This window comes from Stenotrophomonas sp. Steno-Z2 (assembly GCF_056393235.1).
In genome coordinates this window covers 167,340-223,533 of the sequence record NZ_JBWJOY010000002.1, presented here as the reverse complement: position 1 = coordinate 223,533, position 56,194 = coordinate 167,340, and the positions used below count along the sequence as shown (strand labels likewise).

Here is a 56,194-nt window from a genome sequence, read left to right as displayed (position 1 = left end):
TCATCACGTAGACGCTCTCCATGATCGCGATCAGGAAAGACAGTCCCAGGGTCAGGGGAACGAACAGGAAGTGGTACATCACTGTCAGCGCGAACTGCAGGCGCGACAGATCTACGACGGTGGTGTCGATCATGGCCTGGCTACCTTTCGGGGTGGGTGCATCATGGGGGCGGTACTGGGGAGGGTTTGTGAATTTTCCGTGTTCGATGGTGATCCCGGCCTTGACCTGGATCAATGCGACATGGCGTCGCAGCGGTGAATGTGCGGCACGCGCGGATGCGATCATGCGTGCCGACGCCCGATCCTTCCCAGCAGGTTGCCCGTCTTGAGTGAGGTTCCCCATCCGGCCGATGCCGCGCGCCAGCAGCGCCGCCGGCACACGCAATGGCTGTCGGCGCTGGCTGGCGCGGCGCGCGGGCAGCAGCGGGTCGCGGCGCTGTCCGCCTGCCTGTCGGGCGCGCTGCTGGTCGTGCAGGCCGGCGCGATCGCCTGGCTGATCCAGGGAGGGCTGGTCGCGCATCACCCGGTCGCGCAGCTGGGGCCGGCATTCGGCGTACTGGCACTGGCCGTGCTGCTGCGCAGCGTGCTGGGCGGGCTGTCGCAGAAGGCGGCCGGCGAGGTGGCCGACGCCGCGCGGCTGGCGCTGCGCGCGCAGGTCTACCGGCGCCTGCTCGGCAAGGGGCCGCTGTGGCTGCGGCAGCGGCGCAGCGGCGAACTGGGCGAGCTGCTGCTCGCCCATGGCGACGCCATCGAAGGCTATTACGCCGGTTTCCAGCCGGTCCGCGCCGAGGTGATGGTGGTGCCGCTGCTGATCGTCGCGGCGGTGGCCTGGGTCGACTGGACCGTAGCCCTGATCCTGCTGTGCACCGGGCCGCTGGTGCCGGTGTTCATGATGCTGGTGGGCTGGGGCGCGGAAGCCGCCGGCCGCGAGCAGCTGCAGGAACTGGCGCGCATGGGCGGGCATTTCGCCGACCGCATCAAGGGCCTGGGGCTGCTGCGGCTGTACGGGCGCGGCGCGGACGAACTGGCCGGCATCGCCGCCGCCGCCGAAGGCGTGCGGCGGCGCACGATGAAGGTGCTGCGCATCGCCTTCCTGTCCTCCACCGTGCTCGAGTTCTTCGCCTCGGTGAGCGTGGCGATGGTGGCCCTGTACCTGGGCCTGAGCTACCTGGGGATGATCTCGCTGCATGCCACGGTGCCGACGCTGGGCACGGGCGTGTTCTGCCTGCTGCTGGCGCCGGAGTTCTATGCGCCGCTGCGGCGGCTGGCCGCGCACTACCACGACCGCGCCAACGCGCTGGCCGCCGCCGCCGAGGTCGAACGCCTGCTCGAGGACGACGGCGATGCGGCGGACGTGGCGCCGCCGGCGATACCGGCGTGCGCGCCCGAACCGGCACAGGCGCATGCGCCGCTGCTGGCGGCCCGTTCGCTGGCGCTGCGCCCGATGGGCGCCGGCCACGACGTGCTGACGGATTTCTCGCTGGACATCGCGGCGGGGCAGCGGCTGGCCCTGGTCGGTGCCAGCGGCAGCGGCAAGAGCACCCTGCTGGAAGCGCTGGCCGGCTGGTTGCCGCCGCGCGGCGGACGCATCGTGCTGCGCGAGGGCGTGCGCGTGGGCTACGCCGGGCAGCGCCCGTACCTGTTCCACGGTTCGATCGCCGACAACCTGCGCCTGGCCGATCCCGGCGCCAGCGACGCGCGGTTGCGCGCGGTAGCCGAGGCGGCGCAGGTGATGCGGTTCGCCGGGCAGTTGCCGCAGGGGCTGGATACGGTGATCGGCGAGCGCGGTTTCGGCCTGTCCGGCGGCGAGGCGCGGCGCATCGGGTTGGCACGGCTGCTGCTGCGCGACCCGGACCTGCTGCTGCTGGACGAACCCACGGCTTTCCTCGATCCGCAGACCGAGGCCGACCTGCTGCAGTCGCTGGCCTGCTTCACCCGCGGCCGCGCGGTGCTGATGGCCACGCACAGCGCGGCGGCGATGCGCTGGGCCGATGGCGTGGTGCGGCTGGATGACGGGGTGCGCGCATGAGCGGCGGCGACGCCCTGCGCGCGGTGTTCGCGCGGCATCGCTGGCGCCTGCTCGGCGCGGTGGCGCTGCTGCTGGTGACGATGCTGGCCGGCGTCGGCCTGCTGGGCCTGTCCGGCGGCTTCCTGACCGGCGCCGCGCTGGCCGGTGCGGCGGGCGCGGGCGCCACGTTCAATTTCTTCTCGCCCTCGGCCGGCATCCGCGCCCTGACCCTGGTGCGCATCGCCTCGCGCTACTTCGAGAAGCTGGTGGGGCACGACGCGACCCTGCGCATCGCCCGCGACCTGCGTGTGTGGTTCTTCCGGCGCGCGTTGCCGCTGGCGCCGGCGCGGCTGGGCGGCACGCGCACCGGCGAGCTGCTGGCGCGGCTGATGTCCGACATCGGCGAGGTCGACGGCCTGCTGGTGCGCGCGGTGGGGCCGCTGCTGGCGCTGGCCGGCGCCGCGCTGGCGTCGATCGTCGTTGCCGCCTGCATCCACTGGCCCGCGGGCGTGCTGCTGTTCCTGTTGTCGCTGCTGGTCGGCATCGGCGTGCCGGTGCTGGCGGTACGCCGCGGCGAGGCCGGCGAGGCCGCGCGTGCGCGCCATCGCACGCGGCTGCGCACGCTGGCCTACGAGGGGCTGGAAGGTGCGGCCGACCTGGCCGCGCTGGACGCGGGCGATGCGTGGCGCGGCCGCGTCGACGGCGCAGCCCGCCAGCTCGCGGTGGACGACCACCGCCGCCGCGGTCGCCTGATCGCCGGCAACGTGCTGCATGCGGCCTGCGCCGGCCTGGGCCTGCTGGCGATGCTGTGGCTGGCGCTGTCCGCCTTCCAGGACGGCAGGGTGGACGCGCCGCTGGGCGCCGCGCTGGTGTTCCTGACCGTGGCGCTGCTGGAAGTCGCCGCCGGTTGCGGCCTGGCCTGGCAGGCGCTGCAGTCGGCGCGCGTATCGGCGGCACGGCTGCAGGCCATCGTCGAACAGCCGCCGTCGGTTGCCGATCCCGTGCGCCCGCGCGCCGTGCCGGACGCGCCGGCCACGCTTTCATTCGAGCAGGTGGTGTTCGCCTGGCCCGGCGAAAGCCGGCGGCTGCTCGATGGTGTCGACCTGCAGCTGCGGCCCGGCGAGCGCATCGCGATCCGCGGCGACAGCGGCTGCGGCAAGACCACGCTGTCGGCGCTGCTGCTGCGGTTGTGGGACCCGCAGCAGGGAGCGGTGCGCTACGGCGGCGTGGACCTGCGCGAGGTGGCGCAGGACGACTGGCATCGCCGCATCGCGTGGCTGCCGCAGGGCGCGCCGGTGTTCGCGGGCAGCATTGCCGACAACCTGCGGCTGGGCGATCCGCAGGCCGGCGATGCGCAGCTGTGGGCCGTGCTGGAACAGGTGCGGCTGGGCGACTGGGCGCGCCGGCAGGGCGGGTTGCAGGCCTGGGTCGGCGAGAACGGCGCCACCCTGTCCGCGGGGCAGGCGCGCCGGCTGGCGCTGGCGCGCGCCCTGCTGCGCGACGCGCCGCTGATGGTGCTGGACGAGCCGACCGAAGGCCTGGACGTGGATACCGCCGACGCGCTGCTGGTCGACCTGGCCGCGGCCCTGGGCGCGCGCAGCCTGCTGGTGATCACCCATGGCCACCTGCCCGACGGCGTGGTGCACCGCCAGTACCGGCTGCAGCGTGGGCGCCTGGTGCCCGAGGCCGGCGAAGTGCGGAACCCGGCCACGGTGCCGTGGTGAGCAAACCGCAGGCGCTGGCCGACCTGGTGTAGCGGCAATGCGATGGGGGCGCTTCTTGATGGCAGGGCTCCAGGCAGGTGCCGGGGCACCATGGCCATCGATGCCGATTGGTAACAACCGGTCGATTCCATGGGCGGGCGTCCGGATCATGGCCTGTCGCCCGCTGGCGCTTCCTCGCGCACGCGCAGGAAGCGCGCAAAGCGCGGCAGGCCGTGCGTGGTCAGGCCGTTGTAGCGGTAGGTGACCAGGCTGCCGATCGGCGGCGGCGCCATGCGCTGGGTGTCCTTGAAGCCGCTGCCGATGCGGAAGCGCGCGCCGTCGGCCCGTTCCACAAGCAGCGCGCCGAGCAGGCCCGCGTACCTGCCCTTGCCCGGCAGGTGCGCGACGACGCGCGCTTCGGCATCGTCCCAGGGCTTGAGCTTGAGCAGTCCGCCGCTGCGGCCGGCAACGTAAGGGTTGTCCTGGTGATGCAGCATCAGCCCTTCGCCGCCGGCCGCGGCGATGGCCGCCAGGTGGCGATGCAGGGCCGCGGTGTCGGCGATGCGCCGCTGCGGGATGAGCTCGAGCGTGGGTGAGTCGGCACCTGCGACCAGGACGCGCAGCGCCGCCAGCCGCTGGTCGAAGGGGCCCGCGTGCGCGGGCAGGTCGAAGGCCATCAGGCGCAGGCCGTGCCAGCCGGCGGCGTCGGGCGGGTGCATGCGCACGGTGGCACTGGTCTGCTCGAAACGACCGCGGCCGCCCCACAGTTCGCCATCCAGCGGCTGCGCCGGCCAGTTGTGCGTGAATCCGGAAGGAAGTTCGATGCGGTGGCCGGCACGCGTCCATAGCGCCTGCCCGTCCCAGCGTGCGCGCACGCCGTCGAGTTTTTCGCTCACCCAGTAGCGCGATACGTCCGGCCCGTCGTGCCACTGGCCGGCCAGCATCAGGGGCGGGGCGGCCGCCAGGGCGGCCAGCGGCAGCAGCAACAGGTACAGCAGCAAGGTCGGCAGGCGGCGCATGGTCCCTCCAGGTGATGGGGCAGGGACAGCATGCGCACACGGCAGAAGCCGCTGGATCAGCCGCGGCTGGAAAGGCGCGTAGGCGCCCGCGCCGCCGCGCTGTAGGTCAAGCGCCGGGCAGCGTGTCGAGGAAGCCGCGTACCGCCGGGCCGTACCGGTCGTAATCGACCAGGAAGGCATCGTGGCCCTGCGGCGAATCCATGCCGATGAACTGCGTGTCGGCACCGCCGGCGCGCAGGCCGTCGGCGATCTGCTGCTGCTGTTCGACCGGGAACAGGATGTCGGTGTTGGCGCCGATGGCCAGCGCCCGCTGCACGCGGATCTTGGCCAGGCCGGCCATCACGTCGCCGTCGCCGTATTCGGCCAGGTCGAACCAGTCCATCGCCCGGCCCAGGTACAGGTAGCAGTTGGGATCGAAGCGGCGCACGAAGCGCCGCGCGTGGCCTTCCAGGTAGCTTTCGACCTGGAATTCGAGGCCGAACGGGTCGTCGTCGCCCTGTTCCGAATCCAGCCGCACGCGGCCGAAACGGCCGTCCCATTCCAGCGCCGAGCGATAGGTGATGACGCCCAGCTTGCGCGCCATGCGCATGCCCGATTCCGGGTAATGCGCCTCGTCGTAGTCGCCGCCGTTCCACGCCGGGTCGAGGCGGATGGCCTCGCGCTGCAGTGAGCGGATGGCGATGGAGAAGGGCAGGGCCTGGGCGCTGCCGGAAATGTTGATGTGGGTGCGGGCGATGCCGGGGTGCTGCAGCAGCAGCGCCAGCGCGGTCATGCCGCCCATCGAGTTGCCGACCAGGCAGGCCAGCTGCCGGATGCCGAGCGCGCGCACCACCTCGGCCGCGGCATTGGCGATGTCTTCCACCGACAGCTCGGGGAACGCCAGCCGGTAGGGCCGGCCTGTGGCCGGGTCGAGGGACGCCGGGCCGGTGGAGCCCTTGCAGCTGCCCAGCGAATTGACGCAGACCACGAACCAGCGGTCGGTGTCGATCGGCCGGCCGGGGCCGAGCATCGGCTCCCACCAGCCCGGCGCGGGGTTGTCCGGGTGGCTGGCGGCATGGGCGTCGGGCGACAGCCCGGTGACGATCAGGATGGCGTTGCCGGCATCGGCGGCCAGCGTGCCCCAGGTCTCGTAGGCGATGCGCGCGCCGTGCAGCTGGCCGCCGCGCTTCATCGGGAAGGGCGAGGCGAGCGCGTGGAAGCGGCTGCCTTCGGGGATGAACTCGGTCATCGGCCGATTCTAACGGGCATGCGCCGATACGCGGACGTCGCCTGATGCTCCGGCGTCATCAAGGTATGAGGCGTGGTTACCACGGCTGAAGGGGACGACGGCGGTGCCGTCGCCGTGGGGACTTCGGCTGGAAGGGAACGGCGGCGGGCACTGCTGCGTGCCGGCGGCCCGCGGTACCGACTCAGGGCACATGATCGCCACGCCGGGACAGCCAGCCATGGATCAGGCTGGCCTGGAAGAACGGCACCGGCGGCTGGAAACCTCCTGCGGCGATGATCGCGGCAATCCGCTCCGGTGGAAGCATCCCGACATCCCGGGTGTACGCATCGCGCATGCGTTCGATGGCATCGGCCGGCACCTCCGCCGCGGCCATGAGGCTCGTCCATGCGCGCAGCAGCACGTCGTAGGCGGGCGAGGCCACGTCCGCGGCCAGGTCGGAGCTTGCGAGGATTCCCCCCGGCGCGAGCCTGCGTGCGATCTGGTTGAAGAATCCGGAACGCGCCGCCGGGTCGAGAATGAACTGGGAAACCAGGAAGCAGGTGGCGGCGTCGAAGCCGTCCGTGGCGGGGAGCGATTCCAGGTAGCCTTCATGGAAACGGCAGCGCGCCGAAACGCCTTCCCTCTCGGCCGCCTGGCGGCAGAGGGCGAGCATCGCGCCGGAGGGCTCCACCGCGGTGAACTGCCAGTCCGGGTGGTTGCGGGCAAGATGCAGCAGTTCCGCGCCGGTTCCGAGCCCGATGCAGAGGATGCGGGCGTCCTGCGGCAGCGGGGCGAAGGCCGAATCCAGCAGCAGGTGCAGGCAATCGCGGATGGGGCGGGTCCTGGCCCAGCGCGCGTCGTAGTCGGCCGCCTGCTGGTCGAACAGCGCCTTGAGTTCGTCCTGGTTCATGGGGTGCGCTCCGACGGCGGGGTCATGGCTGGCCGAGCGTGATGTCCAGCGTCCTGTCCGTCGGCAGGGACAGCTTCACCGGCGCCGATTCGACATCGCCGTCCTGGCGCATCGCAGTGCCGCTGGCGGACAGGCGCGCGAACACTTCCACCTGGTCCAGCGCGGAGAGCTTCTGCGTCGGCATCGGGCTGTCGGCGTCGTCGAGGATGACCGTGAGCGGCCCGGCCTGGGCCGGGTGCCGCTCGACCGCGACCGGCATCGGCGGGCCGCCGGGAATGCGGGCGATGACGAACAGGGTGTCCTTGCCGGCGGCGACCCGTGCCTGCAGCGCGGGCGCCAGCGTCACCCGCACGCTGATGGCGTGTCCGTCCGCGGCGCCGGCGGCGGCAGGCGCGGCCGCAGCGGGCGTGGAAGGGGGCAGGCCGGCGTCGGCGCGGGCGGCATCGATCTGCTCGCGCAGCGCGGCGGCGGCATTGGGGTCCAGGCGCGGCAGCAGGCCTTCCCAGGTACGCACGGCGGCTTCGTCCTGGCCGCGCTGGCGCTGCACGATGCCGATCAGCCAGAGGGCGCGCTGGTTGTCCGGCGCCACGTCGCGCGCGTGCTGCAGCCACTGCAGGCCGGTGTCGTCGAACAGCAGCTTCGGATGCGCGCGGGCGCGCGCCTGGGCCGCTTCGATCAGCAGTTCGGGCTGGTCCGGCTCGAGTTTCAGCGCGCGCTCGAACGAGGCGGCGGCATCGGCCATGCGCCCGAGTTCGAGTTGCGAGCGCGCCAGCAGCACCCAGCCCTCGGTGCGTTCGGGGTGTTCGTCGAGCACGGCGCGCAGCTGTTCGACCGCCTGTTCCAGGCTCTGCGGCGCGTCGGCGCTGCGCGGCTGCAGCGCCGACGGCGTGCCCAGCCACAGGTACAGGCCCACGGTGGCGACCATCATCGCCCCGACCAGGGTGGCCCAGATCGCGCGCTTGCCGGCGCGCAGCAGCGGCCACAGCATGGCACCGCCGGCGGTGGCGGCCAGCAGCGCGGCCAGCGACAGGAACAGCGCCTTCACCATTCGCGTTCGTCCTGGTTGGCGTCTTCGGCCGCGGGCGCGGACAGGGCGCGGCCGCGCCGGTTCACGTGCACGTACAGCAACACCGCGCCGGCCAGCAGCAGGACGCCCGGGCCCAGCCACAGCAGCAGGGTGCTGCCCTGCATGCGCGGGCGGTACAGCACGAACTCGCCATAGCGCTCGACCAGGAACTGCTTGATCTGCGCGTCGCTGCGGCCTTCGCGCATGAGGTTGAGGACTTCGCGGCGCAGGTCGTGGGCGATCTGCGCGTTGGAGTCGGCCAGCGACTGGTTCTGGCACTGCACGCAGCGCAGTTCGGCGGCCAGCGCGTGGAAGCGGGCTTCCTCGGCGCGGTCGCGGTACTGCAGCGGGGCGGGGTCGCCCATCGGCTGCGCCACCGCCAGCCAGGGCAGGCACAGCGCCAGCAGGAGGGCGGCCAGCCGCTTCACCGGCGCGCCTTGCCGCTGGACGCGGCCTCGACCTTCTCCAGCGCCGGGATCAGCTGCCGGTCGAGCACGTCCTGGGTGATGGCGCCGCTGTACTTCCAGCGCACGATGCCATGGTCGTCGACCAGGAAGGTTTCCGGCGCGGCGGCAATGCCCCAGTCCAGCGCGGTGCGGCCTTCCTCGTCGGCCACCACCACCATGTAGGGATTGCCCAGCTGTTCCAGCCAGCGCAGCGCGTCGGCGCGCTCGTCCTTCCAGTTGTAGCCGATCACGCGCACGCGCTTGGTCTCGGCGAAGCGGGTGAGGATGGGGTGTTCGTCGCGGCAGGTCGGGCACCAGCTGCCCCACACGTTGAGCAGGTAGGGCGCGCCGAGCAGGTCGCCGCCGCTGACCTTGACGGCGGGGTCGTGCAGCACCGGCAGCGAGAACGCCGGCGCCGGCTTGCCGATCAGCGCCGATGGCAGGCTGTCGCGGTCCGGGCGGTCCGAACGGCTGACGCCGTAGAGCATCAGGCCGACCAGGCCGACGAAGAACAGCGCGCCGATGATCAGCGCGACCGGCGGCAGGCGATGGGGCGGATTCGGGGCGGAAGGCGTGTCGGACATCAGGATTTCTCGGGCAGCCGGCGGAAACGGCGGTCGACGGCGGTGACGAAGCCGCCCAGGGCCATCAGCAGCGCGCCCAGCCAGATCCAGCGGACGAAGGGCTTGACCTGCACGCGGACCGCCCAGGCACCATCGCCCAGCGACTCGCCGAGCGCAACATACACATCGCCGCCCAGCGCCGGGTGGATGCCGGCCTCGGTCATCGGCATGCCGCCGCTGGCATACATGCGCTTTTCCGGGTGCAGCAGGGCGATCTCGCGGTCGCCGCGGTACACGCGCACGTGGCCGCGGTCGGAGTGGTAGTTGGGGCCGTCGGTGGCGTCCACGCCCTCGAACACCAGGCGGTAGCCGCCGGCCTCGACCGCCTTGCCCGGCGCCAGCGCCACTTCATGCTGGAGGCTGAGCGCTTCCACCAGCAGGGCGCCGACCAGGAACACGGCGATGCCGGCATGGGCGAGCAGCATGCCCCAGGTCTCGGCGTTGGCGCGTCCGCCGCCGCGCAGGCGCTGCCACAGCACGTACAGCGTGCCGGCGCCCACCCACGCCGCGGCGGCGATGCCGGCGGCGGTCTTGAGCTTGCCTTGCGGCGCCATGAACCAGCCGATGATGCCCAGCACCACGGCCAGCGCCGCCCACGGCGCCAGCAGCGCGAGCGTGCGCCGCCCCTGTTCGCGCTGCCAGCGGCTCAGCGGGCCGAACGGCAGCAGCAGCACCAGCGGGGTCATCAGCAGCAGGAACAGGGTGCCGAAATAGGGCGGCCCCACCGAGACCTTGCCCAGGTCCAGCGCGTCGGCCAGCAGCGGGTAGAGCGTGCCCAGCAGCACCATGGCGCAGGCGCAGCTGAGCAGCAGGTTGTTGGCCAGCAGCAGGCCTTCGCGCGAATTGAGCGCATAGGCGCGGCGCGGGTCGGGCGCGCCGCCCATGGCCGGCGCGCGCAGCGCGTAGAGCAGCAGCGAGCCGCCGATCACCAGCGCCAGGAAGACCAGGATTAACAGGCCGCGGGCCGGGTCGGCGGCGAAGGAGTGCACGCTGGTCAGCACGCCCGAGCGCACCAGGAAGGTGCCCAGCAGCGACAGCGCGAACGCGGTGATGGCCAGCAGCAGGGTCCAGCCGACGAACACGCCGCGCTTTTCCGTGGCCGCCTGCGAATGCAGCAGCGCCGCGCCGGCCAGCCACGGCATGAAGCTGGCGTTCTCCACCGGGTCCCAGAACCACCAGCCGCCCCAGCCCAGTTCGTAATAGGCCCACCAGCTGCCCAGCGCGATGCCCAGGGTGAGGAAGGCCCAGGCCACGTTGGTCCACGGGCGGGTCCAGCGCAGCCAGCGCACGTCGATGCGGCCGTCGAGCAGGGCGGCGATGGCGAAGGCGAACGGCACCGAGAAACCGACATAGCCCAGGTAGAGCATCGGCGGGTGGATGATCAGCCCCGGGTCCTGCAGCAGCGGGTTGAGGTCGTGGCCTTCCACCGGCGCCGGCAGCAGGCGTTCGAACGGATTGGAGGTGAACAGCAGGAAGGCCAGGAAGCCGACGCTGATCAGGCCCATCACCGCCAGCACCCGCGCCACCACCACCGGCGGCAGGCGCCGCGAGAATTCGGCCACCGCCGCGGTCCACAGCGCCAGCACCAGGGTCCACAGCAGCAGCGAACCCTCGTGCGCGCCCCATACCGCCGAATAGCGGTAGATCATCGGCAGCAGCGAATTGGAGTTCTCGGCCACGTAGCGCAGCGAGAAATCCTGGCGCACGAAGGCCACGGTCAGCACCACGAAGGCGCCCAGCACCATGGTCAGCTGCAGCAGCGCCGCCGGGCGCGCGATGGCCACCAGCGGCGCGATGCCACGCTGCGCGCCGACCAGCGGCAGCACGCTCTGCAGCAGCGCCGCCAGCAGGGCGAGGATCAGCAGGACCTGTCCGACCTCGGCCAGCACTCAGCGCGGCTCCGCCGGCGCGGCCGTGGCCGGCACCTGGTGCTTGTCGTGGGCCACGCCCATCTTGTCGGCCAGTTCCTTGGGCATGTAGGTCTCGTCGTGCTTGGCCAGCACTTCCTCGGCCACGAACACGCCGCCGGCCATGCGCCCGGTGGCGACCACCGCCTGCCCCTCGCGGAACAGGTCGGGCAGGATCTTGTCGTAGGTCACCGGCAGCCGGGCGTCGCCGTCGGTCACCTCGAAGCGCGCCTGCAGCGCGCCGGGCGCGCGCTGGAACGAGCCCTTGGCGACCATGCCGCCGAGGCGGAAGCGCGCATCGGGCGCGACCTTGCCGGCCTTCACCTCGGCCGGCGTGTACAGGTAGGCGATGTTGCGCTGCAGGGCGGTGGCCACCAGGACGGCGGCGATGCCGGCCACGGCAACCACCAGCAGCACCAGCAGCAGGCGGCGGCGCTGGGTCGGGCTCATCGGCTCAGTTCCTCGTCGCCGGGCACGGCGGCCGCGGCGTTGCGGCCGGCGCGCGCCAGGCGGTTGCGCACCTCGCGCAGTTGCCGGCGCACCTGCAGGCGCGGCACGGCGAAATCCCAGGCCAGCACCACGAAGAACACCGCGTAGGCCAGGGCCACGTACTGGAAATAGGTCATGTCAGTTTCTCCACGCGCTCGCGCACCCAGGCCTTGCCGGATTCGCGGCGCAGGTTGTCGGCGCGGGCGCGGGCCAACAGCGAGCCGGCGAACCAGAACTTGGTGGCCAGCACCATCAGCCACAGCGGCAGGATCATGCTGGCGTCCATGCTCGATTCGCCGAACAGGCGGATGGTCTGGCCCTGGTGCAGCGAGTTCCACCACACCACCGAGTAGCGGATGACCGGCAGCAGCACCACGCCGACGATGGACAGCAGCCCGGCCGCGCGCGCGGCGGCGCGGCGGTCGTCGATGGCGCCGTACAGGCCCATCACGCCCAGGTACAGGAACAGCAGGATCAGTTCGGTGGTCAGGCGCGGGTCCCAGTCCCACCAGGTGCCCCACATCGGCTTGCCCCAGATGCTGCCGGTGAGCAGGGTGATCAGGGTGAAGGCGGCGCCGATCGGCGCGCAGGCCATGGCCAGGATCTCGCACAGCTTGATCCGCCAGATCAGCGCGATGGCGCTGTACAGGGCCATCAGGCCGAACACGAACAGGCTCATCCAGGCCGAGGGCACGTGGATGTAGAGGATGCGGAAGCTGTCGCCCTGCTGGTAGTCGGCCGGCACCACCGCCAGCGCCTGCCACAGGCCGAAGGCGAACAGGGGCAGGGAAGCGATGTAGCACCATGGCGACCAGCGGGCGGCGAAGGCGTCGAAATAGGCAGGGGACCCCAGCCGATGGAACCAACCTGGCAAACCTTTGAACATCCGCTCGCTCGTCGAGGAAAACGATGGCGGGGTGGACCCCATCCACCCCGTTGCCGGGCACCGCCAAGCATGGGCGCCCGGCGGCTCATGAAGAGTAGCCGAAGACGGCGCGGTTGGCACGGCCAGCCCGCGCCGTGGCGGTTACTTCAGGGTGAGCGTGCCCTTCATCAGCGCCGAATGGCCGGGGAAGCTGCAGAAGAACGACAGCGGCGCGCCGGCGGCGGTGAGCCTGGCGACCGGGACGCTGAGCGTGGTGTTTTCGCCGCCGCCGACCACCTTGCTGTGGGCGATGACGCGCGTGTCGCCGGCCTTGATGTAGTCGGCGGCCAACCCGGCCTTGATGCCGTCGGCGTCGATGCCGGCCATGTCGGCGGTCCTGGCCAGGACCACGTTGTGGCCCATCACGTTCCTGGCCATCTTGCCGGTGTGCCTGAGGTTGATGGTGAAGTTGGCGCAGCTCTTGGGCACGTCGATGTTGGCCAGGTTGTAGCGCATGGCGTCGTTGCCCTCCAGGTTCACCGAGCAGGTGTCGGCGGCATGGGCGGCACCGGCGGCGCCGAGGGCCAGGGTGGATGCGACGATCAGTTTGCGGAACATCTTCAAAGCTCCTGTCTGCGGGGAGGGGCCGCCGCTGCGGGCGGGATGGCCGGCCATGCTGTGGCCGGCGTTTCGGGTTGGCAAGCGACGCAATGTCGCAGGGTGGCAGCGTGCGCCGGGCTGCGCATGCTCAGTCTTCACGCAGGCTGGAAAGCCAGGCCGACACGGCCTGGATGCTGTCCTCGTCCAGCCGCTGGCCGACGCCGCTCATGATGAAGTCGCCGGTGGAATCCCGCAGGTCGCCATTGCGGTACTCGGCCAGCTTGCCCTGCAGGTAGGCCGCCTGCTGGCCGCGCAGCACCGGGAACGCCGCGTACGGCGTGCGGCCGTTGCGGTCGGCGACGTCGGCATCGCGCATGCCGCGCGCATCGGCGCCGTGGCAGCCCTGGCAGGGCGGGATGCCCCTGGCGGCATCGCCCTGCAGGTAGAGGTCGCGGCCGCGGTCGAGCAGCGCGGTGTCCACCGCTTCGGCCGGCGCATCGCCGGCAGCGGCCGAGGCCGCATGCGGCGGCAGGCTGGCGTAATAGGCCGCCAGGTCGCGCATGTCCTGGTCGTCCAGGGTGCTGACCAGCGGCGTCATCGGCGAGGGATGGCGCCCGCGCTTGAACTCGACCAGTTGCCAGTACAGGAAGTCGGCGCGCTGGCCGCCAAGGTTGGGAAAGGGCGGCGCGGTGCCACCGCCGCCCTCGCCGTGGCAGGCGCTGCAGACCTGGGATTTCTCCTTGCCGGCGGCGGCGTTGCCGGCGATGCGCGGCGCCGCGCGCAGATCGAGGTAACGCGGCTGCGGCGCGGGAGCGGGCGTGTCCTCGTCCGCGCCGCTGGCGGCATGGGCCAGGCCGAGCAGGCCGCCGGCCAGGGTGAGCAGGAGCAGGGCGGGACGTTTCATAGCGCCACCTCGAGCAGCATTCCCAGCAGGTTGACGCGGTAACGGGACGGGCCGCCGTCGGTGTAGACGCGGTGGTCGTAGACCAGCGTGTCCTCGAAGCCGAAGTAGTGCCAGTCCGAGAGGTTGCCGTGCTCCCAGGTGTCGAATACGCGCAGCCGCATGCGCTGGCCCAGCGGCATCGACAGCCCGGCGGTGAGCGTATTGACCCGGTAGACCATCAACGGATAGCGGCCGCTGGCCAGCGGCGCATTGGCCGGCACGGTGAGCGCGTCGGGCGAATTCATGCGGTAGCCGGTGCGGCCGCGCGAGGAGGTCCAGTTCCAGGCCAGGTCCAGGGTGGCGCGGCCGAACCGGCGGCTGAGGTTGAGGCCGGCGTAGTGGTTGCGCTGGGTATCGTCCATCCACCAGCGGCTGGCCTCGGGATAGGTGGGGCCACCGAGTTGCGGGTCGCTGCCGACGGCGTCGTTGACGTTGGCGAACACCAGTTTCGAGCGGTCGTGGCCGTACCAGGCGCTGGCGGTGGTGTCCGGGCCGGGCTGCCATTCCCACTGCACGCTGGTGGCTTGGCTGTCCAGCTTCTGCCGCCCGATCTGCGCGTCGTAGTGGTTGCGGTCGCCGCGCGCCGAGACGTACACGGTCATGTCGTGCGGCAAGACGAAGGTCGCCATCAGGTCGAGCTTGTGCTGGGTGCGCGAGGCGATGTCGTACTTGCGCAGCGCCGCGACCGTGTGCGGGCCCAAGCCGCCGGCCGGCTCGACGAAGCCCGGCAGCGAGCTGGAAAAGGTGAACTCGTAGGGGTCGTAGTAGTAGCGGCTGCCACCCCGGTCCAGGTAGGTGTAGTTGGCGCGCAGGCTCAGCCAGTCGGTGCTGCGGTTGTTCCAGCTCAGTTTCACCATGTTGTCGCGGGTGGTGGCGACCTCGCGGTGGGCGCGCTCGATCCAGGTGAAGGTGTAGGTGGCGCCGAGCGTGTTGCGGGTGGACGGGCGCCAGTCCATGCCGGTGGAGATCTCGCGGGTTTCCTTGTCCAGCGGCAGGTTGCGGATGCGGGTGAGCACCGAGCTGTTGGCGCCGCCGTCCCACACGCCCATTTCGCCCGGCACCACCGACCCCTGCGAGCCGTTTTCGGCGATATAGCCCCACTGGTCGGTGAGCGGGTTGTAGGACCAGTAGGTGCCGGCGTAGTCCTCGCGCAGGTAGCGCGCGGTGCTGCGCCAGGTCAGTCCGTCCATGGGCTGCAGCACCAGGCGCGCGTCGAGCTTCTGGTTGTTGATCGCCATGTCGGCGCGGTCGCGCGACAGCGCGGCGGTGGTGTTCCAGTTGGCGCAGTTGGCGATGAACGGCGGCGCCAGGTCCTGGCCGAACTGGCCCTGGCAGTCCATCGGCGGCAGCAGGCGGTCGTTCTGGCGCATCGTGGTCAGCGCCGCGGCCAGGGTGAAATCGCCTTTCCAAGCCGACAGCCTGCGGCTGAAGCTGGCGCCGACGCGGTGGTAGTCGTTGTCCGGCTCGTAGGCGAACGAGCCCTGGTACAGCGGCGGCGAGTTGGCGCCGGCCACCGAGCTCACCGCGAACGGCACCTCGTAGCTGTAGCCGCGGCTGGCGTGGCGGAAGAACGAGCCGGTATAGCTGAACTCGCTGCGCCACAGGTTGCCGACGAAGCGCAGGCCGCCGCTGAAGTTGAGCGTGCTGTCGTCGATCGGGCGCGGGATCTCGTAGATGCCGCCGTTGTTGGCGAAGGGATAGTTGAAGAAGAACGGACCGCCGAACGGGCGCGCGCCCTTGCGCTCCTCGTGGGTGAGGCTGGCATAGGTGGTCCAGCGCGGGTTGAGCAGGTAGTTGATGCTCACGCCCTGCTTGTCGCGCACCACCGCCAGCGTGGTCAGCGGCTGCGCGGCGGAAACGGCGGCGACCTGGGCCGAACTGCTGCCGGCCGCGGCCAGCCCTGGCTTGAGGGTGAGGCGGTCGCTGCCCACGCCGTCCCAGATCGAGCGCGCGTTGCCGCTGAGCACGTTGGGCGAACTGCGCACGAAGGCCTGCACCCTGTAGCGCCCGGCCTGGCCGAACACCGCGCGGTAGTACTGGTTGTCGCGGTCCAGGCGGCTCAGGCGCACATCGGCGTAGCGGCCGTCGGCGGCGCGGCGCAGGCTGAAATCGGCCTGCAGCACGACGCCGTTGCCCGGGTCGCGGAAGCGGCGCCAATTGCTGTTGGCGGTGTCGCCGCTGACATGCAGGTAGCCCAGCGCGACGTCGCCCGACCACTGCCAGCCGCCGTCGCCGGCCGGCTTCAGCGCCGGCATCAGCGGGTTGCAGCCATAAAGAAAGCCGGTGGGCGTGCGTTTGGCGCTGGCGGTCAGCCAGCTGTTGCCGTCCGGGTCGCAGCCCTGCCAGCCGATGCGGCCGGACGGGTCCAGCCAGTTGCCGAACTGCAGGTCGACGCCGGCGCCGCTGTCCTGGGCCTGCGCCAGTCCGGCCAGCAGGGCGAGGGACAGCAGCGACCAGCGGCAGGCATGGGGGCGTTTCCACATGGGCATGGCGTCCTCCCGTTACTTGTGCAGGCGTGGGCCGGAGGGATGGTTGGAGCCGTGGACCTGCGCATGGCAGGTGATGCAGCCGCGGCCCATCAGGCGTTCGTCCGGCGTCATGCCGTTGCCGAGCGACAGCTCCGTCTGCAGGTCGTTGGGGTGGCGGGTGTGCGAGTGGCACTGCTGGCACAGCATCGGGATCGGCGCGACCAGCAGGGCGTGCTGGTTGGAGCCGTGCACCTGGTGGCAGTTGAGGCAGCTTTCGCGCACCGGCGCGTGTTCGAACAGGAACGGCCCGCGCTTCTCGGCGTGGCACTGGTAGCAGGTCTCGTTGACCGTGTCGGTCTTGAGCAGGGTGGCGTTGAGCGTGCCGTGCGGGTTGTGGCAGTCCACGCAACTGATCGTCCCTTCCGGCAGCGGCATGTGCGAGCGGCGGTTGAACTGCTGGCGGATGTCCTTGTGGCAGGTGGCGCAGGTCTCGCTCACCGACTGTTTGGCGGTCAGGCCCTCGGCCGAGAATTTCTGCATCGGGTTGTGGCAGTCGCTGCACGACAGGTCGTTGCGCTGGTGGATCGAGCCCAGCCAGACATCGCGCGGTCCGCCGGCGTGGCAGCCCAGGCAGCTTTCGGTCTGGTTGGCCACCGGCGTGCCGCCATCGTGGGTGAAGGCGATGATCGAGCCCTTCGCGGTCGGGTTGGCCGCATGCACCGAGCCGGGGCCGTGGCAGGCCTCGCAGGTGGCGGTGGCGGGATTGGCGGCCAGCGCCACCTGCATGCCCAGCGCGTGCGCGGTATGGGCGAAGTTGTCGTTTTCCCTGGCGTGGCAGGCGGTGCAGACCTGCTCGCCGACCGCCCTGGCCTCCGGATGCGCCTGGTTGCGCGCCGGCACCGCATCGGCAAAGCCGGGCGGGGCGTCGAAGCCATGCCCGGAGACAGTGGAGGCGAACCGGGTCTCGGGGAGCTTGACCGCCTGCGCCGAGGCGTCGGCCTTGACCGGCGCCAGCCAGGCGGCGGAAACCAGCACCGCGGTGGCGATCAGCATCACGAATGCGAGATAGAACCGCACGTTCCTCTCCTTTGTCGTCCCTGCCGGCGGGTGGGTGACAACAGCGTAATTGCGATTACGGTGTGATTCTGGGAAAGCCTGCGTTCAGGTCAAGCTGCAGCGCAGCAGGCTGGGGTTCAGGAACGGGGGAGGGCGCCCTGCAGGAACATGCGCACCGCCGAGCGGGCGCGCTCGCGGATCTGCGGCAACTGGGTGCTGTCCACCCAGCCGTTGATGGAGCGGATGATCAGCCCGCCGAACACCAGCATGTAGAAGTGGTCGGCGGCCACGTCCGGGTCCTCGATGTGCAGGCGGCCGGCGCGGGTCTCGCGGGCGAAGTACTCGCTCAGCAGCCGTTCCGCCGGCTGGATGCCGTGGACCCGGAACCAGTCGCGCAGGGCCGGCTGGCTGATGCCCTCGGTGGTGATGATGCGGTGGCAGGCGATGCGCGCCGGGCTGAGGATCTCCTCGACCATGTGGCAGGCCGCCTCTTCCAGCGCCTGCGCCGGCGGCAGCGGCGAGTCCAGCAGTTCCTCCACGTCCTTGCCGAAGTCGCGGATGCTGCGCTCCATCAGCGCGTGCACCAGCCCTTCCTTGTCGCCGAAGGCGCGGTACAGCGTGGACAGCGAACCGCCGGCGCGCTTGACGATGTCCGACAGCCGCGCGCCCTGGTAGCCCTTCTCGTTGAACACCTCGATGGCGACGTCGAGGAAGCGCTCCACACGCAGTTCGCCGCGACGCTGCAGTTCCACCGCCGGGCGCGGCGGCAGCGTGGGTTTTTCCGGGGCAGGGTGCGGCGTTCGGCGCATGCGCGGTGGCGGGGGAGGTCCGGCGCCAAGGATAGCGCCGGTCTCCCTCAGGAATTGGCGATGCGGATCGCGGCGGCGGCGGTCAGCGGCGCCAGCAGCAGGCTGACCACCAGGCCGGCGGCGAGCAGCAGCAGCCCGCCGCTGGCGTCGAAACCCTGCGCCGACGCCGCCACCGCGCCGGCGCCGAACACCAGCACCGGCACGTACAGCGGCAGCACCAGCAGCGCCAGCAGGATGCCCGAGCGGCGCATGCCCACGGTCAGCGCCGCGACCACCGCGCCAAGCAGGCTCAGCAGCGGCGTGCCCAGCGCCAGCGAGGCGACCAGCACCGGCAGCTGCGGGTGCGGCAGCTGCATCAGCTCGGCCAGCAGCGGGCTGACCAGCACCAGCGGGAAGGCGGTGGTCAGCCAGTGCGAGAACACCCGCACCGCGACCAGCCACGGCAGCGGCACCGGCGAGAGCAGCCACTGCTCCAGCGAACCGTCCTCGGCATCGCCGCGGAACAGCGTGTCCAGCGACAGCAGGCCAGCCAGCAGCACCGCCAGCCACAGCACCGCCGCGGCCACGCGCTGCAGCAGCTGCGGGTTGCCGCCCAGGGCCAGGGCGAACAGCGCCACCACCAGCAGCGCGAACAGGATCGGCTGCGCGGCGTCGCCGCGGCGACGCCACAGCAGTTTCAGGTCGCGCGCGAGCAGCGCCCTGGCGGCATCGAACAAGGTGGGCTGCGGACCGGGCAGGCTCATGCGGCGGCCTCCGCGGCGGCGGCTAGCGTCAGCGTGCGGTTGCGCACCGGCGGCGCGGCGTAGGCGCCGTGGGTGGTGACCAGGGTGCCGCCGCCGCTGCGCAGGTGCGCGGAGATCATGCGGTTGACCAGGTTGATGCCGTCCAGGTCGAGGTTGGCGTAGGGTTCGTCCAGCAGCCACACCGGCGCCGGCGACAGCCACAGCCGCGCCAGCGACAGGCGCTTCTTCTGCCCGGCCGACAGCTGCCGCACCAGGGTGTCCTCGTAGCCGGCCAGGCCGACGATGGCCAGCGCGTTGCCGGGCATCTGCCGCAGGCGCCGGCCCTGCAGGCCGCACAGCACGTGCAGGTTCTCCAGCGTGCCCAGGTCCTGCTTGAGCGCGGGCAGGTGGCCCAGGTAGGCGATGTAGCGCGAGCGCTCGCCGGCGCCGGCGGGGCGGCCGTCGATGCGGATCGTGCCTTCGTCGGCGCGCAGCAGCCCGGCGAGCACGCGCAGCAGGGTGGTCTTGCCCGCGCCGTTGCCGCCCTGCACCAGCAGGGCTTCGCCCGCGTCCACGTGCAGGTCCAGCGGGCCGAACACCGGGTCGTCGTTGCGGGTGAAGCGCAGTCCGCGCGCATCGAGCAGCGGCGGAGGATTGGGGGTCGCGGTCATCGGATCGGGCGCTTCCGTCCTTGGGTGGGAGCGCAGGCAGGCTGGCGCATCGGGCGCGACATTATAGGCATTGCCGTCGGCGCCGCAGCGCGCGGGCGGGCGAGGGCGGCCCTTGCCGCCGGCATTGCGTAAACTCGGCGTTTCCCTCCCCCGACGCCGACGCATCGATGCAACCGCAGACCAAGTTGCCCAAGGTGGGCACCACCATCTTCACCGTGATGTCGCAGCTGGCCGCCGAACACGGCGCGGTCAACCTGGGCCAGGGCTTCCCGGATTTCCCGGCGCCGCAGCGCCTGATCGACGAGACCGCCCGGGCCATGCGCGAAGGCCTGAACCAATATGCGCCGATGACCGGCGTGGCGCCGCTGCGCCAGGCCATCGCGCAGAAGGTGCTGGACTGCTACGGCGCGCAGGTGGACCCGGACAGCGAAATCACCGTCACCTCCGGCGGTACCGAGGCGATCTTCGACGCCATCCACGCGGTGGTGCGCGCCGGCGACGAGGTCATCGTGCTCGACCCGGCCTACGACTGCTACGAGCCGGCCATCGACCTGGCCGGCGCGCGCGCGGTGCATGTCGCGCTCGACCCGCAGACCTTCGCCGTGGACTGGGACAGGGTGCGCGCGGCGATCACGCCGAAAACGCGCATGCTGATGGTCAACACCCCGCACAACCCGTCCGGCGCGATGCTCTCGGCGGCGGACATGCAGGCGCTGGCCGACGTGCTGCGCGGCACCGGCATCTACCTCATTTCCGACGAGGTGTACGAGCACATCGTCTACGACGGCGCCCGCCACGAATCGGCGCTGCGCTACCCGGAGCTGCGCGAGCGCGCCTTCGTCATTTCCAGTTTCGGCAAGACCTACCACTGCACCGGCTGGAAGATCGGCTACGCCATCGCGCCGCCGGCGCTGAGCGCCGAGTTCCGCAAGGTGCACCAGTACAACACCTTCACCACCTACGGTCCGGCCCAGTACGGTTTCGCCGCGATGATCCGCGACGAGCCGGAGCACCACCTGGAACTGGGCGCGTTCTACCAGGCCAAGCGCGACCGTTTCCGCGAGCAGCTGCTGGGCACGCGCCTGAAGCCGCTGCCGGTGCCGGGCGGCTACTTCCAGCTGGTGGACTACTCGGCGGTCAGCGACCTGCCGGACCATGAGTTCGTGAAGTGGCTGACCATCGAGAAGGGCGTCACCGCGATCCCGCTGTCGCCGTTCTATGAAACCGCGCCGGCCGGACAGCGCCTGGTGCGGCTGTGCTTCGCCAAGAACGACGCCACGCTGGACGCGGCGATCGAGCGCCTGCAGAAGCTCTGAGTGCCCTGAACCCCGTAGGAGCGGCTTCAGCCGCGAACGGGCTTTCCCGGCGAAGGCCCCCATCGCGGCTGAAGCCGCTCCTACGGGAATACATGTATCCGGGAGACATCATGCAAGACCTCCGCATTTCCCTCGTACAAGGCGACACCCGCTGGCACGACCCGGCGGGCAACCGCGAGCACTACGGCGCGCTGCTGGCGCCGCTGGCCGGCACCACCGACCTGGTGATCCTGCCGGAGACCTTCACCAGCGGTTTCTCCAACGACGCCATCGACAAGGCCGAGGACATGGACGGCCCGACCGTGGCCTGGATCGCCGGACAGGCGCGCGCGCTGGGCGCGGCGGTCACCGGCAGCGTGCAGCTGCGCGTCGGCGACGCGGTCTTCAACCGCCTGCTGTGGGCCACGCCCGACGGCGAGCTGTGGCATTACGACAAGCGCCACCTGTTCCGCTATGCCGGCGAGCACAAGCGCTATGCCGCCGGCCGCGAGCGCCTGTGCGTGGAACTGAAGGGCTGGCGGATCAATCCGCAGGTCTGCTACGACCTGCGCTTCCCCGTGTTCTGCCGCAACCGCTACGACGTGGAGCGGGCGGGGCAGATGGATTTCGACCTGCAGATCTTCGTCGCCAACTGGCCGTCGGCGCGCGCCCACGCCTGGCGCACGCTGGCGCGCGCGCGGGCGATCGAGAACCTGTGCTACGTGGCCGTGGTCAACCGCGTCGGCGTGGACGGCAACGGCCTGCACTATGCCGGCGACAGCGCGGTGATCGACTTCCTGGGCCAGCCGCAGGTGGAAATCCGCGAGCGCGAGCAGGTGGTGACCACCGTGGTTTCGGCGCAGGCGCTGGCCGACCACCGCGCGCGTTTCCCGGCCATGCTGGATGCCGACGCCTTCACCCTGGGCTGAGGCGGCGGCGACGCTGAACGCCGGCCGGATGACCCGGGCGGCGCCTGTCTGCGGGAAGCGGCCGCGCTGCTAGGCTCGGCCCGTCCCCTTGTTATGGAGAGCCAACCATGAAGATCCTGGCGGGAGCCCTGCTGCTGGCGGCGGTTGCCTTTGCGCCGTCCGCGCACGCGGCCGGCAACATCGACTGCGAACTGCGTTTCAACCTGTCCGGCTGGTCGATCTTCTACAAGACCGCCACCGGCACCGGCACCATCACCTGCGACAACGGCGCCAGCATTCCGGTGAAGATCAGCGCCAAGGGCGGCGGCCTGACGGTCGGCAGGTCCACGGTCAGCGACGGCCGCGGCAAGTTCACCGGCGCCTACAGCCTCAACGACCTGATCGGCACCTACGGCGGCGCCGAGGTGCATGCCGGCGCTTCCCGTTCCAGCAACGCGCAGGTGGTGACCAAGGGCGACATCTCGCTGGCCCTGGCCGGCACCGGCCGCGGTTGGGACCTGGGCGTGGGCTTCGGCAAGTTCGTGATCGAACGGCGCTGATTCCGGCCTCATCCTGGAGGCGGTAACAACAAAGCCCCGCAATGCGGGGCTTTGTTGTTTTTCACGGAAGCCGATCAGCCGCCGCGCGGGCCGCCACGGCGGTTGCCGCCACCCGGCGGACGGCCGGCGCCGCCACCGGGGCGGTTGCCGCCACGCGGGCCGCCCGGGCCGCGGTTGCCGCCACCGGGGCGGCCTGCGGCCGGACGCGCGCCGTAAGGGCTGAAGCCCGGGGTGGCGTGGTCGGAAGGGAAGCTCGGGGCATTGCCCGGATGGCCGTAGGGATGCTTGCGCTGGCCCGAACCGGCAGCCTGGCCGCCACCCTGCGCACGACCTTGGCCACCGCCCTGCGGGCGTCCCTGGCCGGGGCCGCCACGGCCGCCGCCGCCGGCACCCGGGCGCGGCTTGCCGTACGGACGGGCCTGGCCTTCGCCGGCCGGGCCGCGGCCGGGGCCGCGGTTGCCGCCCGGGCCGGCGTTGCGGTGGCCGCTGGGGCCGGTGCTCACGCCCTCGGGCACGTACCAGGTGCGGAATGCGGCGGGGTTGCCTTCCGGCAGGCTGCGGTCGCCCTTGGGCTTGCGCTGCTTGAACGGCTTCTGCGACTGCTTGGCCGCCGCTTCGCCGCTGACGGTCAGGCCGCCCTTGAAGCCGCCGCCCTTGCCGCCGCGGCCACGGCCGCGGTCCTCGCGCAGGGTGTCGAAGCGGCGCAGCTCGCGGCCTTCGTCGGCGGTGTTGTGGCCGTTGACGTAGGCATTGCCACGGCCGCCTTCGCGCACGCGCACGGTGGTCCTGGCCGCCTTGCGCTGGCCGATCACCGGCTGCAGGGTCAGCGCCGACGGCGCGCCTTCCTCAAGCTTCAGTTCGGCGCGCAGCGCCTCGACCTGGGCGTTGGGCAGTTCCACCGACTGGCCGCGCAGCAGTTCGCGCGGCAGCTCCACCTTGCCGTAGCGGGTGCGCTTGAGGCGGCTGACCTGGCAGCCCTGCGATTCCCACAGGCGGCGCACTTCGCGGTTGCGGCCTTCCTTGACCACCACGCGGAACCAGTCGTGCGAGTCGGTGCCGCCGATGCGTTCGATCTCGTCGAACTTCGCCGGGCCGTCTTCCAGCGCCACGCCGCGGGCGAGGCGGTCGACGACGTTGTCCGGCACCTTCTCCTGGCCTTCCGGGGCGCGCACGCGCACCACGTACTCGCGCTCGACCTCGAAGGACGGATGCATCATGGCGTTGGCCAGCTCGCCGTCGGTGGTGAGCAGCAGCAGGCCGGTGGTGTTGATGTCCAGGCGGCCAATGGCGATCCAGCGCGCGCCCTTGAGCGGCGGCAGCGACTCGAACACGGTCGGGCGGCCTTCGGGGTCCTCGCGCGTGGTCACTTCGCCTTCGGGCTTGTTGTAGACCAGCACGCGCGAGGGGTCGGTCAGGGCGCTGGCGACGAAGCTGCGGCCATCAAGGTCGATCCTGTCGCCGCTCTTGACCGACATGCCGGTCTGCGCGGTCTCGCCGTTGACCTTGACCAGGCCGTCGGCGATGCGCTGTTCCAGCGCGCGGCGCGAGCCGAGGCCGGCCTGGGCCAGGACCTTGTGCAGGCGTTCTTCCAGCCGCGGTTGTTCGACAGCGGCCTCGCGCTTGAGCGAGAGCTTGTTCAACGACGGCTTGCGGGGGGTGTCACTCATTCTGTTTGGCTCCGGCCGGCGTTTTCTTCGTCGGCCTCTGGTTCGGGATCGGCTTCGTCAACAGCCACGGTCGTCGTCGCGACGGCGTTGTTTCCGGTGTCTTCCACTTCCGCCGCGCGCTCTCCCGGCGCGGCGTCGGGTTCGCCCGTGGGGGCGGTGTCGGGTGCGGCATCCCGGTCATCCGGAGTTGCCGCGGTGTCGTTGTCCTGGCCCACATCGTCGGCCGGCGCCTCGTTGCCGGGCGTCGCCGCGCCGGCGGCGAGCGGAGCGGCCAGCTGGCCGTCGTCGCCCAGCGGCAGCTGCGGCTCCAGCTCGCCGATGTCGCGCAGTTCGGACAGCGGCGGCAGTTCGTCCAGCCGCTTGAGCCCGAAGTAATCCAGGAAGGCGCGGGTGGTGCCGAACAGCGCCGGCTTGCCGGGCACGTCGCGGTGGCCGACCACGCGGATCCACTCGCGCTCTTCCAGCGCCTGGATGATGTTGCTGCTGACTGCCACGCCGCGCACCTGCTCGATCTCGCCGCGGGTGATGGGCTGGCGGTAGGCGATCAGCGCCAGCGTCTCCAGCGTGGCGCGGGTGTAGCGGGTCTTGCGTTCGGTCCACAGCCGCGAGACCCAGCCGTGCACCTCGCGGGTGATCTGGTAGCGGAAGCCGGAGGCGACCTCGACCAGTTCCACGCCACGGCCCTGGCAGGCTTCGCGCAGCAGTTCCAGCGCCCGTTCGACGCTGCCCGGCGGCGCCGGCTGTTCCTCGGGGAACAGTTCCTGCAGCTGCGCCAGGGTCAGCGGCTGGCTGGAGGCCAGCAGCGCGCCTTCGACGATGCGGTTGATCAGCGGTTGATCCATGGGTCGGGAATGGGGCTCAGGCGGGGTCGGTGGTGTCGGCGTCGTCGAATTCGCTGGAGAACTGCAGCGGCGCGTTGGTATTGCCGGCGGCCAGCGACTTGACGTAGATCGGCGCCAGCGGCGCTTCCTGGACGATGTCCAGCAGTTGTTCCTTGGCCAGCTCCAGCAGCGCCAGGAAGGTGACCAGCACGCCGAGCTTGCCTTCCTCGGCGGTGAACAGCGTCTCGAAGCGGTAGAACCTGCCGTCTTCGAGCTGCTCCAGCACGTCGCCCATGCGCTGGCGCACGCTCAGCGCCTCGCGCTTGATGGCGTGGCCGCTGAACAGCTCGGCGCGCTTGAGCACGTCGTGCAGGGCCAGCAGCATTTCCTTCAGGTCCACCGGCGGCGGCACCTTCACCGTGGTCCGGTCCGGCACGAAGGCATGGGCCGGCGTGGTGTCGCGGTCCTGGCGGGGCAGGGCGTCGATGTCCTCGGCGGCCTGCTTGAAACGTTCGTACTCCTGCAGCCGGCGCACCAGCTCGGCGCGCGGGTCGGCTTCCTCGCCTTCCTCGCTGGGCGGGCGCGGCAGCAGCATGCGCGACTTGATCTCGGCCAGCATCGCGGCCATCACCAGGTACTCGGCCGCCAGCTCGAAGCGCAGCTCCTGCATGACGTTGATGTATTCCACGTACTGGCGGGTGATCTCGGCGACCGGGATGTCCAGGATGTCCAGGTTCTGCCGGCGGATCAGGTACAGCAGCAGGTCCAGCGGACCCTCGAAGGCGTCGAGGATGACTTCCAGCGCGTCCGGCGGGATGTACAGGTCCTGCGGGATCTGCAGTACCGGCTGGCCATGCACCACCGCCAGCGGCATTTCCTGCTGCTGCGGAACGGTGGGCGGCGCTGGCGGGTTCGCGGCGGGCGCGAGTTCTGAAGTCATCAGGGCGACATCGGGTGTTGCGAGCCTTTACGTTCCGGGTTCCCGCCCGGGACAGGGTCCTGCCTTCTTGGATTGCAAGCCATGCGCGCCTGTCCGGCGTGCGTGCACATCAACAACGCGACATGCCGCGCTGTCATGCGGCAACGTCATCACGAGGAGGTCGTCTACACAGTCCGGGAAGGAATCGCGGATCGGTCGGACGGCGGTGGCCTGGCCTGCCGCCGCACCGCGCCGTTACAGGCCGGCTGCGTGCAATGGCGTAAAGAGTAATCGCCCGGGCCGGGCGGTGTCCAGCGTCCAGGCGCTAGACTTGCCGGCCATCATTCAGCGGACAAGGAGCGGCGAGCCGTGTGGTACGTGATCGAAGGCTACGACGGGCAGGGCGTGCTGGCCGCGCGCCAGGCCGCGCGGGCGGCGCATCTGGCGCGGCTGCAGGCGCTGCAGGCGCAGGGGCGGCTGCTGCTGGCCGGCCCCTGTCCGGCAATCGATGCCGAGGACCCGGGCGCGGCCGGCTTCAGCGGCAGCGTGGTGATCGCCAGCTTCGAGGACCTGGAGGCCGCCCGCGCCTGGGCCGGCGAGGATCCCTACGTGGCCGCCGGCGTCTACCAGCGCGTGGACGTGCGCCCGTTCCGCAAGGTGCTGCCATGAGCCGGCCGGAGCGGATCCGCGCCGCCTTGGAGGCCGCGTTCGCGCCGCTGCAGCTGGACGTGGAGGACGACAGCCACCGCCATGCCGGCCATGCCGGCGCGCGCGACGGGCGGGGGCACTTCAATGTGTCCATCGTCAGCGAGGCGTTCGCCGGAATGGCGCCGCTGGCCCGCCACCGTGCGGTTTACGCCGCACTTGGCGACATGATGCAGACCGATATCCACGCGTTGTCGATCAAGGCGCGGACCCCGGCCGAAGCGGGGGGCTGATCCGCCCGGCCGGGACGGTGCAGCGCGGCCCAGCGCGGGCCGCGCCAGCGGGTGGACAGGGGCTGTCCTGCCCGGGACATTGCCTGTAACAAATTGTTTACAAGTTGGCGTGGAAACGCTTACAGTCGCCGCGACACCAGCCTGCGGAGGGCACAGCGGTGGCGAAACCGGCAATCACCATCAAGGATGTTGCCCGTGAGGCGAAGGTCTCCGTCGCCACCGTGTCGCGTGCCCTCAACGGCCACGAGAACGTCGCCGAGCCGGTGCGCCGGCAGGTGTTCGAGGTGGCCCGCCGGCTCCGCTACGCGCCGCACGCTGCCGCACGCAGCCTGAGCAGCCGCAGCACCCAGACCATCGGCCTGGTGCTGCCCGACCTGCACGGCGAGTTCTTTTCCGAGCTGATGCGCGGCATCGACGGCGTGGCGCGCACGCACCGCTGGCACCTGCTGGTGTCCAGCTACCACGGTGACCAGGAACAGCAGGGCGTGGCCCTGCAGGCGATGCGTGGCCGCGTGGACGGCCTGCTGGTCATGTCGCCCTATACGGCAGACCCCGGCTTCCTGATGGACAACCTGCCGCCGGCGCTGCCCACCGTGCTGATCAATACGCCGCTGGCGGACGGCCAGTACCCGGCCTTCGGCATCGACGACCATGCCGGGGCCATGGCCATGACCCGGCACCTGCTGGAGGCCGGGCACCGTCGCATCGCCTTCATCGCCGGCCCGGGCGGAAACCACGACGCCCGCGAGCGCCAGCGCGGGTTCGAGGCGGCGATGGCCGCCTCCGGCGCGGCGGCCGAGGCCATCGTCCTGTCCGGCGGTTTCGACGAGGCCTCCGGCTACGCGGCCGGGCAGGCGCTGCTGCGCGAGGCGCGCCTGCCCGACGCGGTGTTCGCGGCCAACGACATGATGGCGCTGGGCTGCCTGTATGCCTTCAGCCAGGCCGGCGTGCGCGTGCCGCAGCAGGTGGCGCTGGCCGGCTTCGACGATATCCCGCTGGCACGTTTCGTTCACCCGTCGTTGACCACGATGCAGGTCAGCATCGCCGACCTCGGCGGGCGGGCGACGTCGCATCTGCTGCACCTGATCGACCGCGATGGCGCCCCGGAAGACGGCGGCGGAACGACCCTGGTACCTACCCTGATCGTGCGCGATTCGACCTCCCGACGAGAACCTTCCTGATCCGTTGCGTGCACGCCGGAACCCCGGCGGCAATGCACCGCAACGAACCGAATGGCAGCCGCGCTGCCGCACCCGGAGAGCAACATGAACCATCCCGCTACCCGCAAGACGCACCCGGCCCGCAGGCTGCTCAGCTGCGCGCTGGCCAGCTGCCTCGTGCTCGGCGCCGCCCCGGCGTTCGCGCAGAGCACCGGCGCCACCATCCGTGGCCAGGTCATGGCCGATTCGGCGCCGGCCGGGCAGGCGCAGGTGACCGCGACCAACCTGGCCACCGGCCTGACCCGCAGCGTGCAGAGCACCGCCAGCGGCAGCTATTCGCTGGCCGGCCTGCCGCCGGGCACCTACCGTGTGGACGTCAATGCCGGCGGCAAGACCAGCAGCCAGAACATCACCGTGCAGGTCGGGCAGACCGCCACCGTGAACCTGGGCGTGGGCGGCGTGGCCGAAACCGCGAGCGGCGCGGCGACGACGCTGGATGCGGTGCAGGTGACCGCGCAGGCGCCGATCGAGACCACGACCTCGGAGATCGCCACCTACATCACGCCCAAACAGATCGAGGCGCTGCCGCAGACCACGCGCAACTTCCTGGCCTTCGCCGACACCGTGCCGGGCATGAGCTTCGAGCAGAACCCGGCCAACGGCGCCACCAAGCTGCGCGGCGGCGTGCAGAGCGCCAACAATGTCAACGTCTACATCGACGGCATCGGCCAGAAGAACTATGTCACCCAGGGCGGGTTGACCGGCCAGGACTCCAGCCGCGGCAATCCGTTCCCGCAGCTGGCCATCGGCGAGTACAAGGTCATCACCTCCAACTACAAGGCCGAGTACGACCAGATCAGTTCGGCGGCGGTGACCGCGGCGACCAAGTCGGGCACCAATGACTTCTCCGGTTCGTTCTTCTGGGACTACACCAACCAGAACTGGCGCGAGCCGCGCGAAAGCGAGAAGAACGGCGCCGGCAAGACCCGTTCGGGCGAGAAGCAGTACGGCGCCGCGTTCGGTGGCCCGATCGTCAAGGACAAGGCGCATTTCTTCGTCACCTACGAGGCCAAGGAATACAACGCGCCGCAGGACCTGTCGCCGGGCGAGGGCCGCACCGCCGCGGACCTGCCGCAGCCATGGCGCGACCAGCTGGGCGCGGCCAGCACCCCGTTCAAGGAAGACCTGTACTTCGGCAAGCTAGACTGGTCGATCAACGACGAGAACCTGGTCGACCTGACCTACAAGCGCCGCGAGGAAAGCGACATCAGCAACGTCGGCGGGCAGAGCGCGCGCAGCTACGGCACCGACACCGGCGTCAACGAGGACCGCTACGACCTGCACTGGCAGTTCTCCAACACCAACTGGCTCAACGACGCGCACCTGACCTACGAAAAGGCGTTCTGGAGCATGGCGCCGGCCAACTACGGCAACGGCATGGTGCTGACCGACGGCTCCTCCAACGACGGCAGGCAGATCTTCCGCATCGGCGCCGGCAACGGCGGCCTGCAGGACAAGGGCCAGAAGGGCTGGTCGTTCCAGAACGACACCACGTTCTTCGGCTGGGAGGGCCACGCCGTCAAGTTCGGCGTCAAGTACAAGCAGGTGGACCTGCAGACCACCGAGCAGCAGCCCTACAACCCGCAGTTCTACTACGACATCAACCAGGGCGGGATGGTGCCGTACTTCGTACGCTTCGGCAGTCCGGCAGCAGGGACCGGCGGTGGATCGGTCACGTCGAAGAACAAGCAGTTCGGCCTCTACATCCAGGACGACTGGGACGTCACCGAGCGCCTGATCCTGAACCTGGGCCTGCGCTGGGATTACGAGAAGACGCCTTCCTACCTGGATTACGTGACCGGCGCGGACGTGCTGGCCTCGCTCAACAGCCAGGACCCGCAGGCCGGCGCCGCGCCGGGCCAGACCTATGCGCAGACGCTGGCGCTGGGCGGCATCGACATCAACCGCTTCATCAGCACCGGCCACAACCGCAAGGCGTTCAAGAGCGCCATCCAGCCGCGCATCGGTTTCTCCTATGACCTCAGCGGCGACGAACGCCACGTGCTGTTCGGCGGCATCGGCCGTTCCTACGACCGCAACCTGTTCGACTACCTGCAGCTGGAACTGACCAAGGCGACGTTCCCGACCCGCGAGTTCATGATCAACTCGCCGGGCCATGCCTGCGATCCGGCCGCGGCCAACTGCCTGGACTGGAGCACGCAGCTGCTGGACCGCGACTACCTGATGTCGCTGGCCAGTTCGACCCAGGCCGGCCGCGAGGTGTGGATGTTCGACAACGATCTGAAGACGCCGTATTCGGACCAGATCAGCCTCGGCATCCGCAATACCTTCGAGGTGATGGGCCACGACTGGAACACGTCGGCCACCCTGCAGCACATCCGCTACAAGGATGGCCTGCTGATCATGCGCGGCAACCGCCGTGGCGACGGCAGCTACTACAACGATTCCGGCAGCCCGTGGAGCGGAGGCGGACTGCCGGGACTGGGCGGACTGATCCTGGCGACCAATGGCTTCGAGTCCAGGAGCAACGCGTTGCTGCTCGGTGCCGACAAGCCTTATACGGCTGAAAGCCCATGGAACCTCAACGTCGCCTATACCTTCACCGACGCCAAGCAGAACATCCATGAGAAGGACCCGGTGTATGGCTGGTACTTCCCGGGTGGCGGCTGGTACGACGGTGCGTGGACGCCGCGCCATCGCCTGGTGGTCAGCGGCTTCACCGACCTGCCCTGGGGCATGAGCGTGGCCGGCAAGCTGACCTTGGCCAGCAAGATCAAGCGCTGGGATGTCGACGGCACCAGCGGTTACGAGCATCCACGCAGCTGGGAGCCGGACGGCACCTATGGCTTCAAACAGTTCGACATGTCGCTGACCAAGACCTGGGACACCGGTACCGACCTGAAGCTGAAGGTCCGCGCCGACGTGATCAACGTGTTCAACTGGACCAACTGGGGCGGCTATGGCATCAACTGGAATACCGGCGTGATCAACAGCTGGGACCAGTACGCGACCCGCACCTTCAAGCTGTCCTTCGGCCTGGACTGGTAAGAGCCCCCGTGCCCGGTCGCCGGCGACGGCGGCCGGGCGGCCTGTCCGCAGGCGTTCCCTTCCTGCCACGGTTGCATCCAACGGAAAGCGTCTTGAGCATCCTGCGTACCACCAAGCTGTTGCTGTGCACCGCCGCCGGCCTCGCGCTGGGCCTGCTGGGCGGGTGCGGCAAGGCCCCCGAGCCGACACCCAAAGTGCTGCCACAGGTGATCCTGATCGAACCGGACCTGCCACCGCGGCCGATGAAGCCCGAACTGCCGCCGCTGTTCGACGACATCGAGCGGCGCACCTTCCAGTTCTTCTGGGATACCACCAACGAGCAGAACGGGCTGACGCCGGACCGCTATCCCTCGCGGCCGTTCGCCAGCATCGCCTCGGTCGGCTTCGCCCTGACCGCTTACCCGATCGGCATCGAGAACGGCTGGGTCAGCCGCACCCAGGCGGTGGACCGTACCCTCACCACGCTGCGCTTCCTGCGCGACGTGCCCACCGGCCCGCAGCGCACCGGCAAGGCCGGCTACAAGGGCTTCTACTACCACTTCCTCGACATGCAGGACGGCCGCCGCTACGACAGCTGGGTGGAGCTGTCCAGCGTGGATACCGCGCTGCTGCTGATGGGCGTGCTGTTCGCGCAGTCCTATTACGACGGCGACGATGCGCGCGAGAAGGAGATCCGGCAGATCGCCGACACGCTCTACCGGCGCGTGGACTGGCAGTGGCTGCAGCGCAACAAGCCGCTGGTGTCGATGGGCTGGTTCCCGGAGAGCGGTTTCATCCAGCACGACTGGATGGGCTACAACGAAGCGATGATGCTCTACGTGCTCGCGCTGGGCTCGCCGACGCATCCGGTCCAGCCCGATGCGTGGACGGTGTGGACGCGCACCTACGACAACGACTGGGGGGTGTTCCAGGGGCAGGAATACCTGTCGTTCGGGCCGCTGTTCGGCCACCAGTACAGCCATGTCTGGATCGATTTCCGCGACATCCAGGATGCCTACATGCGCGAGCGCGGCATCGATTACTTCCTCAACAGCCGCCGCGCCACGCTGGCCCAGCGCGAATACGCCATCGCCAACCCGATGCAGTGGAAGGACTATGGCGAGAACGTCTGGGGCCTCACCGCCGGCGACGGCCCGCAGAACACCACCCAGGAATACAGGGGCGAGCAGCGCCAGTTCCGCCACTACTCCGCGCGCGGCGCCGGCCTGCGCGAGAACTTCGACGACGGCACCATCGTGCCGTCGGCGGCGATTTCCTCGCTGCCGTTCGCGCCGGAGGTGGTGATCCCCGCCACCCAGGAAATGCACCGGCGCTATGGTGATTACCTGTATTCGAGCTACGGCTTCCTGGACTCGTTCAACCCCAGCTTCAACTACGACATCCCGCTCAAGACCGGGCGCCTGATCCCGGACCGCGGCTGGGTGGCCAGCGACTACATCGCCATCGACCAGGGGCCGATACTGGCCGGCATCGCCAACTACCGCGACGAGTTCGTCTGGAACGTGATGAAGAAGAATCCCTACATCCGCAAGGGTCTGGAGCGCGCCGGCTTCGCCGGCGGCTGGCTGTCGCCCGAAGGCGAGGAGTGGCAGCCGCTGCAGAAGGACGACAAGGCCGCGGCCGCGCGCGCGGTGGGCATCGCCGAGTCGCGCGCCGCCGCCGCGCAGGAGCAGAAGGCCGCGGACAAGCCCGCGCCGCGGCCGCAGTAGGCCCGGGCCGGTGATGCTGCGCCTGCCCGCGTTGTTGTGCCTGGTCCTGCTGGTTGGCTGCGCGCGCCCGCAGGAAGGCATCACCCTGCGCTTCTGGGCGATGGGGCGCGAGGCCGAGGTGGTCGGCGAACTGGTGCGCGAGTTCGAGGCGGAGAATCCCGGCATCCGCGTCGAGGTGCAGAACATCCCGTGGACCGCGGCGCACGAAAAGCTGCTGACCGCCTACGCGGCCGACGGGCTGCCGGACCTCTGCCAGCTCGGCAACACCTGGATTCCCGAATTCGCCACCCTGGGGTCGCTCACGCCGCTGCAACCCTACGTGGCCGCCTCGCGCGAGGTCGTGCCCGCCGACTACTTCCCGGGCATCTGGGACACCAACATGGTCGACGGGCAGCTGGTCGGCATTCCCTGGTACGTGGATACGCGGCTGCTGTTCTACCGCAAGGACCTGCTGCGCCAGGCCGGCTACGACCACCCGCCGCGCGACTGGGACGAATGGGAACGGATGAACGCGGCGCTCAAGCAGGTGATCGGGCCGAACCGCTACCCGGTGCTGATGCCGCTCAACGAGTTCGAGCCGCAGCTGTCGCTGGCCCTGCAGCAGGACGATGCACTGCTGCGCGAGCACGACACCCGCGGCAATTTCCAAAGCCCCGGTTTCCGCCGCGCGCTCGGCTTCTACGCCAACCTGTTCGAGCAGGGCTGGGCGCCGAAGATGTCCGAAACCCAGATCTCCAACGTATGGGACGAATTCTTCCGCGGCTTCACCGTGTTCTACCTGTCCGGGCCCTGGAACATCCGCGAGTTCCGGCAACGCCAGCCGGCGTCGCTGGAGGGCGAGTGGGGCACCGCGCCGCTGCCGGGGCCGCACGGCCCGGGTGCCGGCATCGCCGGCGGCACCAGCCTGGTGATCTTCCAGTCGTCCCGGCACAAGCAGGCGGCCTGGAAACTGATCGAATTCCTGTCGCGGCCGGCGGTGCAGCAGCGGTTCCACGCCATCATCGGCGACCTGCCGCCGCGCCGCAGCGTGTGGAAGAGCGCGGCATTGGCCGATGATCCGCTGGCCGCCGCGTTCGGCGAACAGCTGGAGCGGGTCAGGCCCACGCCCAAGGTGCTGGAATGGGAGCGCATCGCCCAGGAGATGCGCATCGTCACCGAGCAGGTGGTGCGCGGCGGGCTGGACCAGGACACCGCGGTGAGACGGCTGGATGCGCGCGTGGACGACATCCTGGCCAAGCGGCGCTGGATCGTCGGGCAGCAGGCGCAGGCGGAGGCCGCACGATGAAGCGGCGCCCGCTCGTCGGCTGGGTGTTCGCCGCGCCTGCGCTGATGGTCATCGGCGTGTTCTTCGGCCTGCCGGTGCTGTCGGCGCTGGCGCTGAGCCTGACCGATTTCGACCTGTACGCGCTGGCCGATGCGCACAACCTGCGCTTCGTCGGTCTGCACAATTACCTGGACCTGCTGCGCACGCCGATGTTCTGGAAATCGCTGGGCAACACCGCGTACTTCGTGGTGCTGGGCGTGCCGCTGTCCATCGCCCTGTCGCTGGGCGCGGCGATGCTGCTCAATGCGCCGGTGGCGCGCTTCAAGGCCCTGTTCCGCACCGCGCTGTTCGCGCCGGTGGTGACCACCCTGGTGGCGGTGGCGGTGATCTGGCGCTACCTGTTCCATACCCGCTACGGCCTGGTGAACTGGGCGCTGGGCCAGGCCGGCATCGATCCGGTGGACTGGCTGGGCGACCCGCACTGGGCGATGCCGACCATCATCCTGTTCGCGGTGTGGAAGAACTTCGGCTACAACATGGTGATCTTCCTGGCCGGGCTGCAGGCCATCCCGCGCGACCTGTACGAGGCCGCGCGCATCGACGGCGCCTCGCGCTGGAGGCAGTTCCTGCACATCACCCTGCCGATGCTCGGGCCGGTGCTGCTGGTGGTCGGGGTGATCACCGTGTCCGGCTATTTCCAGCTGTTCGCCGAGCCCTACGTGATGACCCGCGGCGATCCCCTGCAGAGTACGGTGAGCGTGCTGTATTTCATGTTCGAGGAAGGCTTCAAGTGGTGGAACCTGGGGCGTGCCTCGGCGGTGGCGTTCCTGCTGTTCCTGATCATCCTCGGCGTGACCACGCTGATGCTGCGCCATGGCAAGCGCAGGGAGCTGGTATGAGCGGCGAGATAGGCCAGTCGCGCGCCTGGGGCTGGTGGATCAACGGCGCATTGCTGCTGCTGGCCTTCGTCAGCCTGGCGCCGCTGGCATGGATGGTGTCGGTGTCGTTCATGCCCAGCGGGCAGGCCTCGCAGTTCCCGCCGCCGCTGCTGCCGGGCCAGTTCACCGCCGACAACTACCGCCAGCTGTTCGCGCGCACCGGCATGGCCGGCAATTTCCTCAACAGCCTGGGCATGTCCGCGGCCATCACCCTGGGCTCGCTGCTGTTCAACACCCTGGCCGGCTACGCCTTCGCCAAGCTGCGCTTCGCCGGCCGCGAGCGGGTGTTCCAGGCGCTGCTGGCGGCGCTGGTGATCCCGGCGCAGGTGGCGATGCTGCCGCTGTTCCTGCTGATGAAGCAACTGGGGCTGGTCAACACCTGGGGCGGGGTGGTGGTGCCGGCGCTGGCCAGCGTGTTCGGCATCTTCCTGGTGCGCCAGTACGCGCGCTCGATCCCCGATGAACTGCTGGAGGCCGCGCGCATCGACGGCGCCAGCGAAGCGCGCATCTTCTTCCAGATCGTGCTGCCCATGCTCAAGCCGGTGCTGGTGACGCTGGCGATCTTCACCTTCATGGGCGCGTGGAACGACTTCATGTGGCCGTTGATCGTGCTTACCGACCAGGAGCATTACACCCTGCCGGTGGCGCTGGCTTCGCTCTCGCGCGAGCACATCATGGACGTGGAGATGATGATGGCCGGCGCGGTGATCACCGTGCTGCCGGTGCTGCTGCTGTTCCTGCTGCTGCAGCGCTACTACATCCAGGGCCTGCTGCTGGGCAGCGTGAAGGGGTGAGCCGGCGCGCATCGGCGAACGCCCGGCCCCGGAGGGCCGGGCAGGGCGTTGCGGAACCGGCGGCGCCGCGCCAGGGAGGGCGGCCTGAAGTCGCCGGAGCACCGCCTGCACCGGCCTTCAGTTCTGCGAAAATCCTGCAACGGCCGCCGACCCCGCACCGAGAACATCCCCCATGAACAAGTTTCCCGCCCTCCTGCTGCTTTCCACCGCCATGCTGGCTGGCAATGGACGGGCGGCCGAGGGCGGAAGCCGGGTGCTGGCGAAGTTCGACGACATCGGCGCCTGGCAGCTGATCACCTCGCCGCAGGTCAGCGGCTCGCTGCGGCCGGTGAGCGGCAACGCCGGCCGCGCGCTGTGCCTGGACTACGACTTCCACGAAGTCTCCGGCTACGCCGGCATCCGCCGCCGGCTGGACGTGACCTGGCCGGAAAACTACCAGGTGTCGTTCGGCCTGCGCGGCGACTCGCCGGCCAACGACCTGCAGTTCAAGCTGATCGACGCCAGCGGCGACAACGTGTGGTGGGTCAACCGCACCGGCTACAGCTTCCCGAAGAACTGGACGCGGGTGAACTACCGCAGGCGCCACATCGAGAAGGCCTGGGGGCCGGACCAGGACAAGGTCCTGCGCCGCAGCGCGGCGGTGGAATTCACCATCTACAGCAAGGTCGGCGGCAAGGGCACGGTCTGCTTCGACCAGCTGACGCTGCAGCCGCTGCCGAAGGAGGACGACTCGGCATTGACCGCCAGCGTCATCGCCGACACCGCGACCGCGCTGCAGCAGCGCATCGCCGACGGCAGGCCGGACACCGTGTGGATCAGCGGCGGGGTCAAGCAGCAGACCGTCAGCCTGGACCTGGGCAAGGTGCGCGAGTTCGGCGGCGCGGTGATCCAGTGGGTGCCGGGGCTGGAGGCGTCGCGCTACACGGTGCAGGCCTCCAGCGACGGCCGCGACTGGCACAAGCTGCGCGAGGTGACCGCCGGCGGCGGCGGGCGCGACTGGCTGGCCCTGCCCGAGACCGAGGCGCGCTACCTGCGCTTCGACCTGGTCGACGGCCCCAGCTGGCGCTATGGCATCCGCGACATCAGCCTGAAGCCGCTGGACTTCGCCGGCACGCCCAACGATTTCGTGCGCTCGGTGGCGCGCGACCTGCCGCGCGGGTCGCTGCCGCGCGGCTTCAGCGGCGAACAGCCGTACTGGACCCTGCTGGGCCTGGATGGCGGCCAGGAGCAGGCGTTGATGAGCGAGGACGGCGCGCTGGAAGCGGCGCGCGCCGGCTTCAGCATCGAACCGTTCGTGGTGCTGGACGGCAAGGTGCTGGGCTGGGCCGACGTGACCACCGGGCAGCGCCTGCAGGACGGCTACCTGCCGGTGCCCACCGTCGACTGGAAGCATGAAAAGTTCGACCTGCAGGTGACCGGCTTCGTGCAGGGCCGCCCCGAACAGGCGCAGCTGGTGGCCCGCTACCGCCTGCACAACCCGGACAAGGTGGCGCACGAGTACCGGCTGGCGCTGGCGGTGCGGCCGTTCCAGGTCAACCCGCCCAGCCAGTTCCTCAACACGGTCGGCGGCGTGAGCCGGATCGAGCGGCTGGCGATCCAGGGCGGGCAGGTGGCGGTCAACGGCCAGCCGCGGGTGTTCGCCGCGACGCCGCCCGATGCCGCGTTCGCCAGCGCGTTCGACAGCAAGCTCGACGTCACCCACCTGGCCGACAAGACCCTGCCGGGCACGCGCGAGGTCAACGACCCGACCGGGCTGGCGTCCGGTGCGATGCTCTACACGTGGAAGCTGGAGCCGGGGCAGAGCCGCGAGGTCGCGCTGGTGCTGCCGCAGACCGGCGCCTGGTCGATGCCGGGGAGCTTCGATGCCGACACGGCGCAGCAGCAGGTCGCGGCGATGTGGCGGCAGAAGCTGGACCAGGTGCGGCTGCAGCTGCCCGAGGCCGGCCAGCCGCTGGCCGACACGCTGCGCACCGCGCTTGCGCACATGCTGATCTCGCGGGTGGGGCCGAGCCTGCAGCCGGGCACGCGCTCCTATGCGCGCAGCTGGATCCGCGATGGCGCGATGATTTCCGAAGGACTGCTGCGCCTGGGCCGCGACGACGCGGTGCGGCAGTACCTGGAGTGGTATGCGCCGTACCAGTTCGACAGCGGCATGGTGCCGTGCTGCGTGGACGCGCGCGGCAGCGACCCGGTGCCGGAGAACGACAGCCATGGCGAGCTGATCCACGCCATCGCCGAATACTGGCGCCACACCGGCGACCAAGACTTCCTGCAGCGCATGTGGCCGCATGTGCTGGCGGCCTGGGGTTACATGGAAGACCTGCGGCTGGGCGAGCGCACCGAGGAAAACCGCGCGCGCAACCCGGGTTTCTATGGGCTGATGCCGGCCTCGATCAGCCACGAGGGCTATTCGGCCAAGCCGGTGCATTCGTACTGGGACGATTTCTGGGCGCTGCGCGGCTACAAGGATGCGGCCGCCATGGCCGCGGCGCTGGGGCTGGAAACCGAAGCGCAGGCCATGGCCGGATCGCGCGACCAGTTCCGCCAGGACCTGTACGACTCGCTGCACGCGGCCATGGCCGCGCACCGCATCGACTACCTGCCGGGCTCGGTGGAACTGGGCGATTTCGACGCGACCTCGACCACCATCGCGCTGGCGCCGGGCGGCGAGCAGGGCCGCCTGCCGCAACCGGCGCTGGACAACACCTTCGAACGCTACTGGCGGCAGTTCGTCGAACGCCGCGACGGCGGGCGCCAATGGAAGGACTACACCCCGTACGAGTGGCGCAACGTCGGCGCCTTCGTGCGCCTGGGCTGGCGCGAACGCGCGTGGGAGGCCAGCGCGTTCTTCTTCAAGGACCGCGCGCCGCCGGCCTGGAACCAGTGGGCCGAAGTGGTGTCCTCGACGCCGCGCACGCCGTTCTTCGTCGGCGACCTGCCGCATGCCTGGGTCGCCTCGGACTTCGTGCGCTCGGCGCTGGACATGTTCGCCTACGAACGCGAGATCGACGACGCCATCGTGCTCGCCGCCGGCGTGCCGGCGCCATGGCTGGCGGGCAAGGGCGTCGCCATCGACGGGCTGCGCACCGCGTACGGCCCGCTGCGGTATTCGCTGGTGCGCGGCGACCGGCAGTTGACCCTGAAGGTCGGCGACGGCCTGCGCCTGCCGGCAGGCGGGCTGGTGCTGCCGTGGCCGTACGAAGGCGCTCCGGGCGAGGCCCGCATCAATGGCGAACCTGCCGCGTGGTCGGGCGGGGAGCTGCGGATCACCGCGTTGCCGGCGACGGTGGAGATCGGGATTCCGGCGGAGCTGCGGCGCGGCGAACGCGCCCGGCGCTGAGGCGGGCCGCGCCGCGGTGGCTCCAAGCGGCTCAACCTGGGGGCAGGGCGCGGCTGGCGTTCTCGTGCAGCGCCTCGTTCGGTCGCTCCGGTTGTAGGGAAGGGGGCGCCACGGCCGATGCGACATCTTGCCGGTGCCAAGTCAGAATGAACCCAAGGGCGGCCGGCGACGCCGTGCCGTACCCGGCAACAGAAACGCCCCGTTCCTGCGAACGGGGCGTGTGATGTGCCGTGGATGGCCCGCGCCTGCGGCGCGGCTTCAGCCGGCGCGCACCGAACGCACGATGGCGGCCGCGGCGGCGGCGGATTTCCGCACCTCGTCCCACTGGCCGCTGCGGATCCAGGCGTCGGCCACCATCCACGAGCCGCCGATGCAGACCACGTTCTTCTGGCTGAGGTAGTCGGCCGCGGTGGCTTCGGTGATGCCGCCGGTGGGGCACAGCTTCAGTTCGGGGATCGGGCCGGCCACGCCCTTGATCATCGCCAGCCCGCCCACGGCGGTGGCCGGGAACAGCTTGCAGATGCGGAAGCCGCGCGCCAGCAGCGCCAGCAGTTCGGTGGGCGAGGCGGCGCCCGGCACCACCGGCAGCGGCGCGTCGGCCAGCGCGTCGGCCATGTGCGCCGGCGTGCCCGGGGTCACCAGGAAATCGGCGCCGGCGTCGATGGCCTGGCGCATCTGTTCGACGCTCAGCACCGTGCCGGCGCCGACCACCACGTCGGGCAGCTCGCGTTTGAGCATGGCCAGCGCGTCCATCGCCACCGGCGTGCGCAGGGTCAGTTCGATGGCCGGCAGGCCGCCCTCCAGCAGGGCGGCGCTGACCGCGCGCGCCTGATCGAGGGTGTGGACGGTGACGACGGGAAGGATGCCGGCAGCGGTGAGCAGCTGTTCGGCGCGGTCCTGGTGCTGGGCGATGGTCATGGCGTTGTTCCGGTGGAGCGGGCCGCGACCCGGCCCGCGAAGGTCAGGCGTCCTTGGCTTCGTGCGGGGCCGCGGCCGCGGCGGCGTCATGGCCGAGCTCGTATTCGGCATCGTATTCCCACACGCCGCCATCGGGCCGCGCCGGGCCGCAGGAAATCGAGATGGCGCCCTGGTCGGCCGGGCCGACCACGCGGCGGTTCATCGCGAACAGGTTGCGGCCCAGGTCGGTGCCGGCCGGCGCGGTGTTAGGGGCGACGCCGCGCGCCGCCCACTCGGTGGCGTCCACCAACACTTCCAGCGTGCCGGCCTCGCCGTCCAGGCGGATGATGTCGCCTTCGCGGATGCGGGCGATGGGGCCGCCGCGTGCGGCTTCGGGGGTGACATGGATGGCGGCGGGGATCTTGCCCGAGGCGCCTGACAGGCGTCCGTCGGTGACCAGCGCCACGCGCCGGCCCTGGTTCTGCAGCAGGCCCAGCAGCGGCGCCAGCGAATGCAGTTCCGGCATGCCGTTGGCGCGCGGCCCCTGGTAGCGGACCACGGCGACGAAATCCTGCGGCAGGGCGCCGGCGGCGTGCAGCTTGTTCAGCGCCTGCGGCGCGTCCACCACCACGGCCGGCGCCTCGATCGTGCGGTACTGCGGCTTCACCGCCGACAGCTTGATCAGCGAACGGCCGATGTTGCCCTTGAGCAGGCGCAGCCCGCCCTGGGCCTCGAACGGCTCGGCGGCCGGGCGCACCACCTCGGCGTCGGCGCTCTGCGCGACGGCCGGCGCATAGACGAGCCTGCCGTCGATCAGCCGCGGTTCCTGCGCGTAGGCACGCATGCCGCCCCTGGCGATCGTGGGCAGGTCGTCATGCATCAGGCCGGCGTCCATCAGTTCACGGAACACGAAGCCCGGCCCGCCGGCGGCGGCGAAGCGGTTCACGTCGGCCTCGCCATTGGGGTAGACGCGCGCCAGCAGCGGCACGATCTGCGAGAGCTGGTCCATGTCGTCCCAGGTCAGCACGATGCCGGCCGCGCGCGCCACCGCGATCCAGTGGATGGTGTGGTTGGTGGAGCCGCCGGTGGCCATCAGCGCGACGATGGCGTTGACGATGGCGCGCTCGTCGATCAGCCGGCCCAGCGGCCGGAAGTCGTCGCCCAGCGCGCAGATTTCCAGCGCGCGTTCGGTGGCGGCGCGGGTCAGCGCATCGCGCAGCGGCAGTTCCGGGTTGACGAAGGACGACCCCGGCAACTGCACGCCCATCGCTTCCAGCAGCACCTGGTTGGAGTTGGCGGTGCCGTAGAAGGTGCAGGTGCCCGGCGCGTGGTAGGAGTCGGACTCGGCCTGCAGCAGTTCCTCGCGGGTGGCTTCGCCGGCGGCGTAGCGCTCGCGCACCTCGGCCTTTTTCTTGTTGGGGATGCCCGGCGTCATCGGCCCGGCCGGCACGAACACCGCCGGTAGGTGGCCGAACGCCAGCGCGCCGATCAGCAGGCCCGGCACAATCTTGTCGCACACGCCCAGGTGGATCGTGGTGTCGAACATGTCGTGGCTCAGGCCGATGGCGGTGGCCTGGGCGATGATGTCGCGCGAGAACAGCGACAGCTCCATGCCGCCGCGGCCCTGGGTGACGCCGTCGCACATCGCCGGCACGCCACCGGCGACCTGCGCGGTGGCGCCGAGCGCGCGCGCGGCATCGCGGATCAGCTGCGGGTAATGCTCGAACGGCTGGTGCGCCGAGAGCATGTCGTTGTAGGCGGTGATGATGCCCAGGTTGGCGGTGACGTCGCCGCGCAGCCGGCCCTTGTCGGTCGGGCCGCAGGCGGCGAAGGCGTGGGCCAGGTTGCCGCAGCTCAGGCGCGAACGGAACGGGCCCTCGCGCAGCGCGGCCTCGATGCCCGCCAGATAGGCCGCGCGCGACGGAGCGCTGCGCTGGCGGATGCGTTCGGTGATGGCGTGGATTTTCGGATGCAGGCTCATGGCGTTACGCGCGGGAAAAGGGGAAGGGGAAGCGGGAGCGGCGGGGCAGGGGACAAGGGAAAGTGGACGGAGAGGCCGGGTCTGGATCATGGCTCCGTGTCGGGCGGACCAGGCGATCTTCCATTCCCGCCTCCCTGTTCCCCGTTCCCGGCCTTCACGCGCACCAGTGCACGCGCAGTTTCGTGCCGGGCGCGTCGATGGCGGCCAGTACCGGGTAGCGGTGCACGTCGCCGGAGGCGAGCGCGGCTTCGAGCACCTCCAGCTTCTGCCTGCCGCGCAGCAGCAGCAGGCGGTTGCCGATGGACGCCAGCCCGCGCGGGGTCAGGGTGATGCGCAGGTGCCAGTCCCTGGCCACCGGGCAGCCGCTGGCGTCCAGCGCCGCGTATGGCTTGTTGCCCTGCAGGGCGCGCTCCAGGTCGCGCGAACCGGGAAACAGCGAGGCGGTATGGCCGTCGTTGCCCATGCCCAGCACCACCAGGCAGGCCGGCTGCGAATGCTCGGCCTGCAGGTTGGCGTCGTGCACGCATTCGGCCAGCGATTTGCCCACGCGCACCAGCGGGTCGAAATGCGCCCCTTCGGCCTGGTTGAGGAAACTGTGGCGCACCAGCCAGGCGTTGCTGTCGCGGTCCTGCGGCGACAGCCAGCGTTCGTCGGCCAGGCCGACTTCCACCCGCGCCCACTCCAGCGGCTGCTCGGCCAGCATTTCGTAGACCGGCGCCGGCGTGGTGCCGCCGGACAGCAGCATGCGCGCGCGGCCGCGCTGCCCGATCTCGTGGCCGAGGATCGTCGCCATTTCGTGGGCCACGCTCTCGGTCCACGCCTCTTCGTCGGAATGGCGCACCAGGGTCAGGCGTTCGGAAAGGTCGCTCATGCGGAGGCTCCGGTGGGGGCCTGTTCCAGGTCCAGCGCGTAGGCGGCCGCGCCGAGCAGGCCGGGGCAGGGGTGGACGATGGCCAGCGAGGGCACCTGCGACAGCGTCGCGGTGAAGCGGCCCTTGTTCTCGAAATGGCTGCGGAAGCCGGAATGCTGCAGGGGGCCGAGCAGCCGCGGCACCAGTCCGCCGGTCAGGAACACGCCGTCCCAGGCGCCCTGCACCAGCACGGCGTCGCCGGCGACGGCGCCGAAGATGTCCATGAAGACCTCGATCGCCCGCATGGCGACCGGGTCGCCGGCGGCGGCGCGTTCGCTGACCTGCGCCGGCTGCAGCTGCCCGGGGTCCTGGCCGGCGATCTCGCTCAGCGTGCGGTGCAGGTTGACCAGGCCGGGGCCGCAGATCAGTCGCTCGTTGGAGACGCGGCCGAACTGCTGGGTCAGGATTTCCAGGATGCGGATCTGCTCGGGCGTGGTCGGCGCGAAACTGGCGTGGCCGCCTTCGGTCGCCAGCGGATAGCAGCGGCCGTCGCGCACCAGCAGACCGCCCACGCCCAGCCCGGTGCCGGGGCCGATCACGCAGTAGTTGCGCGGTACCGACAGCGCGGCCGGCTGCCAGCCGGCGCCACCGACCTGGACCACGTCGGCCGGGCGCAGCAGGGCCACCGACATCGCCTGGGCGACGAAGTCGTTGATCAGGTGCAGCCGCGACATGCCCAGCTGCGCCGCGGTGCGCGAGCGCGAGATCACCCACGGATGGTTGGTGATGCGGGCCTCGTCGCCGTCCACGCGCCCGGCCACGGCGAACACGCCGCTGCGGACCTCGGCGCTACGCTCCTGCAGGTAGCAGGCGGCGGCTTCGGCCAGCGAAGGAAAGCGCGCCACCGGGTATTCGCCGATGCTGTCCTGGTCCAGCGGCGTGGCGGCGGTGGTGTCGGCCAGTGCGAAGCGCGCGTTGGTGCCGCCGATGTCGGCGACCAGCACGTGTGCCGCGGGACCGCTCACGACGCGTTGCCCGAACGGGTGTCGGCGACGATGGCCGCGGGCAGGAACAGGTGCGACTGCTCCGGGCCCCAGCTGCCGGCCGGGTACGGTTCCATCGGCAGGTTGGCGGCCTTCCAGGCATCGCTGACGCTGTCGATCCAGGCCCAGGCCGCGCGCACTTCGTCGTCGCGCACGAACAGCGCATGGTTGCCGTTGAACGCGTCCAGGAACAGGCGCTCGTAGGCGATGCGGCGGTGCAGGCCGGTCGGCACCGACAGTTCCAGCTCCAGCGGCTGCAGTTCCAGCGCGCCCCATTCCGGGCCGGCCAGCGAACTCATCAGCCCCAGCTGGATGTTCTCCTGCGGCTGCAGCTGGAAGGTCAGCCGGTTGGGCTGGGCGTGGCGGCGGTCGGGGCGCTCGAACAGCCAGTGGGTGACCGGCTTGAGGTTGACCTCGATGCGGGTGGTGCGCTCGGGCAGGCGCTTGCCGGTGACCAGGTGGAACGGCACGCCGGCCCAGCGCCAGTTGTCGATGTGCGCGGTGACGCCGACGAAGGTCTCCGCCTCGCTGCCTTCCGGCGGCTGGTAGGCCTGCGCCGGCTGGCCGTTGATGGTGCCGGCGGTATAGCGGCCGCGCACGCTGTCCTTGGCCGCATGGCGCGCGTCGAGCGGGCGCAGCGCGCGCAGCACCTTGACCTTCTCGTCGCGGATGCGGTCGGCTTCCAGCGAGGCCGGCGGCTCCATCGCCACCAGGCACAGCAATTGCAGGATATGGCTCTGCACCATGTCGCGCATCGCGCCGGAACGCGAGTAATACGAATCGCGGCCGTCCACGCCATCGCTCTCGGCCACCATGATGTGCACCGATTCGATGTAGTTGCGGTTCCACACCGCCTCCAGCAGGGTGTTGCCGAAGCGCAGCGCCATCAGGTTCTGCACCGCCGCCTTGCCCAGGTAGTGGTCGATGCGGAATACGCGGTCCTCGTCGATCAGGGCGCCGATCGAACGCAGGATTTGCTCGGCGCTGGCGCTGTCCGAGCCGATCGGCTTCTCCAGCATCAGCCGGTGCGGCGCCGACAGCGCGCCGCCCTGGGCCAGGCCCTCGCAGGTGGAGATGTACAGGCCCGGCGGAATCGACAGGTAGCTCACGCAGCGGCGGTCGTTGAATTCGCGCACCGCGTCGGCGATCGAGCCGGGGTCGCGCAGGTCCACCGAGCGGTAGTCGATGCGCCGCAGCAGGTTGTTGATGTCGTCCAGGCTGGCCTGCGGCAGCGCCTGCTCCAGCCGCGGCCGCAGCACGTCGCGGAATTTCTCGGTGTCATGCGGCGACAGCGCCATCGCGCGCACCCGGAAATCCTCGGGCAGAAGGCCGTCGCCCAGCAGGCGCAACAGGGACGGGAACAGATAGCGCTGGGCCAGATCGCCTGTGGCACCGAACAGGAGGAGGGTGTCGTGCATGGCTCGAGTTTCGTGGTCTGGTGACATCGTTGTCAATCGCCCTTCTCTATGTTCTGGTTGCTGTTCCGGTGAGCGTTCCGCAGCCCGCGACCGCACCTGCACCGGGCCCGGGTGAGCGGGACGGGACAGGCTCGGAGGGAAGGCGGCCCGGGCGCGCGGAGGAGGGCCGGCGTGGGTTTCCACGGGCGCTGCCGCGAGCCGTTGATGGTGCCATGGGAAAACGTTTGCGTGGCAGAATGTTTCCACTGTATTCGTATTCGGCAGCGGTCGTCCCGGCCGCGTTGGCGGCAAGGCGTCGCCATCCACTTCGCCGGTCGCCACGGGCGCGTCCGGATTGAATGAGGCAGACGATGGCGGACGTGCGGTTCGACGGAGTACGCAAGGTCTACGACAACGGCCAGGTCGCCGTGCACGGGGCCAGTTTCGACATCGCCGACGGCGAGCTGATGGTGCTGGTGGGCCCCTCGGGCTGCGGCAAGTCCACCCTGCTGCGCATGGTGGCGGGGCTGGAGGAGATCAGCGCCGGCACGCTGTCCATCGGCGGGCGCGTGGTCAACGACGTGGCGCCGAAGGACCGCGACATCGCCATGGTGTTCCAGAACTACGCCCTGTACCCGCACATGACCGTGGCCGAGAACCTGGCCTTCGGGCTGAAGCTGCGCGGCCACGACAAGGCCGAGATCGTGCGCCGCGTGCAGGCCGCCGCCGACATGCTGGGCCTGGGCGGGATGCTCGACAAGCTGCCGCGGGCGATGTCCGGCGGCCAGCGCCAGCGCGTGGCGCTGGGGCGCGCGCTGGTGCGCGAGCCGGCGGTGTTCCTGCTGGACGAGCCGCTGTCCAACCTCGACGCCAAGCTGCGCCATTCGGTGCGGACCGAGATCGCGCAGCTGCACCGCACGCTGGGCACGACCATGATCTACGTCACCCACGATCAGGTCGAGGCGATGACCCTGGGGCAGCGCATCGTGGTGCTCAACGACGGGGTGATCCAGCAGATCGACACGCCGATGGCGCTGTACGAGCGCCCGGCCAACCTGTTCGTCGCCGGGTTCCTGGGCAGCCCGGCCATGAACACGCTGCGCGGGGCGCTGCGGGCCGTCGCGGACGGGTACTTCGAACTGGACGTGGGCGAAGGCCGGCGGGTTCCGCTCGGCCGCCCGCCGATACCGCCGGACTGGTCGGGGCGCGACGTGGTGGTGGGCATCCGCCCGGAGCACCTGCAGCCGGCGGCCGGCGAAGCAACGTTCGGCGCGCTCATCGAGAGCATCGAGCCGGTCGGCAACGAGATGTTCGTGAACCTGCGCCACGGCGCGTGGCCGCTGGTGATGCGGGTGGCGCCGCAGGCGCTGCCCGCGGTGGGCGAGGGGATCGAGGTGGCGGTCGCGCCCGCGGCCCTGCATTTCTTCGACGCGGCCAGCGGCCTGCGCCTGGAGCCCGGGGCGTAGCGGACCTGCTACGCCGTATTGGAACTCCAGCCCGCGGCGCCGGCGGCCTGCCGCATCAGCGCGCCAGGCCGTCGAGCAGGTCGAGGCGGACGGCGTTGCCGCCGCCCACTTCCAGTGCGCCGTCGGGCAGGTCCAGCGGCAGTACCGCCAATGCCAGCGCGCCGGCGCTGCTGGCAACGGTGCCGACGTTGGCGCCGCCCTGCGTCACCGCATCGCCCGCGGCGATGACCGTACCGGCATGCAGCAGCACCAGCGAGCGCTTGGCCTTGCCCAGAAAGTGGGTGCGGGCCACGATTTCCTGGCCGGGATAGCAGCCCTTTTTCACGCTGTAGGCGGAAAGGCGGTCCAGCCCCAGTTGCTGCGGCGTCCACTGCTCGCGCTGCGCGTCGTCCAGCCGTGGCAGCCCGAAGCGCAGGTCCGACTGGCGCCAGGCCAGCTCCGCCGCCTCTTCATGGGGCGCGTTGCCCGCTTCGGCCAGGCGCAGCGTGCGCGGGCAGGCGCCGCTGCCGACGTCCAGCTCGATGGCGCCATCCCCCAGGCGGGCGAGCGCGGCACCCTGCGCCTGCGATGGCGGCTGGAAGGCAGCCTCGACGGCAAGGTTTGCGGCAGGGGCGATGGCGACCTTGCGCCGGAATACGAAGCGCCGCAGCTGCCCGGCCATCGCCTCGGCGCCGCCGTCGTGGCAGACCAGCAGCAGGTGCTCGGCGTCCAGGCGCAGCAGCTGGAACACCGCCAGCACCCGGCCCTTGGCGGTCAGCCAGGCGTTCCACTGCCAGTGGCCGTCGGCCAGCGACGGCACGTCGTTGGCGAACTGGGCCTGGGCGAAGGCGAGCGCATCCGGGCCGGAAAGGCCCAGCACCTGGGGCTGGCGCAGTGTGCGCAAACCGCTGAAAAGAGGGGCGAGGTTGTCAGACACGTGAACGGGGACTAAAATTTGTGCGTTGCGAGACCGATCATGATAGGCCAAACAACCCCCACTCCCGAGGACGGAACCGAAGCCCCGCCGGAACCGGAGAAGCAGCCGCTTCCCGAGGCCGGATCGGTGCCGCAGGAAATCGGCGGACGCGGCGGACTTGATCCGGTGCGTTACGGCGATTGGGAGAAAAACGGTCGCTGCATCGATTTCTGAGCAGCGTCAGCCAACGCGGCAACCGCCGCCCAGCCGAGATAACGAGTCAGCGAATGGCGAACAGACCCCGCCCCCTTTCTCCGCACCTGCAGGTGTATCGCTGGCAGATCCAGATGGCCACCTCGATCCTGCATCGAGCCACCGGCATCGTTCTGTCCGTCGGAGCCCTGATCATTGCCGGCGGCCTGCTCGCCCTGATGATGGGCCCCGAGTCCTGGAACTGCTTCACCACCCACGCCAGCGCGTGGTACGGCAAGGTGATCCTGTTCGGCTGGACCTGGTGCTTCGCCTACCACCTGTGCAATGGCATCCGCCACATCATCCAGGACTTCGCCATCGGCTACAGCAAGCCGGCCTTCATCCGCAGCAGCTGGCTGTCGGTGATCGGCTCGCTGGTCATCACCGCGCTGGTCTGGGCCTATGTCAGCTTCGGAGGCGCCGCATGAGCAATTTCCGCACCCCCCTGAAGAACGCACGCGGTCTGGGCAGCGCCAAGTCCGGCACCATGCACTTCATCCACCAGCGCCTGACCGCCACCGCGCTGGTCGCGCTGACCCTGTGGTTCCTGTGCTTCGTGCTGAGCCTGGTCGGCGCCGACTATGTCACCGCCGTCACCGCCGTGGCCAAGCCGTGGAACGCGATCGCGCTGGTCGGCTTCCTGGTCGCCATGTTCTGGCACGCGCAGCTCGGCCTGCAGGTCGTGCTCGAGGACTACATCCACAATTCGCTGATGGCACTGGCCCTGCAGACCACGGTCAAGTTCGTCGCCGTGCTCGGCGCGATCGTCAGCATCTTCGCGGTCGCCCGCGTCGCGCTTGGGAACTGATACATGTCCGCTTACAACATCATTGAACACAAGGTCGACATGGTGGTCGTCGGCGCCGGCGGCGCCGGCCTGCGCGCGACCTTCGGCCTGGCCCAGAAGGGCCTGCAGACCGTCTGCATCACCAAGGTTTTCCCGACCCGCTCGCATACCGTCGCGGCGCAGGGCGGCATCGCCGCCGCGCTGGCCAACATGGGCGAGGACGACTGGCGCTACCACTTCTACGACACCGTCAAGGGCGGCGACTGGCTGGGCGACCAGGACGCCATCGAATACATGTGCCGCGAGGCCATCCCGTCGGTGATCGAACTGGAGCACTACGGCGTTCCGTTCTCGCGCACCGAGGACGGCAAGATCTACCAGCGCCCGTTCGGCGGCATGACCACCAAGTACGGCGAGGGCCCGTCCGCGCAGCGCACCTGCGCCGCCGCCGACCGTACCGGCCACGCCATGCTGCACACGCTGTACCAGCAGTCGCTGGCGCACAACGCGCAGTTCATGATCGAGTACTTCGCGCTCGACCTGATCTTCGACGAGGAAGGCGTCTGCCGCGGCGTGCTGGCGCTGGACATGGCCGAAGGCACCCTGCACCTGTTCCGCGCCCACGGCGTGGTGCTGGCCACGGGCGGCTACGGCCGCGCCTACTTCAGCGCCACCTCGGCGCACACCTGCACCGGCGACGGCGGCGGCCTGGTGGCCCGCGCCGGCCTGCCGCTGCAGGACATGGAGTTCGTGCAGTTCCATCCGACCGGCATCTACGGCGCCGGCTGCCTGATCACCGAGGGCGTCCGCGGTGAAGGCGGCATCCTGCGCAACAGCAGCGGCGAGCGCTTCATGGAGCGCTACGCGCCGCATTACAAGGACCTGGCCTCGCGCGACGTGGTGTCGCGTTCGATGACCATCGAGATCCGCGAAGGCCGCGGCGTCGGCGAACACAAGGACCACATCCTGCTCGACCTGACCCACCTGGGCCCGGGCGTGATCGACGAGAAGCTGCCGGGCATCGCCGAGAGCGCGCGCATCTTCGCCGGCGTCGACGTGCACAAGCAGCCGATCCCGGTGATCCCGACCGTGCACTACAACATGGGCGGCATCCCGACCAACTACCACGGCGAAGTGGTGCGCAAGGTCGGCGACAACCCCGATGCGGTGGTGCCGGGCCTGTACGCCATCGGCGAGGCGGCCTGCGTGTCGGTGCACGGCGGCAACCGCCTGGGCTCCAACTCGCTGCTCGACCTGGTGGTGTTCGGCCGCGCCGTGGCCAACCGCTGCGCCGAGACGATCAAGCCGGGCGCGCCGCACAAGACCCTGGCCTCCGACGCCTGCGACAAGGCGCTGGGCCTGCTGGACAAGCTGCGCCACGCCAATGGCGACACCCCGACCGCCGTCATCCGCGACCGCATGCAGCGCACGATGCAGGCCGACGCCGCCGTGTTCCGCACCAGCAAGACGCTGGCCGAGGGCTGCGAAAAGATGGCCGAGGTGTTCGACTCGTTCCAGGACGTCAAGGTGTCCGACCGCTCGCTGGTCTGGAACTCGGACCTGATCGAGACCTACGAGCTCAACAACCTGCTGCTCAACGCCGTGGCCACCATCAACTCGGCCGAACAGCGCAAGGAAAGCCGCGGCGCGCATGCGCACGAGGACTATCCGGAGCGCGACGACGTCAACTGGCAGAAGCACACGCTGGTCACCGTCGACGAGAAGGGCAAGTGCAGCTTCGACTACCGTCCGGTGCACATGTACACGCTTACCGACGACGTCGCCGTCGTGCCGCCGAAGCCGCGCGTCTACTGATCCGGGGAACCTACGAACATGGCTGAATTTGCACTCCCGAAGAACTCCCGGATCACCCAGGGCAGGCACTTCCCCGCCAAGGGCGGCGGCAAGAACCTGCGCACCTTCAAGATCTACCGCTGGAGTCCGGACGACGACCAGAACCCGCGTACCGACACCTACGAGGTCGACCTCGATGCGTGCGGCCCGATGGTCCTGGACGCGCTGATCAAGATCAAGAACGAGATCGACCCGACCCTGACCTTCCGCCGCTCCTGCCGCGAGGGCATCTGCGGTTCGTGCGCGATGAACATCGACGGCACCAACACGCTGGCCTGCACCCGCGCCATCGCCGACTGCGCCAAGGCCGAGGTGCCGATCTACCCGCTGCCGCACATGGAAGTGGTCAAGGACCTGGTGCCGGACCTGACCCACTTCTACGCGCAGTACGCCTCGATCAAGCCGTGGATCCGCACCCAGACCCCGGCGCCGCCGGACCGCGAGCGCCTGCAGTCGCCGGAAGACCGCAAGAAGCTCGACGGCCTGTACGAGTGCATCCTGTGCGCCTGCTGCTCGACCAGCTGCCCGAGCTACTGGTGGAACGGCGAGCGTTACCTGGGCCCGGCGATCCTGCTGCAGGCCTACCGCTGGATCATCGACTCGCGCGACGAGGACACCGGCGCACGCCTGGACGACCTGGAAGATCCGTTCAAGCTGTACCGCTGCCACACCATCATGAACTGCGCCCGGACCTGCCCGAAGGGGCTGAACCCGGCGCTGGCGATCGCCGAGATCAAGAAGTTGATGATGGCGCGCCGCGCTTGATGCGCCGGCCCACGCGATGCCCCGCGCATCGCGGCCATGGCGGCACCGGTCCTTCGGGCCGGTGCCGTTTTCGTTTCCGCCACGGCGAGGTCGTGGCATCGGCAGGTGAGCGATGAGCCCCGAAGACGACATCGAACTGAAGAAGCTGCGCTGGCGCTGCCGGCGCGGCATGCGCGAGCTGGATCAGCTGTTCGGCCGCTATCTCGACCAGCGCTGGGGGCAGGCGCCGACAGCCGAACGCGCGGTTTTCCTGCAGCTTCTGGAAACCGAGGACGACAAGCTGTGGCGCTGGTCCATGGGCTACGAGGCCTGCCCCGATGCGCCGCAGGCCGCCCTGCTGGAATACATCCGCACCCTTCCACTGTGAGTGGCGGCCCTCGCGCTGGCAGGCCGGCGCCCTGCGCCTGCTCGGCCTGCTGGCCGCCGTCGCGCTGCTGAACTGCGAACTCCAGCGCCCGCTCGCCTGGCCGGCCGCGCTGCTGGCCGCCTGCGGCGGCCTGTGCATGGCGCGGCGCGGGCTGCGCCAGCCGGTGCGGCAACTGCGGGTCCCGGCGGCGCCGGCCCCGCCCAGCGTGGACGGAATCGCGGTCGACGCGCTGGAACTGCTGGAGCGCGGCCCGCTGCTGGTGCTGCGCTGGCGCGAGGGCAACCGGCGCGGGCAACTGCTGTTCTGGCCCGATACGCTGCCGCGCGCACGGCGACGTGAACTGCGACTGGCCGTGCGCGCCGGCGCCGTTTCCCGTTAGCGGGCGGGGATGGCAACATGGCGCCACTCCATCGGCATACGCGCATGTTCAGACCCTTACCTGTCGCAATCGGATTGCGCTATCTGCGGGCCAAGCGCCGCAACGGCTTCATCTCCTTCATTTCCATGGCCTCGATCCTGGGCATCGCGCTCGGGGTGACGGTGCTGATCACCACGCTGGCGGTGATGAGCGGTTTCCAGAAGGAAATCCGCGACCGCCTGCTGCAGATGTCGGCCCATGCGACCGTCAGCGCCGACGGGGAGCCGATGCGCAACTGGCAGCATGCGGTGGACGTGGCGATGCGCGACCCGCGCGTGGCCGGCGCCGCGCCCTACATCGAGATCCAGGGCATGCTCGCCGGCCCGCGCGTGCAGGGCGCGATCGTGCAGGGCGTCGACCCGGCGCAGGAGCCGAAGGTGTCGGTGCTGGGCCAGAAGATGCAGAAGGGCTCGCTGGACAGCCTGCAGCCGGGCGGGTTCAACATCCTGCTCGGCAAGGAACTGGCGTTGTGGCTGGGCGTGGACGTGGGCGACAGCGTGGTGGCGACGCTGGCCGAGATCCAGGGCACCCCGGTCGGCGCGATGGCGCGCACCAAGCGCTTCAAGGTCAGCGGCATCTTCGAGGCCGGTTCCAACGAAATCGATCGCGGCGTGGCCTTCGTCAACATGCAGGACCTGGAGCGGGTGCTGCGCGTGGACGGCGTGACCGGCGTGCGCCTGAAACTGCACGACATGGACCAGGCCTATACGGTGGCGCGCGACCTGGCGCTGAACCTGGAAGGCTACTACCGGGTCAGCGACTGGACCCAGGAGAACGCCAACCTCTACCACTCGCTGCGCATGGAAAAGACGGTGATGGGCATCCTGCTGTCGCTGATCGTGGCCATGGGCGCGTTCAACCTGGTGTCCTCGCAGGTGATGCTGGTCACCGACAAGCAGGCCGACATCGCCATCCTGCGCACGCTGGGGCTGACGCCGGGCGGGGTGATGCAGGTGTTCATGGTGCAGGGCAGCCTGATCGGCCTGATGGGCACGGTGGCCGGCGTGATCGGCGGCATCAGCCTGACCCTCAACCTGGAGCGCATCCTCGGCCTGATCGAGTCGGCCTTCGACATCAAGCTGCTGCCGGAGGACGTGTACTACATCACCGGCCTGCCGACCGACATGCAGACCGGCGACATCGTGGTGATCACCGCGGTGGCGCTGCTGATGAGCTTCCTGGCAACGCTGTACCCGGCCTGGCGCGCGGCGCGCACCCAGCCGGCGGAGGCGCTGCGCTATGAGTGAGAACGCGAACATGGAATCGGTGATCCGCGCCGAAGGGCTGGCCAAGACCTACGCCGAGGGGCGCATGCGCACGCCGGTGTTCGACGGGCTGGAACTGGACGTGGCGCCGGGCGAGACGGTCGCCATCGTCGGCGCGTCCGGCGCCGGCAAGAGCACCCTGCTGCACCTGCTGGGCGGTCTGGACGTCCCCACCGCGGGCGAGGTCTACGTGGCCGGCCAGCGCATGTCGGCGCTGTCCGACGCCGAGCGCGGCCGCCTGCGCAACACCTCGCTGGGTTTCGTCTACCAGTTTCACCACCTGCTGCCCGAATTCACCGCGCTTGAGAACGTGATGATGCCGGTGATGCTCGGCGGCGCCAGCGTGGCCGGCGCCGGGCAGCGCGCGCGCGCGCTGCTGGAATCGGTGGGGCTGGGCCACCGCCTGGAGCACAAGCCGGGCGAGCTGTCCGGCGGCGAGCGCCAGCGCGCGGCGGTGGCGCGGGCCCTGGTCAACCAGCCGGGCTGCGTGCTCGGCGACGAACCCACCGGCAACCTCGACGACAAGACCGCCGCCACGGTGTTCGAGCTGATGCTGGAATTGAACCGCGCGCATCGCACCAGCCTGGTGCTGGTGACCCACGACCGCAGCCTGGCCCGCAGGCTGGACCGGGTACTGGAACTGCGCGAGGCGCGGTTGCATCCACTGGCACGCGCCGAGGTCTGAGCGCACGCCCGCAGGCGGCGCATCCGATCCGGCACGCCGGCTGAACGGGGACGGGAGCCGCGCTTGCGCCGCCCCGGCCGCGGTGCAAGATGGCGGCGTATTCCCGAACAGGAGGTGTGTCGTGAAACGTCTGGCAATCGCTTTACTGGCCGCGGCGGCCCTGGCCGGCTGCGCCACCACCGGCAGGCTTTCCAGCAGCGAGCGGCTGGAGCTGTACCGCGCCCATGCCGGCGCGCCGGTCAAGGACTTCCAGTACTTCGGTTCGCTCAACGGCTGGACCGAGCTGGGCGACAGCGCGCTGGCGGTCTGGACCAAGCCCAGCGAGGCCTGGCTGCTGAGCCTGAGCGGCCCGTGCATGGATCTGTCCTATGCGCCGGCGATCAGCGTGACCAACATGATGGGCCGGGTATCGGCCAAGTTCGACCGGGTGATCGTGCGCGGCGGCAGTCCGGGCATGGCGCCTATCCCATGCCGGATTGACACCATCCAGCCGCTGGACGTGAAGGCGCTGCGCGCTTCGGAAAAGGAACTGCGCGAAGCCAAGCTCGAGGCGCGCGCCGAGGACCAGGGCGGCAACTGACCGCGCCATGGTGAAGGGGAGGGAACCGGCAGCGGTTCCCTCCTTCGTTTTCAGGGGGCTTCGGGTGCGACGTAGCCGGCTGGCTTTTCCGCGCCGCCGCCGAACAGGAACTTGACCAGCTCCTCTTCCAGGAACGCGCGGTGCTTCGGGTCGCGCGGCGACAGCCGGTTCTCGTTGATCAGCATGGTCTGGTGCGCCAGCCACGCCGCCCAGGCCTGCTTGCCGATGTTGGCGAAGATGCGCTGGCCCAGTTCGCCGGGGTAGGGCACGAAGTCCAGGCCTTCGGTTTCGCGTTGTTCGTACTGGCAGAAGACGGAGCGGGGCATGCGGTGTTCCTGTCGGTGGAGCGGGCCGCCTCAGTGGCGGTCGAGCAGCTTGCGGATCGGCGCCGGCAGGCCCAGCGAGGCCAGTTCGGCGCGGGCGACCCAGCGCAGGTCGTCATTGTCGCCCACCCGTGGGCGCAGGGCGACCTTGCGCAGGTGCAGCGGCTGCAGGTGCAGGCGGTAGTGGCTGAAGGTGTGCACGATCGGCGGCAGCTCCGCCGCGCCGTCGTAGTCGCCCTCGATGTTGGCGGCGAACCAGGCGCGCAGGTCGGCGTCGGTATCGGCCTGCGGCAGCGTCCACAGCGAAGCCCAGATGCCGGTGGGCAGGCGCCTGCACAGCAGGATGCGGCCCTGGCCGTCCTCGAGCAGCAGGGCGCTGGCCTCGCGTTCGGGCAGCACCTTGCTGGGCCTGGGCGTGGGCAGCGCATCCACCATTCCCCGCGCATGCGCCGCGCAGCCGTCCTGCAGCGGGCACAGGATGCAGGCCGGGTTGGCGCGGGTGCACAGGGTGGCGCCGAAATCCATCTGCGCCTGCGTCCAGTCGGCCATGCGCCCTTGCGGCACCTGCGCCACGTGCTGCGCGGCCAGCGCCCACAGCGGCTTCTCGACGGCGGGCAGGCCGGGGTAGCCGGCAATGCCGTGGTAGCGGGTCAGCACGCGCTTGACGTTGCCGTCCATGATCGGGAACGGGTCGTTCCAGGCCTGGCTGAGGATGGCGCCGGCAGTGCTGCGGCCGATGCCGGGCAGCGCCAGCAGCGCGTCCAGGTCGCGCGGCAGGTCGCCGCCGTGCAGTTCGACGCAGCGCGTGGCCGCGGCATGCAGGTTGCGCGCACGGGCGTAGTAACCCAGCCCGGCCCAGTGCGCCATCAGCGTGTCGTTGTCGGCCGCCGCCAGGTCGGGCAGGGTCGGGAACGACTGCACGAAGCGCTGGAAATAGGGGATGACCGTGGCGACCTGGGTCTGCTGCAGCATGATTTCCGACAGCCACACCCGGTATGGCGTGCGCGGATGCTGCCAGGGCAGGTCGTGGCGGCCGTGCTGGTCGAACCAGCCGAGCAGGCGGGTGGCGAAATGGGTCATGGGCGATCGCGGGGCGGGGTGGTGTTCCTTCTCCCACCGGGAGAAGGTGCCCCGAAGGGGCGGATGAGGGCAAGGGCGAAGCCTCGTGAGGCCAGGCATCGCGAGGGCTTCGCTCCCCCTCACCCCAACCCCTCTCCCGGTGGGAGAGGGGCTCAGGCCGCGCCCAGTGCTTCGGGCAGCAGCGCGTCGACGAAGGCTTCCGGGTCGAACACGCGCAGGTCTTCCGGGCGCTCGCCGATGCCGGCGAAGCGGATCGGGATGCCGAACTCGCGCGCCAGCGCGAACACCACGCCGCCCTTGGCGGTGCCATCGAGCTTGGTCACCACCAGGCCGGTGACGCCGGCGGCGGCGTGGAACTGGCGCAGCTGGTTCAGCGCGTTCTGGCCGGTGGTGCC

55 protein-coding genes (2 of these 55 only partly in view) are annotated in these 56,194 nt (G+C 70.3%); 25 read left to right on the top strand and 30 right to left on the bottom strand.

Annotated elements, in window-relative coordinates:
• Nucleotides 1-133 carry the 5' portion of a cytochrome ubiquinol oxidase subunit I gene (locus tag AC06FP_RS06060; protein ID WP_478074897.1) on the bottom strand. It extends 1,448 nt beyond the left edge of the window, so only the first 133 of its 1,581 coding nucleotides appear in the window; it begins with the start codon at nt 131-133; its stop codon lies beyond the left edge, outside the window.
• Between the two features lie 126 nt (nt 134-259).
• Between AC06FP_RS06060 and cydD the strand changes: the two genes are divergently transcribed.
• Nucleotides 260-2,029, top strand: a complete 1,770-nt coding sequence (cydD, locus tag AC06FP_RS06055; protein WP_478074896.1) for a thiol reductant ABC exporter subunit CydD — start codon at nt 260-262, stop codon at nt 2,027-2,029.
• On the top strand, nt 2,026-3,732 hold the full coding sequence (gene cydC, locus AC06FP_RS06050; RefSeq protein ID WP_478074895.1) for a thiol reductant ABC exporter subunit CydC: 1,707 nt from the start codon (nt 2,026-2,028) through the stop codon (nt 3,730-3,732). The genes cydD and cydC overlap by 4 nt, the downstream gene beginning before the upstream one ends.
• 146 nt (nt 3,733-3,878) lie before the next feature.
• On the opposite strand, the gene AC06FP_RS06045 is transcribed toward cydC, so the two are convergent.
• The 17 genes from AC06FP_RS06045 to ccmA all read right to left on the bottom strand — a co-directional run bounded on the left by AC06FP_RS06045 (nt 3,879) and on the right by ccmA (nt 19,512).
• A complete protein-coding gene (locus AC06FP_RS06045) occupies nt 3,879-4,730 on the bottom strand; it encodes a DNA ligase (protein WP_478074894.1) in 852 nt (283 codons plus the stop codon).
• Nucleotides 4,731-4,836: 106 nt separating this feature from the next.
• Nucleotides 4,837-5,958, bottom strand: a complete 1,122-nt coding sequence (gene metX / locus AC06FP_RS06040) for a homoserine O-acetyltransferase MetX (protein ID WP_433851330.1) — start codon at nt 5,956-5,958, stop codon at nt 4,837-4,839.
• Nucleotides 5,959-6,139: 181 nt separating this feature from the next.
• Nucleotides 6,140-6,847 (bottom strand): class I SAM-dependent methyltransferase, encoded by a 708-nt coding sequence (locus AC06FP_RS06035; protein ID WP_478074893.1) that lies wholly within the window; start codon nt 6,845-6,847, stop codon nt 6,140-6,142.
• A gap of 22 nt (nt 6,848-6,869) precedes the next feature.
• On the bottom strand, nt 6,870-7,895 hold the full coding sequence (locus AC06FP_RS06030) for a tetratricopeptide repeat protein (RefSeq protein WP_478074892.1): 1,026 nt from the start codon (nt 7,893-7,895) through the stop codon (nt 6,870-6,872).
• Nucleotides 7,889-8,278 (bottom strand): cytochrome c-type biogenesis protein, encoded by a 390-nt coding sequence (locus tag AC06FP_RS06025; protein ID WP_478075294.1) that lies wholly within the window; start codon nt 8,276-8,278, stop codon nt 7,889-7,891. The genes AC06FP_RS06030 and AC06FP_RS06025 overlap by 7 nt, the downstream gene beginning before the upstream one ends.
• 59 nt (nt 8,279-8,337) lie before the next feature.
• Nucleotides 8,338-8,943 (bottom strand): DsbE family thiol:disulfide interchange protein, encoded by a 606-nt coding sequence (locus AC06FP_RS06020; protein WP_478074891.1) that lies wholly within the window; start codon nt 8,941-8,943, stop codon nt 8,338-8,340.
• Entirely contained in the window at nt 8,943-10,871 is a 1,929-nt protein-coding gene (locus AC06FP_RS06015; RefSeq protein WP_478074890.1) for a heme lyase CcmF/NrfE family subunit, read from the bottom strand. Before AC06FP_RS06015 ends, AC06FP_RS06020 begins: the two co-directional genes overlap by 1 nt.
• Nucleotides 10,872-11,339, bottom strand: coding sequence for a cytochrome c maturation protein CcmE (gene ccmE / locus AC06FP_RS06010; protein ID WP_478074889.1), 468 nt, complete (start codon nt 11,337-11,339; stop codon nt 10,872-10,874).
• Nucleotides 11,336-11,515: a heme exporter protein CcmD gene (ccmD, locus tag AC06FP_RS06005; RefSeq protein WP_456119149.1), complete on the bottom strand. Its 180-nt coding sequence runs from the start codon at nt 11,513-11,515 to the stop codon at nt 11,336-11,338. Before ccmD ends, ccmE begins: the two co-directional genes overlap by 4 nt.
• Entirely contained in the window at nt 11,512-12,264 is a 753-nt protein-coding gene (gene ccmC, locus AC06FP_RS06000) for a heme ABC transporter permease CcmC (protein WP_478074888.1), read from the bottom strand. The genes ccmD and ccmC overlap by 4 nt, the downstream gene beginning before the upstream one ends.
• A 141-nt stretch (nt 12,265-12,405) precedes the next feature.
• A complete protein-coding gene (gene azu, locus AC06FP_RS05995; protein WP_456119151.1) occupies nt 12,406-12,861 on the bottom strand; it encodes an azurin in 456 nt (151 codons plus the stop codon).
• A gap of 130 nt (nt 12,862-12,991) precedes the next feature.
• Nucleotides 12,992-13,747, bottom strand: a complete 756-nt coding sequence (locus tag AC06FP_RS05990; protein WP_478074887.1) for a c-type cytochrome — start codon at nt 13,745-13,747, stop codon at nt 12,992-12,994.
• Nucleotides 13,744-16,275, bottom strand: coding sequence for an MtrB/PioB family outer membrane beta-barrel protein (locus AC06FP_RS05985; RefSeq protein ID WP_478074886.1), 2,532 nt, complete (start codon nt 16,273-16,275; stop codon nt 13,744-13,746). Before AC06FP_RS05985 ends, AC06FP_RS05990 begins: the two co-directional genes overlap by 4 nt.
• A 12-nt stretch (nt 16,276-16,287) precedes the next feature.
• A complete protein-coding gene (locus AC06FP_RS05980; RefSeq protein WP_478074885.1) occupies nt 16,288-17,331 on the bottom strand; it encodes a DmsE family decaheme c-type cytochrome in 1,044 nt (347 codons plus the stop codon).
• A gap of 116 nt (nt 17,332-17,447) precedes the next feature.
• Nucleotides 17,448-18,119, bottom strand: a complete 672-nt coding sequence (locus AC06FP_RS05975) for a TetR/AcrR family transcriptional regulator (protein WP_478074884.1) — start codon at nt 18,117-18,119, stop codon at nt 17,448-17,450.
• 47 nt (nt 18,120-18,166) lie between these two features.
• Nucleotides 18,167-18,862 carry a heme exporter protein CcmB gene (gene ccmB / locus AC06FP_RS05970; RefSeq protein ID WP_478074883.1) on the bottom strand — a complete coding sequence of 232 codons (696 nt, stop codon included), beginning with the start codon at nt 18,860-18,862 and terminating at the stop codon, nt 18,167-18,169.
• Nucleotides 18,859-19,512, bottom strand: coding sequence for a heme ABC exporter ATP-binding protein CcmA (gene ccmA, locus AC06FP_RS05965; protein ID WP_456119157.1), 654 nt, complete (start codon nt 19,510-19,512; stop codon nt 18,859-18,861). The genes ccmB and ccmA overlap by 4 nt, the downstream gene beginning before the upstream one ends.
• Nucleotides 19,513-19,679: 167 nt before the next feature.
• Between ccmA and AC06FP_RS05960 the strand changes: the two genes are divergently transcribed.
• From AC06FP_RS05960 to AC06FP_RS05950, 3 genes are all read left to right on the top strand, one after another.
• Complete coding sequence (locus AC06FP_RS05960) at nt 19,680-20,828, top strand: pyridoxal phosphate-dependent aminotransferase (protein WP_456119158.1); 1,149 nt, start codon at nt 19,680-19,682, stop codon at nt 20,826-20,828.
• Between the two features lie 110 nt (nt 20,829-20,938).
• Nucleotides 20,939-21,736 (top strand): amidohydrolase, encoded by a 798-nt coding sequence (locus AC06FP_RS05955; protein ID WP_478074882.1) that lies wholly within the window; start codon nt 20,939-20,941, stop codon nt 21,734-21,736.
• A 107-nt stretch (nt 21,737-21,843) separates the two neighbouring features.
• Nucleotides 21,844-22,275 (top strand): hypothetical protein, encoded by a 432-nt coding sequence (locus AC06FP_RS05950; RefSeq protein WP_478074881.1) that lies wholly within the window; start codon nt 21,844-21,846, stop codon nt 22,273-22,275.
• Nucleotides 22,276-22,349: 74 nt separating this feature from the next.
• On the opposite strand, the gene AC06FP_RS05945 is transcribed toward AC06FP_RS05950, so the two are convergent.
• The 3 genes from AC06FP_RS05945 to AC06FP_RS05935 are packed head-to-tail and all read right to left on the bottom strand — an operon-like array spanning nt 22,350 to nt 25,703.
• Nucleotides 22,350-23,942, bottom strand: a complete 1,593-nt coding sequence (locus AC06FP_RS05945) for a pseudouridine synthase (protein WP_478074880.1) — start codon at nt 23,940-23,942, stop codon at nt 22,350-22,352.
• On the bottom strand, nt 23,939-24,784 hold the full coding sequence (scpB, locus tag AC06FP_RS05940) for an SMC-Scp complex subunit ScpB (protein WP_478074879.1): 846 nt from the start codon (nt 24,782-24,784) through the stop codon (nt 23,939-23,941). The genes AC06FP_RS05945 and scpB overlap by 4 nt, the downstream gene beginning before the upstream one ends.
• Nucleotides 24,785-24,800: 16 nt before the next feature.
• Nucleotides 24,801-25,703 (bottom strand): segregation and condensation protein A, encoded by a 903-nt coding sequence (locus AC06FP_RS05935; protein ID WP_456119163.1) that lies wholly within the window; start codon nt 25,701-25,703, stop codon nt 24,801-24,803.
• A 348-nt stretch (nt 25,704-26,051) separates the two neighbouring features.
• Here AC06FP_RS05935 and AC06FP_RS05930 point away from each other — a divergent pair, with 348 nt between their 5' ends.
• From AC06FP_RS05930 to AC06FP_RS05890, 9 genes are all read left to right on the top strand, one after another.
• Nucleotides 26,052-26,351, top strand: coding sequence for a YciI family protein (locus tag AC06FP_RS05930; RefSeq protein ID WP_456119164.1), 300 nt, complete (start codon nt 26,052-26,054; stop codon nt 26,349-26,351).
• Nucleotides 26,348-26,620 carry a BolA family protein gene (locus AC06FP_RS05925; protein ID WP_456119165.1) on the top strand — a complete coding sequence of 91 codons (273 nt, stop codon included), beginning with the start codon at nt 26,348-26,350 and terminating at the stop codon, nt 26,618-26,620. Before AC06FP_RS05930 ends, AC06FP_RS05925 begins: the two co-directional genes overlap by 4 nt.
• Before the next feature lie 158 nt (nt 26,621-26,778).
• Nucleotides 26,779-27,801, top strand: a complete 1,023-nt coding sequence (locus AC06FP_RS05920; protein ID WP_456119166.1) for a LacI family DNA-binding transcriptional regulator — start codon at nt 26,779-26,781, stop codon at nt 27,799-27,801.
• Between the two features lie 84 nt (nt 27,802-27,885).
• Entirely contained in the window at nt 27,886-30,849 is a 2,964-nt protein-coding gene (locus tag AC06FP_RS05915) for a TonB-dependent receptor (RefSeq protein WP_478074878.1), read from the top strand.
• Nucleotides 30,850-30,950: 101 nt separating this feature from the next.
• A complete protein-coding gene (locus AC06FP_RS05910; protein WP_478075293.1) occupies nt 30,951-32,558 on the top strand; it encodes a glucoamylase family protein in 1,608 nt (535 codons plus the stop codon).
• 16 nt (nt 32,559-32,574) lie between these two features.
• Nucleotides 32,575-33,843: a sugar ABC transporter substrate-binding protein gene (locus AC06FP_RS05905; RefSeq protein ID WP_456119424.1), complete on the top strand. Its 1,269-nt coding sequence runs from the start codon at nt 32,575-32,577 to the stop codon at nt 33,841-33,843.
• Nucleotides 33,840-34,721, top strand: coding sequence for a carbohydrate ABC transporter permease (locus AC06FP_RS05900; protein ID WP_478074877.1), 882 nt, complete (start codon nt 33,840-33,842; stop codon nt 34,719-34,721). The genes AC06FP_RS05905 and AC06FP_RS05900 overlap by 4 nt, the downstream gene beginning before the upstream one ends.
• A complete protein-coding gene (locus AC06FP_RS05895) occupies nt 34,718-35,554 on the top strand; it encodes a carbohydrate ABC transporter permease (protein ID WP_478074876.1) in 837 nt (278 codons plus the stop codon). Before AC06FP_RS05900 ends, AC06FP_RS05895 begins: the two co-directional genes overlap by 4 nt.
• Nucleotides 35,555-35,765: 211 nt before the next feature.
• Nucleotides 35,766-38,894, top strand: a complete 3,129-nt coding sequence (locus tag AC06FP_RS05890; protein ID WP_478075292.1) for a discoidin domain-containing protein — start codon at nt 35,766-35,768, stop codon at nt 38,892-38,894.
• A 258-nt stretch (nt 38,895-39,152) separates the two neighbouring features.
• Here the strand turns inward: AC06FP_RS05890 and eda are convergent, their stop codons facing one another.
• The 5 genes from eda to zwf all read right to left on the bottom strand — a co-directional run bounded on the left by eda (nt 39,153) and on the right by zwf (nt 45,083).
• Nucleotides 39,153-39,812 (bottom strand): bifunctional 4-hydroxy-2-oxoglutarate aldolase/2-dehydro-3-deoxy-phosphogluconate aldolase, encoded by a 660-nt coding sequence (gene eda / locus AC06FP_RS05885; protein WP_478074875.1) that lies wholly within the window; start codon nt 39,810-39,812, stop codon nt 39,153-39,155.
• A gap of 43 nt (nt 39,813-39,855) precedes the next feature.
• Nucleotides 39,856-41,772, bottom strand: a complete 1,917-nt coding sequence (gene edd / locus AC06FP_RS05880) for a phosphogluconate dehydratase (protein WP_478074874.1) — start codon at nt 41,770-41,772, stop codon at nt 39,856-39,858.
• A 154-nt stretch (nt 41,773-41,926) separates the two neighbouring features.
• Entirely contained in the window at nt 41,927-42,643 is a 717-nt protein-coding gene (gene pgl, locus AC06FP_RS05875; protein WP_478074873.1) for a 6-phosphogluconolactonase, read from the bottom strand.
• Complete coding sequence (gene glk / locus AC06FP_RS05870; protein WP_478074872.1) at nt 42,640-43,647, bottom strand: glucokinase; 1,008 nt, start codon at nt 43,645-43,647, stop codon at nt 42,640-42,642. Before glk ends, pgl begins: the two co-directional genes overlap by 4 nt.
• Nucleotides 43,644-45,083, bottom strand: a complete 1,440-nt coding sequence (gene zwf / locus AC06FP_RS05865) for a glucose-6-phosphate dehydrogenase (RefSeq protein WP_456119176.1) — start codon at nt 45,081-45,083, stop codon at nt 43,644-43,646. Before zwf ends, glk begins: the two co-directional genes overlap by 4 nt.
• Nucleotides 45,084-45,433: 350 nt before the next feature.
• On the opposite strand from zwf, the gene AC06FP_RS05860 reads away from it, so the two are divergent.
• Nucleotides 45,434-46,528, top strand: coding sequence for an ABC transporter ATP-binding protein (locus AC06FP_RS05860; protein ID WP_478074871.1), 1,095 nt, complete (start codon nt 45,434-45,436; stop codon nt 46,526-46,528).
• Between the two features lie 55 nt (nt 46,529-46,583).
• Here AC06FP_RS05860 and ygfZ read toward each other — a convergent pair whose 3' ends face one another.
• Nucleotides 46,584-47,444, bottom strand: coding sequence for a CAF17-like 4Fe-4S cluster assembly/insertion protein YgfZ (ygfZ, locus tag AC06FP_RS05855; RefSeq protein ID WP_478074870.1), 861 nt, complete (start codon nt 47,442-47,444; stop codon nt 46,584-46,586).
• A 39-nt stretch (nt 47,445-47,483) separates the two neighbouring features.
• On the opposite strand from ygfZ, the gene AC06FP_RS05850 reads away from it, so the two are divergent.
• From AC06FP_RS05850 to AC06FP_RS05805, 10 genes are all read left to right on the top strand, one after another.
• Complete coding sequence (locus AC06FP_RS05850; RefSeq protein WP_456119179.1) at nt 47,484-47,657, top strand: DUF1674 domain-containing protein; 174 nt, start codon at nt 47,484-47,486, stop codon at nt 47,655-47,657.
• Nucleotides 47,658-47,710: 53 nt separating this feature from the next.
• A complete protein-coding gene (sdhC, locus tag AC06FP_RS05845; RefSeq protein WP_433851371.1) occupies nt 47,711-48,103 on the top strand; it encodes a succinate dehydrogenase, cytochrome b556 subunit in 393 nt (130 codons plus the stop codon).
• Nucleotides 48,100-48,483, top strand: a complete 384-nt coding sequence (gene sdhD / locus AC06FP_RS05840) for a succinate dehydrogenase, hydrophobic membrane anchor protein (RefSeq protein WP_456119180.1) — start codon at nt 48,100-48,102, stop codon at nt 48,481-48,483. Before sdhC ends, sdhD begins: the two co-directional genes overlap by 4 nt.
• A gap of 3 nt (nt 48,484-48,486) precedes the next feature.
• On the top strand, nt 48,487-50,277 hold the full coding sequence (gene sdhA / locus AC06FP_RS05835; RefSeq protein WP_433851373.1) for a succinate dehydrogenase flavoprotein subunit: 1,791 nt from the start codon (nt 48,487-48,489) through the stop codon (nt 50,275-50,277).
• Between the two features lie 18 nt (nt 50,278-50,295).
• On the top strand, nt 50,296-51,081 hold the full coding sequence (locus AC06FP_RS05830; RefSeq protein WP_456119181.1) for a succinate dehydrogenase iron-sulfur subunit: 786 nt from the start codon (nt 50,296-50,298) through the stop codon (nt 51,079-51,081).
• A 112-nt stretch (nt 51,082-51,193) separates the two neighbouring features.
• Nucleotides 51,194-51,448 carry an FAD assembly factor SdhE gene (locus AC06FP_RS05825; RefSeq protein WP_478074869.1) on the top strand — a complete coding sequence of 85 codons (255 nt, stop codon included), beginning with the start codon at nt 51,194-51,196 and terminating at the stop codon, nt 51,446-51,448.
• Entirely contained in the window at nt 51,399-51,827 is a 429-nt protein-coding gene (locus tag AC06FP_RS05820; RefSeq protein WP_478074868.1) for a hypothetical protein, read from the top strand. The genes AC06FP_RS05825 and AC06FP_RS05820 overlap by 50 nt, the downstream gene beginning before the upstream one ends.
• 44 nt (nt 51,828-51,871) lie before the next feature.
• A complete protein-coding gene (locus AC06FP_RS05815) occupies nt 51,872-53,113 on the top strand; it encodes a lipoprotein-releasing ABC transporter permease subunit (RefSeq protein WP_456119184.1) in 1,242 nt (413 codons plus the stop codon).
• Nucleotides 53,106-53,816, top strand: coding sequence for a lipoprotein-releasing ABC transporter ATP-binding protein LolD (gene lolD / locus AC06FP_RS05810; RefSeq protein ID WP_478074867.1), 711 nt, complete (start codon nt 53,106-53,108; stop codon nt 53,814-53,816). Before AC06FP_RS05815 ends, lolD begins: the two co-directional genes overlap by 8 nt.
• Nucleotides 53,817-53,937: 121 nt before the next feature.
• Nucleotides 53,938-54,396 carry a DUF6491 family protein gene (locus tag AC06FP_RS05805; protein ID WP_478074866.1) on the top strand — a complete coding sequence of 153 codons (459 nt, stop codon included), beginning with the start codon at nt 53,938-53,940 and terminating at the stop codon, nt 54,394-54,396.
• Nucleotides 54,397-54,446: 50 nt separating this feature from the next.
• Here the strand turns inward: AC06FP_RS05805 and AC06FP_RS05800 are convergent, their stop codons facing one another.
• The 3 genes from AC06FP_RS05800 to ftsY form a co-directional block, all read right to left on the bottom strand.
• A complete protein-coding gene (locus tag AC06FP_RS05800) occupies nt 54,447-54,722 on the bottom strand; it encodes an oxidative damage protection protein (protein ID WP_456119187.1) in 276 nt (91 codons plus the stop codon).
• Between the two features lie 30 nt (nt 54,723-54,752).
• A complete protein-coding gene (gene mutY / locus AC06FP_RS05795) occupies nt 54,753-55,799 on the bottom strand; it encodes an A/G-specific adenine glycosylase (RefSeq protein ID WP_478074865.1) in 1,047 nt (348 codons plus the stop codon).
• 152 nt (nt 55,800-55,951) lie between these two features.
• A protein-coding gene (gene ftsY / locus AC06FP_RS05790; protein WP_478074864.1) for a signal recognition particle-docking protein FtsY crosses the window boundary here: on the bottom strand, nt 55,952-56,194 show its 3' portion. Its footprint extends 975 nt past the window's final position; only the last 243 of its 1,218 coding nucleotides appear in the window; its start codon lies off the right edge, out of view; it ends in the stop codon at nt 55,952-55,954.

Coding starts and splice junctions, on each gene's coding strand:
- cydD (WP_478074896.1), top strand. CDS start 260: ATGTGCGGCACGCGCGGATGCGATCATGCGTGCCGACGCCCGATCCTT.
- cydC (WP_478074895.1), top strand. CDS start 2,026: ATGAGCGGCGGCGACGCCCTGCGCGCGGTGTTCGCGCGGCATCGCTGG.
- AC06FP_RS06045 (WP_478074894.1), bottom strand. CDS start 4,730: ATGCGCCGCCTGCCGACCTTGCTGCTGTACCTGTTGCTGCTGCCGCTG.
- metX (WP_433851330.1), bottom strand. CDS start 5,958: ATGACCGAGTTCATCCCCGAAGGCAGCCGCTTCCACGCGCTCGCCTCG.
- AC06FP_RS06035 (WP_478074893.1), bottom strand. CDS start 6,847: ATGAACCAGGACGAACTCAAGGCGCTGTTCGACCAGCAGGCGGCCGAC.
- AC06FP_RS06030 (WP_478074892.1), bottom strand. CDS start 7,895: ATGGTGAAGGCGCTGTTCCTGTCGCTGGCCGCGCTGCTGGCCGCCACC.
- AC06FP_RS06025 (WP_478075294.1), bottom strand. CDS start 8,278: ATGGGCGACCCCGCCCCGCTGCAGTACCGCGACCGCGCCGAGGAAGCC.
- AC06FP_RS06020 (WP_478074891.1), bottom strand. CDS start 8,943: ATGTCCGACACGCCTTCCGCCCCGAATCCGCCCCATCGCCTGCCGCCG.
- ccmE (WP_478074889.1), bottom strand. CDS start 11,339: ATGAGCCCGACCCAGCGCCGCCGCCTGCTGCTGGTGCTGCTGGTGGTT.
- ccmD (WP_456119149.1), bottom strand. CDS start 11,515: ATGACCTATTTCCAGTACGTGGCCCTGGCCTACGCGGTGTTCTTCGTG.
- ccmC (WP_478074888.1), bottom strand. CDS start 12,264: ATGTTCAAAGGTTTGCCAGGTTGGTTCCATCGGCTGGGGTCCCCTGCC.
- azu (WP_456119151.1), bottom strand. CDS start 12,861: ATGTTCCGCAAACTGATCGTCGCATCCACCCTGGCCCTCGGCGCCGCC.
- AC06FP_RS05990 (WP_478074887.1), bottom strand. CDS start 13,747: ATGAAACGTCCCGCCCTGCTCCTGCTCACCCTGGCCGGCGGCCTGCTC.
- AC06FP_RS05985 (WP_478074886.1), bottom strand. CDS start 16,275: ATGCCCATGTGGAAACGCCCCCATGCCTGCCGCTGGTCGCTGCTGTCC.
- AC06FP_RS05975 (WP_478074884.1), bottom strand. CDS start 18,119: ATGCGCCGAACGCCGCACCCTGCCCCGGAAAAACCCACGCTGCCGCCG.
- ccmB (WP_478074883.1), bottom strand. CDS start 18,862: ATGAGCCTGCCCGGTCCGCAGCCCACCTTGTTCGATGCCGCCAGGGCG.
- ccmA (WP_456119157.1), bottom strand. CDS start 19,512: ATGACCGCGACCCCCAATCCTCCGCCGCTGCTCGATGCGCGCGGACTG.
- AC06FP_RS05960 (WP_456119158.1), top strand. CDS start 19,680: ATGCAACCGCAGACCAAGTTGCCCAAGGTGGGCACCACCATCTTCACC.
- AC06FP_RS05955 (WP_478074882.1), top strand. CDS start 20,939: ATGCAAGACCTCCGCATTTCCCTCGTACAAGGCGACACCCGCTGGCAC.
- AC06FP_RS05950 (WP_478074881.1), top strand. CDS start 21,844: ATGAAGATCCTGGCGGGAGCCCTGCTGCTGGCGGCGGTTGCCTTTGCG.
- AC06FP_RS05945 (WP_478074880.1), bottom strand. CDS start 23,942: ATGAGTGACACCCCCCGCAAGCCGTCGTTGAACAAGCTCTCGCTCAAG.
- scpB (WP_478074879.1), bottom strand. CDS start 24,784: ATGGATCAACCGCTGATCAACCGCATCGTCGAAGGCGCGCTGCTGGCC.
- AC06FP_RS05935 (WP_456119163.1), bottom strand. CDS start 25,703: ATGACTTCAGAACTCGCGCCCGCCGCGAACCCGCCAGCGCCGCCCACC.
- AC06FP_RS05925 (WP_456119165.1), top strand. CDS start 26,348: ATGAGCCGGCCGGAGCGGATCCGCGCCGCCTTGGAGGCCGCGTTCGCG.
- AC06FP_RS05915 (WP_478074878.1), top strand. CDS start 27,886: ATGAACCATCCCGCTACCCGCAAGACGCACCCGGCCCGCAGGCTGCTC.
- AC06FP_RS05900 (WP_478074877.1), top strand. CDS start 33,840: ATGAAGCGGCGCCCGCTCGTCGGCTGGGTGTTCGCCGCGCCTGCGCTG.
- AC06FP_RS05895 (WP_478074876.1), top strand. CDS start 34,718: ATGAGCGGCGAGATAGGCCAGTCGCGCGCCTGGGGCTGGTGGATCAAC.
- AC06FP_RS05890 (WP_478075292.1), top strand. CDS start 35,766: ATGCTGGCTGGCAATGGACGGGCGGCCGAGGGCGGAAGCCGGGTGCTG.
- eda (WP_478074875.1), bottom strand. CDS start 39,812: ATGACCATCGCCCAGCACCAGGACCGCGCCGAACAGCTGCTCACCGCT.
- edd (WP_478074874.1), bottom strand. CDS start 41,772: ATGAGCCTGCATCCGAAAATCCACGCCATCACCGAACGCATCCGCCAG.
- pgl (WP_478074873.1), bottom strand. CDS start 42,643: ATGAGCGACCTTTCCGAACGCCTGACCCTGGTGCGCCATTCCGACGAA.
- zwf (WP_456119176.1), bottom strand. CDS start 45,083: ATGCACGACACCCTCCTCCTGTTCGGTGCCACAGGCGATCTGGCCCAG.
- AC06FP_RS05860 (WP_478074871.1), top strand. CDS start 45,434: ATGGCGGACGTGCGGTTCGACGGAGTACGCAAGGTCTACGACAACGGC.
- AC06FP_RS05850 (WP_456119179.1), top strand. CDS start 47,484: ATGATAGGCCAAACAACCCCCACTCCCGAGGACGGAACCGAAGCCCCG.
- sdhC (WP_433851371.1), top strand. CDS start 47,711: ATGGCGAACAGACCCCGCCCCCTTTCTCCGCACCTGCAGGTGTATCGC.
- sdhD (WP_456119180.1), top strand. CDS start 48,100: ATGAGCAATTTCCGCACCCCCCTGAAGAACGCACGCGGTCTGGGCAGC.
- sdhA (WP_433851373.1), top strand. CDS start 48,487: ATGTCCGCTTACAACATCATTGAACACAAGGTCGACATGGTGGTCGTC.
- AC06FP_RS05830 (WP_456119181.1), top strand. CDS start 50,296: ATGGCTGAATTTGCACTCCCGAAGAACTCCCGGATCACCCAGGGCAGG.
- AC06FP_RS05825 (WP_478074869.1), top strand. CDS start 51,194: ATGAGCCCCGAAGACGACATCGAACTGAAGAAGCTGCGCTGGCGCTGC.
- AC06FP_RS05820 (WP_478074868.1), top strand. CDS start 51,399: ATGCGCCGCAGGCCGCCCTGCTGGAATACATCCGCACCCTTCCACTGT.
- AC06FP_RS05815 (WP_456119184.1), top strand. CDS start 51,872: ATGTTCAGACCCTTACCTGTCGCAATCGGATTGCGCTATCTGCGGGCC.
- lolD (WP_478074867.1), top strand. CDS start 53,106: ATGAGTGAGAACGCGAACATGGAATCGGTGATCCGCGCCGAAGGGCTG.
- AC06FP_RS05800 (WP_456119187.1), bottom strand. CDS start 54,722: ATGCCCCGCTCCGTCTTCTGCCAGTACGAACAACGCGAAACCGAAGGC.
- mutY (WP_478074865.1), bottom strand. CDS start 55,799: ATGACCCATTTCGCCACCCGCCTGCTCGGCTGGTTCGACCAGCACGGC.